40 protein-coding genes and 1 CRISPR repeat array (2 of these 41 running past the window's edge) are annotated in these 57671 nt (G+C 45.1%); of the genes, 21 read left to right on the plus strand and 19 right to left on the minus strand.

Annotated features, from left to right (window positions below):
- Both ppk1 and ppx read left to right on the plus strand, forming a co-directional pair.
- Positions 1-1550 carry the 3' portion of a polyphosphate kinase 1 gene (gene ppk1, locus BSR11_RS01795; RefSeq protein ID WP_072668789.1) on the plus strand. The gene continues 553 nt to the left of window position 1, outside the view, so 1550 of the gene's 2103 nt are visible here — the last part of the coding sequence; its start codon lies beyond the left edge, outside the window; its stop codon occupies positions 1548-1550.
- Entirely contained in the window at positions 1534-3063 is a 1530-nt protein-coding gene (ppx, locus tag BSR11_RS01800; protein ID WP_072668790.1) for an exopolyphosphatase, read from the plus strand. Before ppk1 ends, ppx begins: the two co-directional genes overlap by 17 nt.
- A 20-nt stretch (positions 3064-3083) precedes the next feature.
- Here the strand turns inward: ppx and BSR11_RS01805 are convergent, their stop codons facing one another.
- The 3 genes from BSR11_RS01805 to phoB are packed head-to-tail and all read right to left on the minus strand — an operon-like array spanning position 3084 to position 6043.
- Complete coding sequence (locus tag BSR11_RS01805; RefSeq protein WP_072668961.1) at positions 3084-4010, minus strand: PstS family phosphate ABC transporter substrate-binding protein; 927 nt, start codon at positions 4008-4010, stop codon at positions 3084-3086.
- Positions 4011-4027: 17 nt separating this feature from the next.
- Entirely contained in the window at positions 4028-5332 is a 1305-nt protein-coding gene (gene phoR, locus BSR11_RS01810) for a phosphate regulon sensor histidine kinase PhoR (protein WP_072668791.1), read from the minus strand.
- A 21-nt stretch (positions 5333-5353) separates the two neighbouring features.
- Positions 5354-6043 carry a phosphate regulon transcriptional regulator PhoB gene (gene phoB / locus BSR11_RS01815; protein ID WP_072668792.1) on the minus strand — a complete coding sequence of 230 codons (690 nt, stop codon included), beginning with the start codon at positions 6041-6043 and terminating at the stop codon, positions 5354-5356.
- 236 nt (positions 6044-6279) lie between these two features.
- Here phoB and rdgC point away from each other — a divergent pair, with 236 nt between their 5' ends.
- The 3 genes from rdgC to BSR11_RS01830 all read left to right on the plus strand — a co-directional run bounded on the left by rdgC (position 6280) and on the right by BSR11_RS01830 (position 9031).
- Positions 6280-7194, plus strand: coding sequence for a recombination-associated protein RdgC (gene rdgC, locus BSR11_RS01820; RefSeq protein WP_072668793.1), 915 nt, complete (start codon positions 6280-6282; stop codon positions 7192-7194).
- A gap of 179 nt (positions 7195-7373) precedes the next feature.
- On the plus strand, positions 7374-8774 hold the full coding sequence (trhP, locus tag BSR11_RS01825) for a prephenate-dependent tRNA uridine(34) hydroxylase TrhP (protein ID WP_072668794.1): 1401 nt from the start codon (positions 7374-7376) through the stop codon (positions 8772-8774).
- 2 nt (positions 8775-8776) lie between these two features.
- Positions 8777-9031 (plus strand): YfhL family 4Fe-4S dicluster ferredoxin, encoded by a 255-nt coding sequence (locus tag BSR11_RS01830; protein WP_072668795.1) that lies wholly within the window; start codon positions 8777-8779, stop codon positions 9029-9031.
- 85 nt (positions 9032-9116) lie between these two features.
- Here the strand turns inward: BSR11_RS01830 and BSR11_RS01835 are convergent, their stop codons facing one another.
- The 5 genes from BSR11_RS01835 to BSR11_RS01860 form a co-directional block, all read right to left on the minus strand.
- Complete coding sequence (locus BSR11_RS01835) at positions 9117-12530, minus strand: ExeM/NucH family extracellular endonuclease (protein ID WP_072668796.1); 3414 nt, start codon at positions 12528-12530, stop codon at positions 9117-9119.
- 24 nt (positions 12531-12554) lie between these two features.
- Positions 12555-13658, minus strand: a complete 1104-nt coding sequence (locus BSR11_RS01840; protein ID WP_072668797.1) for a porin family protein — start codon at positions 13656-13658, stop codon at positions 12555-12557.
- A gap of 412 nt (positions 13659-14070) precedes the next feature.
- Positions 14071-14739 (minus strand): ChrR family anti-sigma-E factor, encoded by a 669-nt coding sequence (locus BSR11_RS01850; protein WP_072668799.1) that lies wholly within the window; start codon positions 14737-14739, stop codon positions 14071-14073.
- Positions 14736-15320, minus strand: coding sequence for an RNA polymerase sigma factor (locus BSR11_RS01855; RefSeq protein ID WP_072668800.1), 585 nt, complete (start codon positions 15318-15320; stop codon positions 14736-14738). The genes BSR11_RS01850 and BSR11_RS01855 overlap by 4 nt, the downstream gene beginning before the upstream one ends.
- 202 nt (positions 15321-15522) lie before the next feature.
- Entirely contained in the window at positions 15523-16119 is a 597-nt protein-coding gene (locus BSR11_RS01860; RefSeq protein ID WP_072668801.1) for an LON peptidase substrate-binding domain-containing protein, read from the minus strand.
- Between the two features lie 325 nt (positions 16120-16444).
- Between BSR11_RS01860 and BSR11_RS01865 the strand changes: the two genes are divergently transcribed.
- Complete coding sequence (locus BSR11_RS01865; protein ID WP_072668802.1) at positions 16445-17251, plus strand: nucleoside-specific channel-forming Tsx family protein; 807 nt, start codon at positions 16445-16447, stop codon at positions 17249-17251.
- Positions 17252-17414: 163 nt separating this feature from the next.
- On the opposite strand, the gene BSR11_RS01870 is transcribed toward BSR11_RS01865, so the two are convergent.
- Positions 17415-19406, minus strand: coding sequence for a bifunctional metallophosphatase/5'-nucleotidase (locus tag BSR11_RS01870; RefSeq protein WP_072668803.1), 1992 nt, complete (start codon positions 19404-19406; stop codon positions 17415-17417).
- Between the two features lie 229 nt (positions 19407-19635).
- Here BSR11_RS01870 and panE point away from each other — a divergent pair, with 229 nt between their 5' ends.
- Both panE and BSR11_RS01880 read left to right on the plus strand, forming a co-directional pair.
- Complete coding sequence (gene panE, locus BSR11_RS01875; RefSeq protein ID WP_072668804.1) at positions 19636-20523, plus strand: 2-dehydropantoate 2-reductase; 888 nt, start codon at positions 19636-19638, stop codon at positions 20521-20523.
- Positions 20523-21122 carry a DJ-1 family glyoxalase III gene (locus BSR11_RS01880; RefSeq protein WP_072668805.1) on the plus strand — a complete coding sequence of 200 codons (600 nt, stop codon included), beginning with the start codon at positions 20523-20525 and terminating at the stop codon, positions 21120-21122. Before panE ends, BSR11_RS01880 begins: the two co-directional genes overlap by 1 nt.
- A 2-nt stretch (positions 21123-21124) precedes the next feature.
- Here the strand turns inward: BSR11_RS01880 and csdE are convergent, their stop codons facing one another.
- The 4 genes from csdE to BSR11_RS01900 all read right to left on the minus strand — a co-directional run bounded on the left by csdE (position 21125) and on the right by BSR11_RS01900 (position 24111).
- Entirely contained in the window at positions 21125-21556 is a 432-nt protein-coding gene (gene csdE / locus BSR11_RS01885) for a cysteine desulfurase sulfur acceptor subunit CsdE (RefSeq protein WP_072668806.1), read from the minus strand.
- A 75-nt stretch (positions 21557-21631) separates the two neighbouring features.
- Positions 21632-22441, minus strand: a complete 810-nt coding sequence (gene tcdA / locus BSR11_RS01890) for a tRNA cyclic N6-threonylcarbamoyladenosine(37) synthase TcdA (RefSeq protein WP_072668807.1) — start codon at positions 22439-22441, stop codon at positions 21632-21634.
- An 87-nt stretch (positions 22442-22528) separates the two neighbouring features.
- A complete protein-coding gene (gene mltA, locus BSR11_RS01895; protein ID WP_072668808.1) occupies positions 22529-23632 on the minus strand; it encodes a murein transglycosylase A in 1104 nt (367 codons plus the stop codon).
- Positions 23633-23703: 71 nt separating this feature from the next.
- Entirely contained in the window at positions 23704-24111 is a 408-nt protein-coding gene (locus BSR11_RS01900) for a DUF2850 domain-containing protein (RefSeq protein WP_072668809.1), read from the minus strand.
- A gap of 240 nt (positions 24112-24351) precedes the next feature.
- Here BSR11_RS01900 and argA point away from each other — a divergent pair, with 240 nt between their 5' ends.
- Positions 24352-25689: an amino-acid N-acetyltransferase gene (argA, locus tag BSR11_RS01905; RefSeq protein ID WP_072668810.1), complete on the plus strand. Its 1338-nt coding sequence runs from the start codon at positions 24352-24354 to the stop codon at positions 25687-25689.
- A 246-nt stretch (positions 25690-25935) separates the two neighbouring features.
- Here argA and recD read toward each other — a convergent pair whose 3' ends face one another.
- The 4 genes from recD to BSR11_RS01930 all read right to left on the minus strand — a co-directional run bounded on the left by recD (position 25936) and on the right by BSR11_RS01930 (position 36307).
- Entirely contained in the window at positions 25936-28080 is a 2145-nt protein-coding gene (gene recD / locus BSR11_RS01915) for an exodeoxyribonuclease V subunit alpha (protein ID WP_072668812.1), read from the minus strand.
- On the minus strand, positions 28077-31691 hold the full coding sequence (gene recB, locus BSR11_RS01920; protein WP_072668813.1) for an exodeoxyribonuclease V subunit beta: 3615 nt from the start codon (positions 31689-31691) through the stop codon (positions 28077-28079). Before recB ends, recD begins: the two co-directional genes overlap by 4 nt.
- 96 nt (positions 31692-31787) lie before the next feature.
- Entirely contained in the window at positions 31788-35234 is a 3447-nt protein-coding gene (gene recC, locus BSR11_RS01925; protein ID WP_072668814.1) for an exodeoxyribonuclease V subunit gamma, read from the minus strand.
- Between the two features lie 101 nt (positions 35235-35335).
- The gene (locus BSR11_RS01930; protein WP_072668815.1) at positions 35336-36307 is read right to left on the minus strand and encodes a TDT family transporter; all 972 of its coding nucleotides are present in this window, start codon (positions 36305-36307) and stop codon (positions 35336-35338) included.
- Positions 36308-36414: 107 nt separating this feature from the next.
- Between BSR11_RS01930 and BSR11_RS01935 the strand changes: the two genes are divergently transcribed.
- From BSR11_RS01935 to BSR11_RS01970, 8 genes are all read left to right on the plus strand, one after another.
- The gene (locus tag BSR11_RS01935) at positions 36415-37305 is read left to right on the plus strand and encodes a LysR family transcriptional regulator (RefSeq protein ID WP_072668816.1); all 891 of its coding nucleotides are present in this window, start codon (positions 36415-36417) and stop codon (positions 37303-37305) included.
- A gap of 122 nt (positions 37306-37427) precedes the next feature.
- Positions 37428-39080: a Cas10/Cmr2 second palm domain-containing protein gene (locus BSR11_RS01940; protein ID WP_072668817.1), complete on the plus strand. Its 1653-nt coding sequence runs from the start codon at positions 37428-37430 to the stop codon at positions 39078-39080.
- A gap of 62 nt (positions 39081-39142) precedes the next feature.
- Positions 39143-41053: an RAMP superfamily CRISPR-associated protein gene (locus BSR11_RS01945; protein WP_139299781.1), complete on the plus strand. Its 1911-nt coding sequence runs from the start codon at positions 39143-39145 to the stop codon at positions 41051-41053.
- Complete coding sequence (locus BSR11_RS01950) at positions 41046-42545, plus strand: RAMP superfamily CRISPR-associated protein (RefSeq protein ID WP_072668819.1); 1500 nt, start codon at positions 41046-41048, stop codon at positions 42543-42545. Before BSR11_RS01945 ends, BSR11_RS01950 begins: the two co-directional genes overlap by 8 nt.
- Entirely contained in the window at positions 42542-44941 is a 2400-nt protein-coding gene (locus BSR11_RS01955; protein WP_139299783.1) for an RAMP superfamily CRISPR-associated protein, read from the plus strand. Before BSR11_RS01950 ends, BSR11_RS01955 begins: the two co-directional genes overlap by 4 nt.
- 8 nt (positions 44942-44949) lie before the next feature.
- Entirely contained in the window at positions 44950-47652 is a 2703-nt protein-coding gene (gene cas1, locus BSR11_RS01960; RefSeq protein ID WP_139299784.1) for a CRISPR-associated endonuclease Cas1, read from the plus strand.
- Between the two features lie 3 nt (positions 47653-47655).
- Entirely contained in the window at positions 47656-47934 is a 279-nt protein-coding gene (cas2, locus tag BSR11_RS01965; RefSeq protein ID WP_055043550.1) for a CRISPR-associated endonuclease Cas2, read from the plus strand.
- 158 nt (positions 47935-48092) lie between these two features.
- Positions 48093-48699: direct repeats of the CRISPR family, unit length 35 nt; unit sequence GCTTCATTAGATAAGGTCGTTCAGACCGTTGAGAC.
- A gap of 77 nt (positions 48700-48776) precedes the next feature.
- Positions 48777-49328 (plus strand): 3'-5' exoribonuclease domain-containing protein, encoded by a 552-nt coding sequence (locus BSR11_RS01970; protein ID WP_072668822.1) that lies wholly within the window; start codon positions 48777-48779, stop codon positions 49326-49328.
- A 78-nt stretch (positions 49329-49406) separates the two neighbouring features.
- Here the strand turns inward: BSR11_RS01970 and BSR11_RS01975 are convergent, their stop codons facing one another.
- Positions 49407-52616: a hypothetical protein gene (locus BSR11_RS01975; RefSeq protein WP_072668823.1), complete on the minus strand. Its 3210-nt coding sequence runs from the start codon at positions 52614-52616 to the stop codon at positions 49407-49409.
- Between the two features lie 505 nt (positions 52617-53121).
- Here BSR11_RS01975 and BSR11_RS01985 point away from each other — a divergent pair.
- Together BSR11_RS01985 and dapD are read left to right on the plus strand one after the other, a co-directional pair.
- Positions 53122-53415 carry a YebG family protein gene (locus BSR11_RS01985; protein ID WP_072668825.1) on the plus strand — a complete coding sequence of 98 codons (294 nt, stop codon included), beginning with the start codon at positions 53122-53124 and terminating at the stop codon, positions 53413-53415.
- A gap of 188 nt (positions 53416-53603) precedes the next feature.
- Positions 53604-54635 (plus strand): 2,3,4,5-tetrahydropyridine-2,6-dicarboxylate N-succinyltransferase, encoded by a 1032-nt coding sequence (gene dapD / locus BSR11_RS01990; RefSeq protein ID WP_072668826.1) that lies wholly within the window; start codon positions 53604-53606, stop codon positions 54633-54635.
- Positions 54636-54743: 108 nt separating this feature from the next.
- On the opposite strand, the gene BSR11_RS01995 is transcribed toward dapD, so the two are convergent.
- Positions 54744-55844, minus strand: coding sequence for a GNAT family N-acetyltransferase/peptidase C39 family protein (locus BSR11_RS01995; RefSeq protein ID WP_072668827.1), 1101 nt, complete (start codon positions 55842-55844; stop codon positions 54744-54746).
- Between the two features lie 82 nt (positions 55845-55926).
- On the opposite strand from BSR11_RS01995, the gene BSR11_RS02000 reads away from it, so the two are divergent.
- Both BSR11_RS02000 and BSR11_RS02005 read left to right on the plus strand, forming a co-directional pair.
- Positions 55927-57378: a RimK family ATP-grasp domain-containing protein gene (locus BSR11_RS02000; RefSeq protein WP_072668828.1), complete on the plus strand. Its 1452-nt coding sequence runs from the start codon at positions 55927-55929 to the stop codon at positions 57376-57378.
- A gap of 85 nt (positions 57379-57463) precedes the next feature.
- Positions 57464-57671 carry the start of a zinc transporter ZntB gene (locus BSR11_RS02005; RefSeq protein ID WP_072668829.1) on the plus strand. It continues 728 nt past the right edge of the window, so 208 of the gene's 936 nt are visible here — the first part of the coding sequence; it begins with the start codon at positions 57464-57466; the stop codon falls past the right edge of the window.

Consider the following 57671-nt stretch of genomic DNA (forward strand, 5'->3'; position numbering starts at 1 on the left):
TACCAGAGCAAAAAGGCAAAGGAAGAAAAACCATCATTCTGCTCGATAACATCATTCGTTACTGTTTAGATGATATTTTCCGTGGCTTTTTTGATTACGACACGCTGCACGGCTTCGCTATCAAAATGACCCGAGATGCAGAATACGATTTACGCCGTGAAGTTGAGTACAGTTTACTTGAACAGTTATCAGAAGGCTTAAGTCAGCGACTCACCGCCATGCCCGTACGTTTTATCTACGAGCATGATATGCCGGAACCCATGCTGACATTCTTGTGTGAAAAACTCAAAATTTCTTATTATGATAGTCTGCTTCCCGGTGGTCGTTATCACAACTTTAAAGACTTTATCGCCTTCCCCAATGTAGGCCGTGACTATTTAGAAAACCGTGCGTTACCACCTCTGAAATGTGCTGATTTTGAGGGCTATTTGAATGCCTTTGATGCCATTCGTGGCCAAGATGTCTTACTCCACTACCCATACCACAGTTTTGAACACATCACCGAGTTGGTCCGCCAAGCCTCGTTTGACCCCAAAGTCATCAGTATTAAAATCAACATTTATCGGGTCGCTAAAAACTCTAAGCTAATGAACTCATTAATCGATGCCGTACATAACGGAAAACGTGTTGTCGTGGTGGTCGAGCTACAAGCGCGTTTCGATGAAGAAGCCAATATTGAATGGTCCCGGATCCTCACTGAAGCGGGTGTTGACGTAATTTTTGGTATCCCAGGAATGAAAATTCATGCCAAGTTACTGTTGATCACTCGTCGAGAAGAGACTGAATTAGTGCGCTATGCACATATTGGGACGGGAAATTTCCATGAAAAAACTGCACGAATTTACACCGATTTTTCTTTATTAACCGCCGACCACGAAATCACCAATGAAGTGCGTAATGTGTTTGCGTATATTGAAAATCCATTCCGCCCCGTTAAATTTACTCACTTATTGGTTTCGCCGCGAAATAGCCGTACCCAACTGTATCGGTTAATTGATAGTGAGATTGCCAATGCCCGTAGCGGTAAAAAAGCCGAAATCATGGTTAAAGTGAATAATTTGGTTGATAAAGGCATGATAAATAAACTCTATGGTGCAAGCAGTGCAGGCGTTAAAATAAAAATGATCATTCGTGGCATGTGTTCATTAGTCCCAGGTATTGCCGGTGTCAGTGATAATATTAGTGTCATTAGTATTGTTGATCGTTTCTTAGAGCATCCTCGGGTACTGATCACCCATAACGATGGCGCCCCTTTAGTCTATATTTCTTCGGCCGACTGGATGACACGTAACCTCGACCATCGAATTGAAGTCACTACGCCAATTCGAAGTCCGCGTTTAAAAAAACGGATTATCGATATTATTAATCTTCAGTTTACCGATACCGTCAAAGCTCGAGTCATCGATAAAGAGATGAGTAACCGTTACGTGAAACGGGGCAACCGGAAAAAAATACGTTCGCAATTGGCGATTTACGACTACCTTAAACAAATAGAAAAAGAAACCCGTAAGCACAAAGGAAATATTGAGCTAAATGAAAACCCACTCTGAGAGCGCTTCTCCAGAAAACAGCGAATCGACCAGCCGAGAAATCGCCGCAATAGATCTTGGCTCCAATAGCTTCCACATGGTAGTCGCGAAAGTCGTCGAACAAGATTTGCAACTGATCAGCCGCCATAAACAACGGGTGCATTTAGCATTAGGCTTAGACGAACAAAAAAACCTGGATCACGCCTCCATTGAGCGAGGCTTAGCCTGTTTAGCCATGTTTGCTGAGCGATTGCAAGGATTCAAAGTTGAGAATGTCCGTATCGCGGCCACCCACACCTTACGTCAAGCCAATAACGCCCACCTTTTTTTGCAACGTGCGTTAGAAGTAATGCCTTTCCCTATCGAAATTATTCCCGGTAGTGAAGAGGCACGATTAATTTATCTGGGCGTTGCTCATACTCAACCGCAAGCAGACTCTATGTTAGTGGTAGATATTGGCGGTGGAAGTACAGAGCTGATCATCGGCAAAGGCTTTGAGGCGGAGCTGGTAAACAGCAAACAGATGGGCTGTGTCAGTTACACTGAACGCTTTTTTCCTAATGATAAACTGTCGAAGAAAAAATTTGCTCAAGCCATTTTATCGGCGGAGCAAAAGCTTGAGTCCATGGCCAGTAAATACCGTAAAAAAGGCTGGCAGCGCGCATTTGGCTCATCCGGTACCGTCAAAGCCATTCATGAAGTATTGATCGGTTTAGGCTACGACGATGGCGTGATTACTCAAGAGCGATTGCATAAGCTAGTCGATAAACTGTGCGAGTCTAACCAGATTGCGGACATTCAATTAACCGGACTGACCGATGATCGTAAAGCCGTTTTTCCTGCGGGAGTAGCTATCCTAGCTGGAGTCTTTAACGCATTAAAAATCAAAGAAATGCATTTCTCCGATGGCGCATTGCGCGAAGGTTTACTGTATGAAATGGAAGATAGGTTCAAATACGACGATATCCGCTTACGTACCACTGAAAATTTAGCGGTTAAACACTTTGTTGATTTAGAGCATGCAGCAAAAGTGAAAGGTTACGCCAAGGAGTTTTTGAGTCAAGTAAGCGACGAGTTAGGACTCAAAGCCAGCAGTGACTTATTTGCCCTGCTAGAATGGGCCGCGCTACTCCACGAAGTAGGACTTAGCATCAGCTTACAAGCATTTCATCGTCACTCAGCTTACATTTTACAGCACACCAATATGCCAGGTTTTAATAGTGAACAACAAAGAGTGCTCGCCACACTGGTTCGTTTTCAACGTAAAGCACTAAAACTTGGAGAAATGAGCGATTTCTATCTCTACAAGAAAAAACACATCATCGGCCTTATCCGTGTATTACGACTAGCGATTGTCCTAAATGGGCAGCGCAATGATGATCCACTCCCCGAGATTCGCTTAAGTGCCAAAGATGAGCATTGGCAGTTAACTTGTCATGATCAGGATTGGCTTGAAAACAATAAATTGTTGCACATCGATTTACTCAGTGAACAAGCCTATTGGCATAAAGTTGGTTGGACGTTAACGTTTTAAATCAAGCGAGATTAACGCGATCACTCAATGCCCACTTTCGCTAACTCTTGACGAGCCACCTCAGCAGAAATGGGTAAGTAGCCTTCTTTACCGACCAGCTCTTGCCCCTGCTTAGAAAAGATAAAACGCACAAACTCTCTTTCCAGCGGCATTAGTGGTCGCCCAGGATGTTTATTGACGTACAAGTACAGATAACGGGATAACGGATACGCACCAGACAAAATATTATCGTGTGAGGGGTAGACATAATCTCGGCCTTGACGCGCGATTGGGACAAGTTTCACTCCTGATACACGATAGCCGACCCCTGAATACCCTAACGCATTGAGTGATGACGCGACCGACTGCACCACAGAGGCTGAACCCGGCTGTTGATTGACTCGAGCTTTAAAATCACCGCCACACAGTGCCGTTTGCTTAAAGTAACCGTACGTTCCAGAGACCGAATTGCGTCCAAACAACTGCATACGTCGCTGTGCCCACGAGTATTCCAGCCCTAATTGCGACCAACGATCAATCGATTGCGTTGCTCCACAACGTAATGTTGCTGAAAAAATCTGATCGAGCTCAGTAAAATTTAACCCCTCGATGGGATTATCTCGATGAGCAAACACGCCAATCGCATCAATCGCAATCCGTAACTCAGTCGGCTTGTAACCATGGGTGCGTTCAAACGCTTCAATCTCTCGTAGACGCATAGGCCGACTCATCGAGCCAAATTGTGCGGTTTCTTCCGTTAAGGCAGGAGGTGCAGTCGATGAACCTGACGCTTGTACTTGAGCATTAACATTGGGATACAGCTCATTAAATGCTTCAGCCCAAAGAGTGGTAAGCCCGGCAAGAGTATCCGAGCCCACAGAAAGAACACTCCCCGATATACCCGGTACCCGATGATAATCAGTGAGCGATTGTGCCCATCCTGATCTAATCGGAAAACTCACGAGCATCACCATCAAGCAACGTATTAATTGCATTTCACCACCAAACGCTTTGGTAACACAAACGAGAAACAGCTCCCAACGCCAATTTCACTACGAATATCCAAATGGCTATCATGATGAGAAAGTGCATGTTTGACAATCGCTAACCCCAAACCGCTACCACCGGTATCTCGTGAGCGCGCTTTATCAACCCGATAAAAACGCTCAGTTAAACGATGTAAATGCTGAGCAGCAATCCCCTCCCCACTGTCTTCAACCTCAAACAGTGCACCTTTTTCAGTATTCTGCCAGCGAACATGAATGCTCGCCCCCGCTGGAGTATATTTCACCGCGTTATAGACTAAATTAGAAATAGCACTACGCAGTTGGTCTTCATCGGCGAAAACTTTAAGCTGTTTATCAACACTAAAACGAATCTGATGAGCCTGCTCACCACTTAAGCTCAAAGCCTCTTTTTCTAACACTTCAAGCATAGCTGGTACGTCAACGACTTCATCCAATTCATGAATAGGCGAAGCCTCAATTTTCGATAAAGTGAGTAATTGATTAACCAAACTCGACATCCGATTCAACTGCTCGGTCATAACGCCGTGTGCTTTCGGCCACATCGGCCCCAGTAACAGATCAGGATCTTCAGTCATTTCTAGGTACCCTTGCAGTACCGTCATTGGTGTGCGTAATTCATGGGATACATTAGCAAAAAAGTTTCGTCTCATACCTTCAAGCTGTTTCACCTGAGTTACATCACGCACCACCATTAAATGTTCACCTTCGGTGTATGGCACAATACGCAGCTCTAAAGCGCGATCAACATTCAGTGGCGAATGCATAGTTAATGGTTCTGAAAAATCATTTTTCTGGAGATAATTGATAAAACCTGGCGTGCGAATCAAATTAGAAATCGGTTGTCCCGCATCATCTGGCCAACGAAATCCCAACAAATGCTGGGCTAAGCGGTTACACCAAACGATATTGCCTTCTGCGCGAAACACCACCACTGCATCAGGTAACGATTCTGCACCATTACGAAAGCGGCGAATTAAGTTGGTAAGCTCTTTACGCTTTTTACGTTGTCGTTGCTGCAAACGATAAATACCATTAAACAGCGATTCCCAATTCCCGGAACCAGAAGGCGGCGTTAAGCGCTTTTCATCCCATAACCAAGCCGAAAATCGTACTTGATTATGTAAATGCCAAACCAGCTGCAATACCGTTGCGGCCAGCAGTAACCAAGGCATATGCCCAAATACCCAGCCAACAATCAGCCAGGGAAGGTAAAAAAAAGCCAGCTCCCAGGCCAGCTTTTTCCAAGTTAATCGTTCAACCATAATACTCCACAACGGGCCTACTTAAGCTTTAGTTGAAAACCGATAGCCTGCCCCACGCACAGTTTGAATCAGCTTATCATGTCCAGCGTCTTCTAAAGCTTTACGTAATCGGCGAATGTGCACATCCACTGTACGATCTTCGACATAGACGTTGGTACCCCAAATATTATTCAGCAGTTGTTCTCGACTGTATACGCGCTCTTGATGGGTCATAAAAAAGTGCAGCATCTTAAATTCGGTTGGCCCCATCTCTAGCGCGACATCATCGGCGGTAACTCGGTGAGACACCGGATCCAATTTTAAACCTTGTACATCAATAACATCTTCTAATGACGTTGGTGTAACGCGGCGAATGACCGCCTTCAAACGCGCAATCAACTCTTTAGGAGAAAACGGTTTAGTGATGTAATCATCGGCTCCCACTTCCAAACCACGCACTTTATCTTCTTCTTCACCCCGAGCGGTCAGCATGACAACCGGAATGTTACGCGTTAACTCTTCACGTTTCATGTGTTTGATAAAGTTAATTCCGCTACCGCCGGGTAGCATCCAATCAAGTAACACAAGATCGGGAAAAGGTTCAGCAAGTTTAGTTACTGCGCTATCGTAATCTTCAGCTTCCACTGCTTGATAGCCTTTTTGTTCAAGAACAAAGCACAACATTTCACGAATGGGAGCTTCATCCTCAACGACCAGAATCCTTCTAGACATAATTGAATAACCTTTGTTATTAATCAACGCTATGCATTATGGGAAATGATTATGACACTTTTGTGACCTTTGCAAACTAATTTTCATATAAAGTTCACGAATCATCACCGATAACGATGTCATTGCCATCATTGAACACCGCAAGCACATCGGTCATTTCAACCGTAAGAGTATAAGACATTAATCGTCAATTCCCCTATCATAGGCGAATTGTGAACAACTAGAAGAAGCGCACTATGTGGTTTAAAAATTGTATGGTGTATCGCGTCAATCGTGATATTCCTTTTAATGCGGATCAGTTGGAAACCCAACTGGCTGAATTTCGTTTTAGCCCTTGCTCAAGCCAAGACAAACAAAAGTTTGGCTGGGTGCATGCTCTTGGTAAACACGGCGATATGATGACGCACGTCAGCGATGGACGAATACTGATTTGCGCTAAAAAAGAAGAAAAAATGCTCCCAGCATCGGTGATCAAAGAGTCTTTGAATGCCAAAGTCGACACCATTGAGACGCAAGAAGGTCGACCACTCAAGAAAAAAGAGAAAGAAACATTAAAAGAAGAAGTCATGATTGACTTACTGCCTCGTGCCTTCAGTCGTAGTCATTATACCTATGTATTGATCATGCCTAAAGAAGGGTTAATTCTGGTCGATGCTAGCAGCTATAAAAAAGCCGAAGATGTTTTGGCTCTGCTGCGCAAAACCATGGGTAGCTTACCCGTCGTACCAGCAATTCCTGAAATTGCGGTCGAAACCACATTAACTCAATGGGTTAAAGACGGGAATGTGCCACAAGGCTTTACGCTATTAGAAGAGGCAGAATTAAAATCAACCTTAGAAGATGGCGCAATCATCCGCTGTAAAAAGCAAGAACTGACTAGTGATGAGATCATCAGTCATATTGCCGCTAATAAAGTGGTGACTAAGTTAGCTCTCAACTGGCAAGAGCGGATCAGTTTTATTCTGGCTGAAGATTGCAGCTTAAAGCGTTTGGCATTTAGTGATGAGCTCAAAGATCAAAACGAAGATATTCCAAGAGAAGACCAAGCAGCAAGATTCGATGCTGATTTCTCGTTAATGTGTGGTGAGTTTTCTGCTCTCTTACCCAACTTATTTGACGTTTTAGGTGGTTTACCATCAAACGACGCCTAGTCGTCTATTCAGGCTGGTAATCCAGCCTGAATCCTCTCTCTCAATCTAACTCAATCACCAAGGGATAATAACCTGAAAAAGAGTATGGTCACCGCTCACCTTTTGACGTAAAATTTGCGCCCTTTCCAATACCATCAGGTGGTATTGGCCTGACTTGAGATCAGATTGAGAAGCCAATAATGAGTACAACATCCCCTTTTATTCCTGAGCTACTGTCACCCGCCGGTAGTCTAAAAAACATGCGTTATGCCTTTGCTTATGGCGCAGACGCCGTCTATGCTGGCCAACCACGTTACAGCCTACGCGTGCGTAATAATGAGTTTAATCACGAAAATCTGCAAATCGGCATTAATGAAGCGCATGCATTAGGTAAAAAATTCTATGTGGTGTGTAATATTCAGCCACACAACTCAAAATTAAAAACCTTTATTCGCGATTTAAAACCGGTTATCGACATGGGACCCGATGCGTTAATCATGTCTGATCCAGGTTTAATCATGATGGTGCGTGAAGCCTTTCCTGAAATGGCGATTCACTTGTCAGTGCAAGCTAATGCGGTTAACTGGGCAACGGTTAAATTTTGGTCAACGCAAGGTGTCGAACGCGTGATCTTATCTCGCGAACTGTCACTGGAAGAAATTGAAGAAATTCGCCAACAATGCCCAGAGACTGAGCTAGAAATCTTTGTTCATGGCGCACTGTGCATGGCCTATTCTGGCCGCTGTTTATTATCGGGCTACATGAATAAACGCGACCCTAACCAAGGTACTTGCACCAACGCTTGCCGTTGGGAGTACAAAGTTGAAAAAGGCCAAGAAGACGCCTCAGGACAAATTGTTGAACAGTTCGATCCAACCGCAGCTCAAGCGATTGAAGTACAAGCAGAGCGTCCAGATAACACCTTGGGATTAGGCAAACCGATTGATGACGTCGTTCTGCTGTCTGAAAGCCATCGTCCTGAAGAAAAAATGGCGGCGTTTGAAGATGAGCATGGTACCTATATCATGAACTCAAAAGACTTACGCGCGGTTCAGCACGTTGAACGCTTAACCAAAATGGGCGTTCATTCGCTAAAAATTGAAGGCCGTACTAAGTCATTCTATTACTGCGCCCGAACTGCTCAAGTTTATCGTAAAGCGATTGATGATGCCGTGGCTGGCAAGCCTTTTGATGACAGCTTAATGGGCACTTTAGAAAGCCTAGCTCATCGCGGTTATACCGAAGGTTTCCTACGTCGTCATACGCATGATAGCTACCAAAACTATGACTATGGCTACTCTGTCTCCGATAGTCAGCAATTTGTCGGTGAGTTTACCGGTAAACGCCGTGGTGATTTAGTTGAAGTCGAAGTGAAAAATAAGTTCTGCGTCGGTGATAGTCTTGAGTTGATGACCCCTAAAGGCAATATCATTTTTACCCTTGAAGCGATGGAAAACCGTAAATCACAAGCCATTGATGATGCGAAAGGCAACGGCCATTTTGTCTTTATCCCTGTACCAGAAGACTTAGATCTTGAATACGCGTTATTAATGCGTAACCTCAATGCAGGTCAAGACACTCGCAACCCAACAGGCAAATAATTATGGCACTATTGATCACAGACAAATGCACCAACTGTGACATGTGTGAACCAGAGTGTCCAAATGGCGCTATTTCGATGGGTGAACACGTTTACGAAATTAACCCAGATTTATGTACCGAGTGCAAAGGGCACTATGACCAACCGACCTGTCAGTCGGTATGTCCGATCAATAACTGTATCATTACGGATCCTAAGCACATTGAAAGCGAAGAACAGTTACTAGAGAAATTCGTTATTATTCAAGGACTCGCTTAATCAGGGTCTCCAATTCTGCTTAAGATGTTTGAGATAATAAAAATCCGCCAATTAAGGCGGATTTTTATTTACGGATTAAGCTAGTTTATTGAGTACGACGGCGTAACCAACCAGCCAAGCCGATTAACATCAGTCCAACTAAACCTGTGCTGCCTGCTGAACCACCAGTACCATCATATTCTGGAATGACGCGATCCGGCTGTAATCCTTGCTGACGAGCAACTTTAATCGGTAAGCTAACCGAGCTTCCTTCAACGGTTTGCAGAGTGACTTTAGGAGCATCTCCACTACGCGTCACCACTTCTGTTGATTCTTCAATCACTTGACGAGTTAAGTGAACGTGAAGCGTATATTCCCCTGCCGGAATGCCAAACACACTAGCTTCGATCATTTGTTGGCCGTCTTTGGTTAATATTGGCTGTGGAATACGCGCTAATTGTGGTTCGCGTAAACCGTCAAATGTTAATATTACCGTATCTCCTTTTTTCGCATCAGCAGGGATCGCTAATGGAATATCGATACGACTATTATTAATCGTCACTACAACTGGCTGATTACCATCACGTTCACCGACTTTATAGTCAAGGACTAATAACACAGGATCATGATCCGAAGATCGATAATGAGTGATATTCATTCGACCATTATTATCATGATGGAAGTTTTGCCAGTGACTGCCTTTATGAGGACGTCCATTATTTTGCTTACTATAGTCATACAGTGGTGATTCAATACTGTTGATACGCCAGTCAATCGCATCAACTAAACGATGACGTAATGATGGTGAAATCAACGCATGATCAAGTGAACCTAGCTCATCGTTAAATGAGTAACTCCAGCTCTTTGGACGATCAAATTTCTCGTCTTTATAAGGTACGGCATTGATATAACCAAAGGTACGATCAATACGAATACCACTTAAATCACTAAACTGTGGACGTTTGCCAATATAAGTATCTTGACCAGCATAAAGCGCTTTACCGGTTGGGTTAGAGGTTAGCACCAACATCGGATCTTCCATAGCGTAAGAGTTTAAGTCGCCTAAAATCACCTTATCACCTGGAATTTTATCGAGCTGCTTACCTAATTCATAAGCGGCGGCAACCCGAAAATGCTCACACTGCCCTTGGAAATCAAGGTCTGGTAGGCTATCACCGGGTTTAAAGTTAGGGAAACTTTCCCATCCTCGCCAATCATCAATACAGTTCGATCCCTTAGATTTGAAGTGATTAGCCGATACCGTTAAACGCTTACCCGTATTATGAACCATAAAAGTGGCCGTTAAAGCATCACGTTGCTGAGCTCGACCACTACTAATAGGCCGACCTTGTGAGTCTAGGTACACTTCCCCAGTTTCTGGATTGGTAATTGATGGTGCATTTTGATTTGGTAATTCAATGACTTGGCTATCAATCAAGGTCACTTTATTGGGACGATAAATAATAGCGTTGGTAATGGCATCCGTACCAATATGATCATTATGATCAAAGACTAAATCGTTATTAGAATCGATGGCAATGAAACTATAGCGATTATGAATCGAATCACGGAAATGACGATGCGTATAGCGATCACGAGTGTATTTTTTATTGAGCTCATCCACTAATTGAGCAATCGCTGAACGCGTACCAAATCCGTTATTTTCCATTTCTAACAAACCGACGATATCTGCATCCATACGATACAAAGCTTCAACTATCTTGGCTTGTTGTAACTCAAACTCTTCCATATCAAAGGCACCACGGTTAGTACCATGGCGGTTTGGATCACCCGTAAAAGGTGAGTTGAAATAGTTCAATACGTTTTTAGAACCAACAACTAACGGAAAACGACCTTGCTCATGACGTTGATAACGGTATCGATCAATCTGATTTTGATTACCATTCTCTGGAATTTTATTCAGATGTAAACTCTGTAACTGCCCATCAATATTAATTTGATATTCTGGATAGTTAGTACGTCGGATATCGTTACGCTTGAAGTTTTTATTGGTTACTGTGGTATCAGACTCTGGGATCACGAGGCGGTATTCACCACGAGTAAACACCAGCATGCCGGTAATATCCATCACACTGTCATTAACTAAGATGGCATTACGATTTGGGTTGTCTTTAAATTCAGGGAAATACGGAATCTCGCCATCTGGCGCTTGACGATCACTCTCAACAAAGACACGTCGACGTTGGTTCTCTTTAGCTTGTTCTTGAGAGGCATCACTACCTGCAACATGCAGTTGGTTTGGCTGCATATTGACACGTTCATAAGCCAACACCATATTTTGTCTAAACGAACCGAAGTCAAAGCTAAACGTACGAGTGACACGCATATCTTGCGTTCCCTCTTCAAGTGGATTGACATCTTTCGGTAGCTTAATCAGCATTCCTTCATGGCGCTCAAGAGTACGGCTAAAATCTAAACGACGATCATCACCATCCCCGATATAATCACTGTCATGAACTTGTAGAGGGGTCACTCTTGGAATGTTTCCAGTACTAATCACATCATAATTAGTAATGAAGTTATTCGGTGTGCCACTAGCTAAAAGACGAGTCATGCCAAAATATTCTTGAACATGCGCTTCAAAACAAATTTCTTTACCTATGTCTTCTGGTGACATACTCGCGGTATCCATACGGACAAAAATACCATCCGAACCAGCTCGGTCACCCGCTAATTTATCTTGTAAATACACACCTCGCCAATCTCCCACACCTTTAGAAAACTGCGCTATCACGCCAGTAATTTTATAAGGTTTAGAGCTCCAAAAACCGCTATCTACATAAGGCGATGAATCGCCTTCGCCTTGAATCTGACGGATAGTTTTGCTTTCGGCATTGGAGGTATCGCAAACACCAGGCACTGGTGGTGGTTCTGGCAATTCACTGGCATTTTCACCATATAATGTTCGGTCGCCAAGCCCAACAAATGTGAAAGGCTGGTACTCATGCCAATCTGTTGATCTCCACTCTTGCTGCGGAGCTATATCGGGTAATCGATGGAAAGTGCGGCGATATCCCCAACCATTAGTACTATTATTGGTTCCTGGTATCGGTTGAGATAACCCCACAACATCATGAATATTGGCTTCTGCGACTGCAGCATCATTAGTTATGATGGTCGCGATGAAAACCTTATCATCCCCATTGAAAGGAAGGTTATGGGTTTTGGTGATGGCTGTTGAGTCAATGGCGTTTTTCAGATCATTGCTGGCACTTCCATTATAAACGACTAACGCTTGTTTAGGTTGTAGGGTTAATCCATTTAAAACATCGGCCAAGTTAAATAGCGGCCCACCCGCATTTGTTGCTCCAACGGTATACAGCGCGGTATTTTCAAAAGTGTGAGCCGTCGTTTCACTGGTATTAAGAATTTCAATCGCTTTATCATTGCCCATTCCCATCACATAACGAGAAATCACAATATCATTAATATCTGCCCAAGCGGATGCACTCAGCGTCAACGCAATAGAGGCAGTTAAAGTTTTTAATTGGGTATTCATATTCTTTGCTGTCCTTGCTGAAGACTAGAAAAAGATTCTGGCTTTGGCGTAGCTCTCATAATGAGCCTCACCAATATTGGCTTCTAACTCAATCACGGCTGAGCGTGATGGTTTGTAACGAACGCCCACCGTTTGCCAAGTGCGGCTCGCGCCCCAGCTATCCCAACGATCTTGATGTTCATCCCAGTACTGATCAAACTTATCCCAGCTTTGATACTTTTCGTAGTTGACCGAACCAATCAGATCCCATTGTGGAGTCAAGCTATACTGAACGGAGATTAAACCGCCTTGGTTTTTAAGCTGCTCATAGTTGTTAAACTGATACACAGCAGGCTTATCACCAACAGCTTCTTTAATTAATGTACGTCGCTGAGCTTCATCTTGATATTCAATAAAACCATTGACGCCGAGCAGGATATTGTCTGATAAGGCATAGCGAAGGCCGATACCGTAGAGAGTTTTCTCCCCCAAACGAGATTCACCACCAGAGCCATTACGCTTTTCTGCACCTAAAACAATAGAAAGTGGGTCTGAGAAATAGCCCACATAGCCGTTAACTAAGTTGCCTAACGCCGCCCCAGATGAACTTTCAGCTCGGTAGCTGTAAGAAAGGCCAACGCGAATCAAATCAAAATAATGCCCTTCATATTTAATCGTCCGTGATTGATCCCCCGCTTCTTGAGTTTCAACGCCGCCTTCAATGGTTAAGTCACCAAACGCATCGTAATCATCAAAAGCGGTATCATTAAGACCAATTTCAATATTATGCTGAGGAGATAGGCGGTAACCTAGCCAAGCTTTATCAACCTCTGTGACCATATCACCACTACCATTGGGCCAATTTTCACGCACATAATCGATCTCTAAACGATAATGAATTCCAGATACTTGTCCCTTGGCACCTAACGTTGCCAACGTATCATCAATAAACGATTCATCACCATTAAACTGATTAAACTTAGCTTTATTACCAAAATATCCACCAACACCAACTTCTCCAAACACATCCATATAATCACCATTATCGGCGCTATAAATTCGAGCGGCGTGGCTCGTTGCCGATAATGCTAAAAACACGGCGGACAGCGCTAAAGGCAACGCTGATTTTCGAGAATGTATTACTCGCATGCCATTTTCCTTGCTATAAGTCATCTTGATTGCTTAACGTGAGATTAATCACAACAGCTTGTAATATTAACTCAATCAATGTTTTGGTTTTGTGACAACAAACACGATAGAGTAAAAACTCAAGTTGCAAATAAATAATTGACAAAAAATAAACCAATAAAATACATGTGGTTAAAATGCTATTCTCATCATTAACGCTAAAGAACACTTAACAAAGATTTGAATCCGCTCTCATAACCAAGCGATTTCGTGACTATTGGCAAACGTTTGCCATTGATTAGATTGGTTTTTATCAAGAAAAAATCAAAAAAGAGAGATTGCTTCAATAAACAACATGAAGTGCAAATAAAAAGCCCATAGGTATAAACCTATGGGCTGAAACATGAAGGGTCGACGCTAACAAATCGCTCGTTTAGGGATACATGCCTTTGCCAAATAAATTAAACACTCGCGCGACACCTTGAGTGAAGATCATCGGCTCAGTGAGGATGGCTAAACATAAGCAATCTTGCCCAGCATCGGTTCGTGGGGCATGGCAAATAGAAGCGTCACGTTGGATAAAATCGCCGACCTCATAATGCCCCCCTTCATCACGGAAACCACCATGCAAAACCAAAGTAGATTCGATGCCCTTGTGGGTGTGTTGTGGCACACTCACCGCTTGATTGATATACATGAGGCTCATCCGCACCTTATCTTCGCTGTGCAAAGGAAGCGAGTAAACCTTACCACCAAAATTTCGCCATTTAGTGTCAGCAGGGATCAAACGTCGTAGAGCCGTAGGAATCGCAATCACTTTGCCATTAACCTTAATGGTCACCGGTAAAGACTCAGAGACCAATACTGGCGCACTTGGCACTGGGGTTGTAATAATCTCTGCCAGCATGCCACTCCAATCATCACTGGATAACTCTTGCTCTAGCGCAATCAGTTGCTCACCCTGCTGATCTTCAAATTTTTTAACCACCTGACGACAGTGAGCACACTGCTCAAGGTGTGTCGCTAAAGCGATCCCATGACAAGCATCAACATTGCCTTGGGCATACGCTTCAAGTAATGATAATTCGGGATGATAACTCATAACGGCTCCGCATCGATCGAGGTTCTTAGTTTTTCTACAGCTAACCGTAGACGTGATTTGACAGTCCCAAGAGGAATATCAAACATTTCCGCGACTTGTTGGTGCGGTAAATCTTCCAAATAAACAGCTCTTACGACTTTTTGCTGTGACTCTGGCAGTAAATCGAGAAACTTAACCACCTGCTCTTTCAGTCTTTCATGCTCTGGTGAATAGTGGTCAATTAAATCTGGTGGACAGTAATCCGTCGGCCAAATGTCATCAGCAAGTACATGTAGCTCCCTGCCTTTTTGCTTACGCATTAAGTCGTAGCAGAGATTACGAGCTATCGTGTAGATCCAGGTAGACAGTGAGCTTTTCTGGCTATCAAACAAATGCGATTTTTGCCATAACGCCGCCATGGTCTCTTGAACAATTTCCATCGCAACCTGCTCATTGCCTAACTGCTTAATCACAAACTGCTTTAGACGAGGAGAAAAAAAGTGGAAAACCACACCAAAAGCGGCTTTATCCTGTTGCTGCACCTTTTCCATACAATCCGCCCAATCATCACGGGTAAAGGTTTGTGGATTTTGACTCGTCATAGGATACCTGTCCTTGCAAAACCTTGGCTTGAGATGTCTCCCCCAATAATAGATGCTACGTAAGAGAAACTATCGTGGATCACTTACTGGCAATAGGAAGATTTCAATACCTAGAGAAAGATTGATTATATACCCAAATGACTGAAACGGGCAGATAAGCCAACGTTCGAACAGATATAATCACTCGGTTTCGACTTTCTCACTACCGCCCTTCGCCAGAACAATCGTTATAAATTTCAATCTTTTGTGTAAGAAAAGATAAGGCAGGATGGCAGTTGTCGTGATCCACTAGACCTTCCCATTGAGTTTTCGACAGCGGTAAAATCTCTAACCAGCGCTGGGCTACCCAACTGGCATCATCAAAAAATCGATGTGAATAAAGTTGCCCCACTTGCGGAAACTGTTGATAAATTTGCTGTAACTGCTCACTCAACAATAGATGCTGCTCAGATAGCGGGGCCGTCGGCCAATTGGTTAACCAACGAACCGTCGCTTTGCGTAATCCATCCGACTCACTACGTACTTGTTCAATAAAAAAACGCTTAGTGCCAACAACGGTGATCCCTAATAAACCATCGTCTAAGGTTTCAAAATCGACAATTTTAACCCAAGTACCGAGGTACGAAAGCTGGTGACGTTTGGCGGCAGATTTATTATCCAATAAACAGACACCAAACCCGCTATTGGCTTTGCTGCATTCCGCAATCATTCGTTTGTATCTAGGTTCAAAAATGCGCAACTTCATTTTACCTTCCGGCAATACGATCGAACTTAACGGAAAAAGCATAATTTCTTGCATTATTCCTCCCTCTATTGTTACTGATGCTTCTCCTGTTTACGAAACAGACAGCCAAGGGATCACTTACCGATTTTGTTGCTTTTGTGAATGGTTTAAAAAATATAACCAAAGGCAATAATAAGACTTACACCTCAATAAAAATGCAAACCAATGTAACAAGAATGATTTGATGAATAAAAATAAAATAGTGTGATGAATATCAACATAAACAATTAGTTTTGCACTCTCTATCACTTTTAATTGAGAAATTTGTCGCTATTATGCTCGGCAATTAGCAAGGACAACATTCAGCCTTGTAAGTTCACTCAACAAAGAGAGTTCCCCTATGCGTAAATCACTTTTAGCTCTTGGCCTCATGGCTGCTACTTCTGCTCCTGTTATCGCGGCTGATTATTCTGACGGCGATATCCATAAAAACGATTATAAATGGATGCAGTTTAACTTGATGGGTGCATTCAACGAACTACCAGGTAAATCGAGCCACGATTACTTAGAGATGGAATTTGGCGGTCGCTCTGGCATTTTTGACCTGTATGGTTATGTCGACGTATTCAATTTGACCAGTAATCCAAGTAGCGACAAAGCTGATAAGCAAGCAAAAATATTTATGAAGTTTGCGCCGCGTATGTCTCTTGACGCATTAACCGGTAAAGATCTCTCTTTTGGTCCAGTACAAGAGCTATACGTAGCGAGCGAAATTACTTGGGATGGAGTTAATACAACAGACACTACATTTGGTGTCAACCAACAAAAAATCGGTTTAGGCTCAGATGTAATGGTGCCATGGTTAGGAAAAGTTGGATTAAATATATATGGTAATTATGATTCTAATCATAAGGATTGGAATGGTTTCCAAATTTCAACTAACTGGTTTAAACCTTTCTACTTTTTTGACAATGGCTCATTTGTCTCTTACCAAGGTTACATCGATTACCAATTTGGCATGAAAGATGAGTACAGCGCAGAAAGCAGCGGTGGCGCGATGTTTAACGGCATCTACTGGCATTCCGATCGCTTCGCGGTTGGTTACGGCCTAAAAGGCTATAAAACTATTTATGGACTTGAAGATGGCGGCTTTGCGGGTAAAACGACTGGCGTTAGCCACTACGTAGCCGTCACCTACAAATTCTAATCATTTATTATTCAATACCATGTAAGGGAGAAGCTTTTGCTTCTCCCTTTTTTATTGAGTCATACTGATTTCTTTGACAGTATCGAGTAAAAATGAAAAAGCGGTTCTTCATCTAAAGAACCGCCTTAATAATCACAAATGTTTGCTTAACCCAAGATAACGATTAATTAACTCGATTCAAGGTCACGACTGGGTAATCCAGCGCTTCTAATACTGGCTGTTGTTCAGCAATGTATTTCACTACGGCGCGTGCATCGGTATTACACAGCACGTTATCCGCTTTGCAGTTAAGCTCATGGCCTTGATAACGTACTTGATAACGCCCAGCGACTTCTTCAATGTGACTGACAGGGAAAGCGGTCAAGTTACCATCGACATAAGCAAAATCGACTCGACCAGATTGCTCTTTTTGCGCTTCAAATAATGGTGTCCAACCATCATTACCAGTCGCGTTGTAGCTATTCATCGCCACATTGTAGATTTTATTATCCTCTAATGGGCTCCAGATTGGCTCATTCAATGTACCGGTATTAACTTCAATTAAACTGAGAGTCCCTGCTTGGTGTTGAACCGTTTCATCAAACACATAACGCAAGTTACCGCCGTATGGAAATTTCCCTGCATGGGCAGTAGGCGGCAATGTTTCACTGACGGTTTTCGCGATCAACGCTTTAATCACCGAACCTTTCACTGGCACGATCGACATAAAGTTAGCAAAAGGCAACATTTCTAACGTCACGTCCCCTTCACGGTATTCCCCTTCAGCAATATTGGTGCGAATGCCACCGGCTCCGGTCAGTGCGAAGTCAGCTTTCATTCCTGTCAATTGCACCACTTCATCGCTCGCCGCCCAATAATATTGTCCCAATGCGACAATCGGTGCAACGCGAGAGCCGTGTTGATCAGAGTTATTATCACCTGGACGTCGAGCGTGGCGAATTTCCTGTGGCACATTGGCGATCACGTCCCCATACGCTTCCTCAACGGCAGGCTTGTATTGGCTATCGATATGAGCACGCAGTGCAGCTTCTTCGGCAGCTACCGCAATATTACGCTGACGCTCAATAAAACGGAGTGCTTTACTGCGTTCATCGTCGCTAAAGGCACTCTCTTGCTGACGATTAGCCTGATGGTAAAACTCATCGTTGGTCAGCAAGGTATTATGGCCAGCACATGAAATCAGTTCGCCGTCACTGTCAAACGCGACCGTCGTTTTACCAATCGCTTGAGCAAACTCTCCGGCTTGAACGACACAGGTTTTGCTGGTGCCATTCGGGTTAGTGACTAGCTGAGCATAAATACCGTTATTACCCAAACCTAGATTGGTAAAATCGCCCAATAGTGAGTGAGAGTGACCACCAACAATCAAATCAATCCCATTTACTTTACTGGCAATGTCTAAATCAATCGCATTACCAACGTGGGTCACGGCAATGATGTTCTTAATGCCCAAGGCTTGCAGTTCATCAACGGTCGCTTGAGCAGATTCAACCATATCAAAAAATTGGATGTCTCCAGTATTCGGTGCAATATTTGGCATATCATCCAGTGCTAATCCGAAAACCCCCACCAACGGTTTATCAGTTGGTAGTTGGCTCATATCATCAAAACGCTGTTTCGCATAACCATCGAACGCATACACAACGTACGGCTTTAGATTGGTTTGATCTTTTAAATCTTTATCTAAACTGGCATCAATATTAGCGGCAAGAACAGGGAAGTTGATCCGATCTAAAAATGCATTCAGTTTTTGGTTATTTAAATCAAATTCATGGTTACCTAGCGCCATGGCATCGATACCCATTCGGCTCAGAATATCCGCATTCATTAGGCCTTCATTCAATTTAAAGTACGCGCTCCCCTGCCACGCATCGCCACCATGCAAAAACAGCATGCTTTGATTATTTTTCTCAGCTTGTTCACGGTAGGTATTGGCTTTAGATAAAATACGCGGATGACCACCAAATTCGTTGTACACACGTTGTTGATTAATATAAAAACTTGATCGAACCGCATCAAAACTGGAATGTGTGTCATTAATATGGGCAATGGTCAGTTCAAAAGCCACTTGCTCGGCATTGTCTTTATCCGTTTGACTGCATCCTAATAATGCAAGAGCGATAGTACTGGCGAGTATGGCACGATTAAATCGCATAAATTTATTTCCTTATTTTGCTTAAAGTCACAGAGCCGCTGTAATTTACCGGAAAAAACATTAAAATTCCGTGATATCGCGGGAATTATTTAGTTCAACTATTCTATTCAAGGATTGAATAAATGATTGATTAACTCACCAGCGCGGCTTGCCGATTCGTTTTTTTTATCGCCATCATCGGCTACCATAAACAAACAAGCATAATCCGCCCTAACTACAGGTAAACTTGATGAATATCGTTATATTAGGCCCTGGTGCAATCGGACGTTTATGGGCTTATCAATTGCATAAAGCCGGCCATCAAGTCGCCTTATGGGGAACCCAACCTGCCGGAGAATATTGCCTTATTCAGGATGAGCTAGCGCCGATCACTCTCGCTTATAATCAACCAGCGACTCTTGAACACGCTGACTTACTGCTCGTTTGTGTTAAAGCGTGGCAAGTAGGAACCGCCTTGCTTCCTCTACTCGATAAGCTGGCTCCACAAACCATATTACTGTTTATTCATAATGGGATGGGGGCACTCGACACACTCACAGAGCGGCTCTCTGATTATCCACTACTGATGGCAACCACCACTCATGGGGCATTAAAACAGGGCGCACATCATGTCATGCACACCGGACAAGGCACCACCCAATTAGGCGCCGTCAACGCTCAAGGTGAGCGCTGTGATTTTTTGGTTGATGTTCTCAACCATGCTTTACCGCACGTTTTATGGACAGACAATATTCGCTATGCCTTATGGCACAAGCTCGCGATTAACTGTGTGATTAATCCACTTACAGCAATAGAGAACTGTCGCAATGGGCAATTAGCGAACGCTAACTATCGACCATTACTCAATCAGTTAATTAATGAACTGGTGGGAGTTATGCAAGCCGAACAAGTGCCAATCGAACCACAACAACTCACCGAATCTATTGATCGCGTTATCGAAGCAACAAGTCAAAATTACTCATCAATGCAACAAGATATTGCCCAGCAAAGACCAACCGAGATAGACTTTATTACTGGTTATGTCATAAAAAAAGCCGCTCAGCATGGTTTAACGGTTCCCCTGAACCAGCACCTTTATCAACAGGTTCATTCACTACAACAAGGTTGGATATCTTAATGACCAAACGCATATTAGTTCCCATCGCTCCCGGAACCGAAGAAATGGAAGCCGTGACCATTATTGATATTTTGGTTCGAGCGAATTACGACGTCGTGGTCGCTAGCGCGGATTTTTCAGGCCAACTAACGATGAAAGCCTCACGCGGCGTGACCTTAACAGCAGATTGTAAACTAGTGGATGTAGCAGATGAAGAATTTGCGGCGATCGTACTACCGGGAGGCCTTGGCGGAGCGGAAGTATTTCGCGACAGCACCTTACTACTGGAAATCGTCAAACAGCAGAAATACGATGGCCGTTTAGTCGCGGCGATTTGTGCCACACCAGCGGTGATGCTAGAGCATCATCAACTCTATCCAAAAGCGATCATGACTTGTCATCCCAGCTTGCAAGAACGTATCCCTGAGCAACGCTGGCGTAATCGCCGAGTGACCTTTGACGTTAATCACAATCTCTTAACCAGCCAAGGGCCAGGCACAGCATTGGAGTTTGCGATTGAAATTATTGCTCAGCTTTCAGGTAAACAAAAAGCCAAGGAGGTTGCGCTCCCCCTGATCCCTCTGCCGCAATTGCATTATGATAAACAGGAAGAAGCGTAGCCTTAGGCTATCTCGGTGCGTATTTTTTCCACTATGGCTTTAAGACCATTGCCACGAGAAGGACTGAGATGGCCAAGTAATCCCAAATCGGCAAAATACGCGTCCATATCAAAAGCCATTATCTGCTCAGCAGTTTTCGCATTTAATGCCGCTAAAACCACAGCAATCAAGCCGCGTACAATACGCGCATCGGAGTCAGCGCAAAACAACCAACCACCCTGCTCATCTTGCGCACTAACTAACCAGACCTGACTTTCACATCCCGCGACAACGGCTTGATCACTTTTTAAACGCTCCTCCATAACGGGCAATTGCTTACCCCAGAGGATCAGCTGTCGATAACGCGCTTCCCAACCTTGTAATGACTGCATGGTGGCAAGAATGTGCACATCAGTAATAGTGAAACCAAATGGATGGTTAGGCAAAGTGGACATCAATGATAAGCTCCGCAATGAATGATGAGGTAAACGTTTCGACGCTGCAGCAACTGACTCAATTGCTACAGAAATTTACGCTGAATGTTTCTGGATAAGTTTATCAATGATCCGCGCAACTGCGACAAAACCGAAGGTTGCCGTCACCACGGTTGCCGCGCCAAATCCAGTGGCACAATCCATACGCTTGGGTCCTTCCGCGCTTGATTTAGCGGCGCACACCGTGCCATCAGCTTGAGGATATTTAAGTTGCTCGGTAGAAAACACGCACTCAATAGCAAATTTACGTGCCGGATTCATTGGAAAATGATGATCACGACGCAAGCGATCTTTAAGCTTTTTCGCTAAAGGGTCTTGAATGGTTTTTGTTAAATCAGCCACTTTAATTTGTGTCGGATCGGTCTGACCACCTGCACCACCAATGGTAATCACCTTGATTTTATTGCGGCGGCAATAAGCCAACAGCGAGGCTTTAGCAGATAAGCTATCAATCGCATCTAATACATAATCCATACTGTCATTAAGGTACTGAGCTTGATTTTCAGCGTTGATAAAGTCATCAATCAAATTGACCTTACAATCAGGGTTGATCAATGTCACTCGTTCAGCCATGACCTCTATTTTGCTTTTACCTATCGTGCCCGTCATTGCATGGATTTGACGATTGATATTGGTCACGCAAACATCATCCATATCGATCAACGTCAGTTCGCCAACACCAGAGCGAGCGAGCGCTTCCACCGCCCACGAACCGACACCACCAATACCAATTACGCACACATGAGCGGCACGGAGGATCTCCACTTGTTTATCACCGTACAAGCGGCGAGTTCCGCCAAAACGCTGATTGTAATTGTCTGAGGCAGGCGTATCGAGTTCACGCATAACAAGCATCCACACTGTATAAAAGAGGCAAAAAGAAAGAGTGCGATTTATACGCACTCTTGATAAAAAAGTCTAGGCTGTGTCGTGTTATTGTCGTTTTTCAGGCGGCAACGCCCAAGGCGCTTGTGTCGCTGAGTTCTCTAACCCCAGCTTCCATACCCGGCCAAAGTGCTTATAATGCCCGGCTTCAATACCTGCGCGATACCCCATGCCATGATACAAATCGAGGTGATTTTGTTTCACAGCGCCGCCAGTATCAAGCACGATCAATAAACGCAATTGATGCACACCAGACCAGCTTCCATCAGCATTCAGTAACGGTACTTCAGCTAAAATAGGCGTACCCATGGGTAAAATAGTGCGATCCCCTGCTACCGCAGCCATCGGTAATAGAGGGATACCCGCGCTGCCGGTGACTGGAGCAGCAGCACTGGGGCGGAAAAAGACATAAGAAGGGTTTTGCTCTAATAACTCGCGTACCGTCGCCTCATCATTCGCTAGCACCCACTCTTTAATCGCTTTCAGCGACATTTTTTCTCGCGCGACTAACCCTCGTTCAATCAAGATGCGACCAATACTGACATAAGCTTTATTATTTTTTCCTGCATAGGCAAAGTATTCAAGCGTGTCATCATCTTCAAAATGAACAAAGCCACTACCTTGCACTTCCATAATAAATGGATCAATTAAGTTGGCCGCATAGCCAATTTCTAAGCCTTGCCCCGCTAAAGCCCCTGCGTAGATTTCCGCTCGGGTTGGGCAGTTATCACTACAATCTGGTAAAGCGTAAACCGGATAACGATAAACCTCATCGGCAGTATGACGCAGTTCCATCACTGGTGAAAAATAACCAGTAAACAAAACATTACCTCGTTTATCGCCGCCACCCATTTGCGCCGTTTGCACACCAAATTGTGCTAATTCTGCTGGGTCGCCGCTTTGCATCGCCCACTCATTGAGCTTTTCGTATAACGGCTGATAAATTGCAGCCATAGAAGGAGAGTTAGTGATCACTTGCTCACTTTGTGCGGCAAACTTAGAAAAATCACGCGGTGTATTCGAATGGAGTTGCTCAACCTGATTTAAAATATCAGGAAATTGCTCATCAAGATATTGTTGCGCGCGATCGGTCGGCTGGGCGCAACCAAACAGAAGCGCTAACGTAGCACAAGAAAGTAATCGTTTTATCACTGGGAGTTATCCATGTTGGGTTTCATCAAAAAGCATGACAAACTCCACAGTGAAGCGCAATGGCTGAATTGTTAACGAAGGTTTTTTTGATACTTTTCTGACAATTGAAACGTCGGATTATAATGCGCTTTAGAGACTAATCGCATTTCTGTGTATTGATCATTGAGCATCCGATACTCCATCTTTTGATCGCCGATATAAAAACTCAAATGCCGCCCGTTAAAGTCATAATGGGTTGTCACCATACGCCCATCGATCATGATCGCATCCGCTTGCACATAAATTCTTTGTGCGGCATACGGGGCGACATTCTGCTCAATCCACAATCCATAGATTTCACTTTTTGATGGTGAAAAAGAATCGGCTAAGCGATTAAATACTTGGCTGTACAGTAAAACCACCACCGAAACACCAAGCAGAACAGCGACAATTAATATTCGCTCTAACCATTTTTTATTACGAGTTGAATTCGTACTCACTTGCTTATCTCATCGTCAATGAGTGGCTCTTAATACTATCCCCATAAAAGCCCCTCTTATTACTCACAGCTCTTGGGGTAATTAGGTGTAAAACCATACAACCCATATCCCAAGAAATGACTAAATCTTTTCTTGACCAAATCTATCATAAAAAATCTCCATTTTATCGCTAAAACCGCTTGTTAAACATTGAATAAAAAGTCATTATTTGGACATATTTAAACACTTCGGTATGATAAAGTGAAAATTCGCAGCACAGCTCTAGTCAAAGGATTTAGACAATCCGCGCCTTATGTTAACGCTCATCGCGGTAAAACCATGGTGGTCATGATTGGCGGCGAGGCGATTGCAGATAAAAATTTCGCTAATATTATTAGCGACTTGGCTTTACTGCATAGCCTTGGTGTTAAAATAGTATTGGTTCATGGAGCAAGGCCACAAATCAATCAGATTTTGCAAGCCCAGCAGCGAACCACTCCTTACCATAAAGGTATTCGCGTGACTGACGAAGAAGCGTTAAGGTTGGTTATGCAAGCCGCTGGACAATTACAGTTAGCCATTACGGCTCAATTATCCATGAGTCTCAACAATACCCCAATGGCTGGCACCCAACTTAACGTCGTAAGTGGTAATTTTGTTATCTCTCAACCATTAGGTATAGACGATGGCGTCGATTATTGCCACAGTGGTCGTATTCGTCGTATCGATATTGATAGTATTAATCGTACTCTTGAGCATGGATCGATTGTTTTACTAGGCCCTATCGCCAGCTCAGTCACTGGTGAATGTTTTAATCTGCTATCCGAAGAGGTGGCAACTCAAGTCGCAATTCGCCTTAAAGCCGATAAGTTAATCGGTTTTTGCTCTGAACAGGGCATTATTGATGAACAGGGTAATGCCATTGCAGAGCTATTACCGAATGAAGTCGAACGTATCGTCGAGCGTTTAGAGTCATGCCCAGTTGCAAAAAGTGAAGACCCGACTGGTACGTTACGTTTTCTTCGCGCGGCAATTGCCGCTTGCCGCGCTGGTGTACCACGCAGCCATTTGATCAGCTATAAAGAAGATGGCGCACTGATTCAAGAATTGTTCTCTTTTGACGGTATTGGGACTCAAGTGGTGATGGCCAGTGCCGAACAGGTCCGTCAGGCAAGTATTGATGATATTGGTGGTATTTTTGATCTTATTCGGCCATTAGAAGAGCAAGGTATTCTCGTGCGCCGTTCTCGCGAACAACTCGAACAAGAAGTCCATAAATTTACCATCATTGAAAAAGACCGCTTACTGATCGGCTGCGCCGCTCTTTACCCCTATCCTGATGAAAAAATGGCAGAAATGGCTTGTGTGGCGATTCATCCTGAATATCGTGATGGCAATCGAGGGTTGCTATTACTCAACCATATGAAACATCAAGCAAAGCAAATGGGTATCCAACGTCTGTTTGTGTTAACCACTCACAGTTTGCATTGGTTTCGTGAGCAAGGCTTTATTGAAGTAGGAGTCGAATCTCTTCCTGTTGCTAAACAAAGTTTATACAACTACCAACGCCGCTCAAAAATTCTGGTGTTACGTTTGTAGTGGGTTGACCAGAAATACGTACGATAAAAAAAAGCAATAAGTTGCACATTTCTGGCGTATTAGGCTTACCCATCTGTGATGCAGATTGTGGATGGTAAGCCTATTGCTACACCCACACAACTTGGAGTTGCAGGTAGGCGGCAAGTGAGTGAGTCCCCATGAGCATAGATAGACTATGTGATTGGGGCGAACGAACGTAGCCAACACCCCTGCAGCTTCAAGTCGGAAGGGTATATCAATAGCGGATTAAGAAGCGGTTAACCTAGCCACTAAGCCACTGGCACGTTCCGTTTTTAACTGAATCCCACGCTTCATGGTGGATAAATCACTAAATAACATTAAACGCTTTTTGGCGCGCGTTACGCCAGTGTAAATCAACTCACGCGTTAATATCGGACTAAAATCTGGCGGTAAAATCAGCAAGGTTAAGTCAAATTCACTGCCCTGCGATTTATGTATCGTCATGGCATAAGCCGTTTCATGTTCAGGTACTCGACTCGGTAAAATCGCCTTTACGCTACCATCGGGTAATTCAAAATAGACTTTCAAACGAGGTTCGGCTTCACTCTTGTCCAGTATGCATAAACCAATATCGCCATTGTATAACCCTAAGCTGTGATCGTTACGAGTGACCATCACGGGTCGACCGTGATACCAAAGCTCATCTTGCACATCAATCAAGCGCCGCGCCGCCAGTGCTCGCTCAATACGTTGATTTAAGCCATTCACCCCAAAATCCCCTTCACGAACGGCGCACAACACGCGGCATTGATTGAAACACTCCAGCGCGGCTTTCGCTTGTTGCTCTTGAGTTTCTGTTGCCGGACTAGCCATCGCCAGTTCAAGGCGCTGCAAATAGCGGCCATATTCCTCCACCAGCGTTTTCAGCATCTGGTTATAATTTTCACTGTTTAATGCATGATGCGAGATATCGCTATAATCGCGCTTGAACACCTCATCTACCGCGCTCGGTTGGCCGCGATTAATGGCTTTAGCCAATTGACCGATACCAGAGCGCACATCAAAACGGTAACTTTTTTGCAGCATACATAAGCTGTCGGCAATCGGCGTGGCATTAACGGATGACAAAGCCAGTAGTCCTTCATAACCGGTTAGGGCGGCTAATCGTTCACTGTGCTGGCGACGGTATCCTTGAACTAAAAACGAACAGATATCCCCCAACACCGCCCCTGCTTCCACAGACGCTAATTGATCTTTATCGCCTAATAAAATTAATCGAGCGTGTTTGGGCAGTGCTTCGATCAGTTTTACCATCATAGGTAAATCGACCATCGACGCTTCATCGACAACCAAAATATCAAGGTGTAAAGGATTACGTTGATGATGACGAAATTCGACACTGTTCGGCATGGCTCCTAACAAACGATGCAAAGTGCTCGATTCGGTAGGAATGGCCGCTTTTAACTCTGGCTCAACCGCTAATTCAGCCACCGCCTTACCAATTGATTCGGTTAAGCGCGCCGCCGCTTTACCGGTTGGAGCAACCAGCTTAATAGTGGGGATTTTATCCTCTTGATCGGCTTGAGCAATTAGCGCGGCGAGTAATTTGGTCACTGTGGTGGTTTTACCTGTGCCCGGTCCGCCAGAGATCACCGCAAAGCGCCGGGTCAATGCCACCGCCGCTGCCACTTTTTGCCAATTAATACAAACCGACTGTGGGATCAAAGCCTCTAAGCAAGTGAGATCTTTTACTTGACGGGCACCGCTAATAGCAGCATCAATCGTGTTCCAATCTAGTTGTTGTGGGTTGACGACATCCAGAAAATCACACACCACTTGTTGACGAGTTAATGAATTAGCGCTTGCTGGCAATGCTTGTAGCTCGGCCAACAGTCTATGATATTGACGAGCAAATAAGTTATCGAGTAAGGCTTTTAGCTTTTGGACATCAGTAGGCTTTAAGCTCATCGGTGATCCAAAGCTAAGTAAGCGCTCGGCTAAGGTCAACTCATAGTGCCAATAACGGTGTAAATACAGACGTTGACCATCAAACATTAACGGAACCGCTTCCCCTTGCTGACCAACCAAATCAGAAGCTTGTAGAACTTTTAGCCAGTCTACGGCTTGTAACTGCTGATTGACGTGCAGCGCCGCATCGCCAAATAAACCTAACTTGGCACTAAAATCAGCCGCGGTCAGTAGCAAGGGCTCAGAAGCCGTCGGGTTTTCACGCCATAAGGGTAAACAAATATGTCCCTTAGCCAGCTCCACACTGACCACTCCGGCAATAAAACCCAGCACTTGGCTATCTTGTGCACCTAATTGAGCTTGGCTCTTTTCAGCAATAAAACGGCCAAATTGATAATCCAGTTGCCGTACTGTGCCTTGTTGTGCCAACTGCCGTAGTGTGTAGAGCAAAGAGTCACTCATAAATCTAACTCCATTTGTCCCACCTCTGTCGTGCGAGTTTCCAGTGTTTTACCATCAATTAATGCATCCATCTCGGTCAGTAATTCAAGGCTCGGCTTAGTAGAGAAAATACCGTGATCCGAATGACCATCAATACCACGTAAAAACAGATAATACACACCACCAAAGTGACGCTGATAATCATAATCAACCAGGCGGCTACGTAAAAAACGATGCAGCGCTAGCGCGTAAAGTTGATATTGTAAATCGTAGCGGTGCTCTATCATCGCCGCTTTTAAACGTTCGCCATGATAAGCGCTGATCTCATCGCCCAAATGATTAGACTTCCAATCTAATAAGTAATATTTACCTTGATGTTCAAACACTAAGTCAATAAACCCTTTGAGCATGCCTTGTACCGGATAAAAGCCGAGTTCGCTTGCTTTGGCAGATAAAGGATCATGACGCTGCACAACGCGATTGAGGCTCGGTGCGCTCAACACCTCAATCGGCAAAAGAAATTCCATTTCCACCAAACGTTGACTGGCATTTTTTTGATTTAAGCGTAATGCCTTACCATCGAGCGGGGTGGCTAAAACGGTATCCACCAACTGCTGCAACACAGGTAACCATTCCAGATCAATCTGCTCACGAGCCATGAGGTCGATGATTAAGCGTTGATTATCATCACTGCTGGCCGGTTGGGTAAATTCCACCACTTCAAACAAACTGTGCAAAAACGTTCCCGGCGCAGCACCACGCGGAAAACTAAAAATCGACCGTTCCGCGTTCGTCAACGGTGTGAGCCTCTGCTCATCGGCGGAATCAATATCAAAGCCTGCCACTTCCAAACTTGGTTCATGGTGAGCCGCTTTACTCGATTGCTTAACTAAACCAGAATAACTCGTCACCCGCCAATGACGATCAATATGACTTTGTAACGTGCGCGCGCTCAGTATCTCACTCTCTTTATCCATCACAGTGAAGACTTCTGCTCGCGCTGCTGGCGGCTCGCTAACAGTCACCTCAGCGTTACTTTGCGCATCGAGAGCCAAACGTAAATCGGCGATGCCTCCTGCCTGACCTTTTTGCAATAAATAACCAATGGCACTTAAATGAACCCCTGTCGGCTCTTTGCTCGACTGACCATTGCGCAGCGGCGCGATACCGATAAAACAGCCATAGACCGCACGCGTCAAGGCAACATAAATCAAACGCAGATCTTCTGCCAAGCGCTCTTTATCGGCTTGTTCAAGGGCGGCTTCACTGTCAGTGATATCGAGTATGGTTTGATCCTTTGCTGAGTCGTAGTATTTCGCTTCATTGGCTTTGCGATAGCTGGTCACGAAAGGTAAAAAGACCAAATTATACTCAAGGCCTTTCGACTTATGGATAGTAACAATTTGCACCAAGTTTTGTTCTGATTCCAAACGTTGGATCTGATCATCTTGACCCCCTAAACCATGCAGTGCATCGCTGATCCCCTGAGCTAACCAACGTAATAAGCCATGATCACTATCGATCTCTTGCCGAGCTTGCTGCAGCAACTCACCGATGTGCATAAAATCGGTGAGCAGACGCTCACCATTAGGCTCTGCTAACCAACGCTCCGCAATGTGTCGCTTGCTCATAACATTACGCAGCATAGGCAATACACCACGCTCCGCCCATAATTGACGATAGCCTTTGAACTCGTTAAGTACCTTATCCCAAACGATTTCATTGTTGTTTAACTCATCCAAACTCAGCGCATCCAGAGCAAATAAGGGCGATGCTAAACACGCGCGTAACGCCCGCTCATCGTCAGGGGTGATCACCGCTTGTAATAAGCGCTGCATATCTAACGCGACATCGCTACTAAGCACGCTATCTCGATTGGAAAGGTAAACGCTGGCAATGCCTTGCTCAGCAAGGGCTTGTTTGATCATCCGCCCTTCGCTGCCAGTGCGAACCAACACCGCAATATCACCAGCCTGAATCAGCTTTTGCCCATGCGCGGTTTTAAAATACGCTTGCTGATGCTGTGCGGCGGTTAAAATAGCTTGGATCTGACTTGCACACGCCTTAGCCATGCAGGATAAGTATTCCGTTTTTGGGATTGGTTTATCGGCCTCTTGCAGCCAATAGGTTAAGGCTGGTTGGCTGTGACCGTTGAGTAGCCATTGTCGCTTATCGGCGTTCGGGCTAGCGGCAACTGGCAAAAACGGAATGTCTTGATCATACATAAAAGGGCTAGTTGATGAGCTAAATAACTGGTTAACTGCGCTCACCATTTGTGCGCTAGAACGCCAGTTAGTGCCTAAGGTGTAATGGGCACTCACCTGCTGACGAGCTTTGATGTAGGTAAAGATATCCGCGCCCCGAAAGCCATAAATCGCCTGTTTCGGATCGCCAATCATTAATAAGCCACATTCGGCTTGTGGCAAATAGATGCGACTAAAAATGCTGTATTGCAGCGGATCGGTATCTTGAAACTCATCGATCATCGCCACCGGATATAATTGGCGAATTCGCTCGGTTAATTGTCCTGATTCATCTTGATCAATCGCCGCTGACAGTTGAGTTAACAGATCATCAAACGATAACCATTGCTTCTGCGCTTTGGCCTTCGCTAAGCGATGGCGACAATGGGCAATCGCATGAGCCAGCAACGGCGCATATAAGTCATTCGGCTGAGATAAAAAATCTTCAATCATGACAAACAAAGCATGCTGGGGTGGATTGCCCTTTTTCGATTTAGCGTTTAAGCCAGTTTGCGTGAATTCCGTTAGCTCATCGGGTAACAGCAATTGATGAGAGGTTTGATGCGCCCACTGAGTTAAAAAATCGACCCGCTTGAGCAGTGCTTTTTTCGTTGCGGCGTGCAAATCTGAGCCTTCAATACAAGGCGTGATATCTTGATGATGTTGCAACCATTGCTGCTTTAACTCCGCCACTCGAGCTAGGCACGTTTGATGCAGTGCGCTTAATTCTCCCTCCATCGCCTGAACCGATAAACTCAAGGGAGAGCCCGTTAAGTAGCCGCCAATTTTTTCTAATAACGCCTGTGGGGACGGCCATAAACGACGAACTTCCGCCGCCAACTCAAGCGACAATGGATAAAACTGGCGACGCCAATAATCGGCGACCACTTGCGCCTTTAAATCACTTTCATTGGTGATAAATTCATGGTTGAAACGGCTCCCTGATTCAAATGCATTTTGCGTCAGCATCCGCTGGCAAAAGCCGTGAATGGTGTACACCGCCGCTTCATCCATTTGTCGTTCAGCTTGCAACAAAACCTTGGCTGCCAAAATGTGATCGTCATAATCAGCCAACAGACCTTGAATGACAGGATCATCACTAGAGCCGCGCAAAAAAGCCAGTCGCGCTAGATGAATACGCTGACGAATACGATCGCGTAATTCTGCCGTGGCTGCTTCCGTAAACGTCACCACCAAAATTTGATCTACCGTCAGTGGCGTTGGGTGGCGAGTAGTGGCATCGCCATGCCCAAGCAATAAGCGTAAATATAAACCTGCAATGGTAAAGGTTTTTCCAGTGCCCGCTGACGCTTCAATCAATCGCGCGCCATGCAGTGGAAAAGTAAGGGGATCTAACGGTGTGACGACCGCTGACGATGTGCTACTCATAAGTCATTAACCTTTGAATGCTCTTGTGTGTCAAAGCACACCGATATAAGACTAAGCGCAAATGCTAATAATCTGGCGTTAATTTTGCTCATCGCATCAAGACTCCATTTCAGTCATGGATTGCGCGGCCAACCTTGGCGCTTGAAGCACCAGACTGGCGAGAAGGCGAACTTGCTCTGCAAGCGGCTCATCCCACTGTGGCCAAATACGAGCAATGTATACATTGCTACCTTCACCATGACTCATGTAACTATCGTTGAAACTATCGGCCATTTTTTTCAATGCTTTCTCGCTATCTTCGTGCCATTGACCACGGTTAAATCCAGCTTCAATACTGGCTAATGCCGTTTTCGGAAAATACGCTAATGGCTCATTCATGCCTTGATAAAACAAGCGCACTAATTCAGCCAGTAATGCTTGCGCTTGCTGTTGATTTATCGCTGGATAGCGCCAATGTTGTACTCCCTGTTTACGATCGTAACCAATCAGATGCGTTGCCGCCTGACTCCCCATTGCCGCAAGGGCGAGATGATCGATCCATGCCGCGAGGTAGTCCTGAGCTCGAACCGCCCCACTGCGATAACGCACTAAACCCGATTGATAATATTTGGTCAGCCATCCAGTTAAATGGACGGTTTTGCCCTCGCCCCATGGCTGCAGACGCAAATTGACTTCTTGATCTTCAAGGGGGTAATGACACAGAAACTCGATCTTTGCAGCCAATTCTTGAGCTTGAACTCGGTTCGTTTCAAATTCCAGTTCACCAAACGCACCAATCGGTAATTTACCCTGTGCACGTTGCTCGCTAAAAAAGCGGCTCAGTGCTTGAGCGTCATTTGGCTGTGTCAAAACGATATCAAGCAGTTGATCGCGCAGCTGATAACTCTCTAAGCCGTTTAAAGCAAAAGGTTCTTCATCTTCCATCACCGATTGCGGTGGCTCAAAAGAGACTTTCAAACGGCGATTAAAAAAGTACTGAACAGGTAAGCGCCAAAAACGCTGTAACTCCACCAGATCTAGGCTCAAAGGAAAGGTAGCATCGAGTAAATAATCCGTTAACGCACGATTAAATTCACTCCGCGCCTGCCCTTGCCGATTGGCCGCTGGTAACCACTCTTTCGCGTAACTAGCAGGCGAAGCTAAAAACGCTTGTGAGCTAAACGGTACCATGGCATGAAGATGAGTTAACGCTCGGCTTAATCGCTCCGCTGACTGATCGCTCGTTAATGACTGATCCCCTTGTAGGCAATAGTTTAACTGACAATACTCCAGCAACTCGGCCACTAACACCGAAGGGACTCGTTCAGTATTGTCTTGAATTGAGCGACCAACGTAACTGATGTAGAGGGTTTGCTGCGCCGAAAGTAGCGCTTCCAAAAATAGGTAGCGATCATCATCTCGCCGTGAACGATCTCCCGTTCGCGGACGTGTATTCATCAAGTCGAAATTGTCTTTGGCCATGGTACGCGGATAAACACCATCATTCATACCTAACAAACAGACGGTTTTAAAAGGGATCGAACGCATTGGCATTAAAGTACAAAAGTTCACTTGCCCAGCCAAGAAGCGTTGACTCACTCGTGTCGCCAACAATTTATTATCAAGATAATCAATGATAATCGTCGCCGCCAAAGCTTGATCGTATTTGGCGTCCAGCAGCTGATCTTGTAATTGTGCTAGCGTATCGCGAATCGATTTCAGCGCCAGTTCACCATCAATATCGACTTGGAAAAAATCATCCAACAAATGCCCCAGCAGGCTGCGCCACTGTTCGATGGTTTGAGTGTCAGCCAAACGTGCACGATAGTGGCTGATTTGCTGAATGAAATGGGCCAATTTCCCCGCCAACTCAGCGTTTAATCCCTGCACTTCGTTATAAGGTGCTAAGCCATATTCACCTTGCGCAAACAAGCCTGCCGAAGCGGGCATCGCATAGCCTAGTAACATGCGCTCAATACCAAACTGCCACGTATTTTGCTCGGTTGCTGGTAGCTCAAATTGCTCGGCGGTATGAGCATTCAGCCCCCAGCGGATCCCCGCGGCTTCAACCCACAACTTAGCTTGCGCAAACTCTTGCTCATTAACCGCAAACTTCGCCATTATCGCTGGTGTTTCCAGTAATTCGAGTAACTCAGAGGCTAAACAACGCGACTCAGGTAAGCGAACCAACTGCATAAAGGCCTTTAATATCGGGCTTTCTTGATCCGCCGTGCGGTCAGAAATCGAATAAGGAATAAAGCGCTCCCCCGGTACATTACCAAACACCGCCGCAATCGCTGGGCTGTAAGCGTTAATATCCGGTACCATGACAATAATATCACGCGGCTTGAGATCAGGGTCAGCATCAAACATCGCCAACAATTGATCATGCAATACCTCCACTTCTCGCATTGGGCTATGACACACATGCAAGGTCAGTGAAGCATCATCGCTCGCAATCCATTGTTTGTGCTGACTGCTGTCTAATTGCTGCTCATCTTGATGCTCTTCTAAATGCAAAATATCCGCTTGCAGATGATGCAATAAACTATCGCGCGGCGGTGCCATAAACAGCTCTAACTCTTCGCAATCGAGTAACGACAATAAATAAAGATTATCGCGCCCCAATTTGCCCATCGAGGCTAACAAGTTATTGCCCACTGACGCTTCATTGTGCAGCTCATCAGCCAAGTTGGCTTCTATACCACCTTTCAGTGGCGAGCGCTGACCAGCCAGTTGAATCTCATTATTTTGTAGCGCCAGCATTTTGCGCTGGCGGCTCTCCAGTTTGGCCAAGGTTTTTCGATCGCGAATATCCCCCCAATAATGCTGGCAAGGGTTAGTAAACATTAAGTGCACATCAATGTGTTCACCGAGTGCTCGTAGCGCATCCAAATAGCGTGGCGGTAAGGAGGAAATACCAAAAATAAACAATCGCTTGGGAAGCAGACTGATGTCCAACACACCACTGGCTAAGTGCTCAATAAAGCGCTGATACAAATTGGCGCGATGATAGTGAGATTGACCTTGCTGGAGGGTATCTTGATATAGGGCTTGCCATAATATCGCTTGCCAAGGATGCTCGTCATCGAGCTCTTTAACTTCCTCTCCCGCTTCCCATTGAGCGATCCAATCTGGGCGATACACTAAATAACCATCGAAAATATCGGCAATTTTTTCCGCCAGTTGATAGAGCTTAGAATGGTCTTCATCTTGCTCTAGATAGCGTTCTAACGCCGCGAACTGTGGATGAGAGAGCAGAGTTGGTAACAAGCGCATCAGTTTCCAAGTCATCGCCTCTTTATTGAAAGCGCTGCGCTTTGGCACCTCAGGTAAAATTTGGGTGAACATCTCCCAAATAAAACTGGCGGGTAATGGAAACTCAAGATTCGCCGCAATGCCAATTTCTTTGGCTAACGCCATCTTCAGCCATTGTGACATGCCTGAGCTTTGTACCAGGATTTTTTCTTTGTCAAACGGGTGCGCTAACGGGTCGTTTTTGATCAACTGAACTAACAGCGTTTTGAGGATTTCAACGTTATTCGAATGATAAACGGTAAACACAATACACTCACACTACTCTGCCCTTAATGAAGGTTCAGAGTAGCATAAGTGCTGTTAACTGGATAATTTTCCTAGGGTCTGTTACCCCTAATATAGGATGATTATCTTGCCTGACCAGCCAATGAACGAGCTGGAAAATAGAACATCAGGTAACGTAGCGCTACGTATCCAACCACCACGGTGGCCATCATCAATTCAAAGCTGGCAAGGGCATGAACCTGCTGCACATAGTGAGGAGCGAGATTGACGCTTTCCATCCAATGGGCGGTTTTAAATAATGCAGTAGCACCAATCACCATCGGGAAAGTAAACGCGGCATAACCAGGGCTAAAAGGTAAACGCAGTAATTGAGTAAACGCGAGGTAAATAATCGCAGTCATTAATACCGCAATACCAAACAGTAAAGCAATGATCACCGGCGAAGGCTCAGTTGTCACTGTTAAATAGCCCGCTAAAGAGAGACTCGCTGGCGCTGCCAAAATCGCCAAAGTGGGTTTAGCCGCATCGGGTACTTGATGGGTAAACATAAAACGGTAGATCATCATCGGTAGCATTACCGCATAGGCCAACATACCAAAGATTAAGGTTGCATGAGCAATCGGAGCCAATAGCGGGTTACCAGAAAATGACACATCAGCCACAATGATCCCCACTGGTGGTACAAACCAGCTCGGCACCATATGGTGCAATTCAAACGCTTTAGCACGATGATAAACAAAACTTACCAAGAAGATGACGTGCAATAGCACCGCCAACAACCACAATCCATCACCAAAGAGTGGTGAGAATTGGCCCACTGAATGAGACACGACCATGCACGCCATAGCAAAAGTGGGCACGACACTGCCTACCACAGGATGCGCCAAATCTTGGCGGAGTAAATGATGATGTAAAAGAAACTTGAACGCTAAAATAATCAACAGCACACTGGCTAGCGCTGCGCCAAGCCACTGACCATAGCCTTGTAAATTGGCAAGGTTTTCCCAGCTCCAACCTAAACTGGCAATACCTAATGCCAATCCGGCCATGGGCGTTGGTGCTCCCATCACTTTTGTTTTTGCTGCTTGAATCATACTGACCTCAACCCGGCTTATTATCGCAATACGCGCATGATACTCTTGCTTAATGTTTGAATATATCTGATTATTTATAACCTACGTTCAATAAAACTAAACAACCTATGGCCAGTCCCATTTCGTTAAAACAGCTCAATGTGTTTATGACCATTACTCAGCATAAAACCCTCACTGAAGCTGCCGAGGCACTATTTCTTTCTAAAGCGGCGGTGAGTTCAGCCTTGGCTGAGTTGGAGAAACACTTGGGGCATGCGCTGTTTGATCGCGTCAATAATCGGTTAATCCTCAATCAAGAAGGGCAAAAGCTATTACCTTTAGCCGATGAATTGCTGGGACGCGCCAAAGATCTGCATCATCTGTTTGATCAGCAAAATACCCTCGCTGGCCAATTACGCATTGGAGCCAGTGATACGATTGGTAATCAGTTAGCGCCTTATTTAATTAGCGCCTTTCGCTCACAATACGATCATCATGCACAAAGCCTATTTATTTCTAATTCAGCACTGATTTGTCAAAAACTGGTCGATTATGAGTTAGACGTTGCTTTAATCGAAGGCAAGACCCTGCATCCCCAATTGATTTCGCGTCAATTTAGCCAAGATGAAATGTGTATTATCTGCGCTCCTGATCATCCGCTCGCCACAAAATCGAATGTCACCCTGAGCGATTTTGAACACAGCCAGTGGGTACTCAGAGAGGCCGGCTCGGGATCTCGAGAGTTTTTTATGCGCGTTGTCGCGCCACGTATTGAGCAGTGGCAAGAGAGTTTTGAGCTTAATACTACTGAAGCGTTAATTAACAGTGTCTCAGCTGGGTTAGGTTTAGGTTGTCTGTCACAGCTGGCTGCCCACTGCGCATTACAAGATGGGCGAGTCAAGCAACTGACGGTCCCTCTCGATATGCAACGACGCTTTTGGGTGCTAGTGCATAAAGAAAAGTACCAAAGTCCGCTTTTGAAAAGTTTTATCGCCTTTTGTTATCAATCCAACGTTTAGCCTCTCAGTTTGAGACAAGCGATCTCAAAAATGAACACTCACTGCTTTTATCGACTAGTTAATTATGCTATTTCATGCGTACATTCAATTCGTAACGACAAGACTCAGGTGTGGAGAGGGACATGGCAGAAACGGAAAAGGGCTTTCTTAAAGTCGAAGCGGTTAACTTTGGCAATACTATCTTTGATACCAATCAACTGAGTGTGGTACGCGGTGGCAGCTATGCGCTAAAAGAAATCGTACGTCAAATAGAGAAGACGCTTATTGATTGTAAGATAAAAGGTTTTCAATCGGTTACCTTGGGTGGCTCTACAGGGATCTTTTGTTGTGATGCCGATTCAATTAACCAAATGCGTTCTTCGGTTGAGCTATATCTTTGTGAGCAACAAACTATCAAAGAGCAAACGTTTACTCCCAATAATGTCTTCTCCTTTGTCATCTCGAGCGTAGTTAGTAAGGATTATCTACAAGCCAAAGAGCAGCTTTATGCCTTAGGTCGTCATAAACAAGCTCAGTCATTTAGCCACGCATTGCCAGACTTTTCTTCCAGTGGCGAACAAGTTTGTCCTCTTAATGGCTATCTGCTTGCCGATTCAGAGAATAATCACATCAAAGCCGCTAAAAATAGCAAAGTGAGTACGAGTGTTGATCTCCGTTATCAAATTGGCCGCAAGGTGCGCACGACAATTTATAGCGAGGAACAAGCGACTCTTGCCGCCCAACTGAGCGACCTAGGCAAACCTCAGGAAGAAAGGCGAACTGATATTGAAGAATTACGCTTCCCGTCAGATTTAGAAACCTTGGCAGGTCAACATCATAAACTCGCCCTCAACGGTAAAGTGGCCGTTATTTATATTGATGGTAACGCATTTGGTAAAGCGCAAAAGACACATATTGAGCAGAGCTCGAATAAAATCAAGGCACAGCAAGCGTTTGATTTGCAGCTACGAAGTGATAGAGCAGAGTATCTGGTTAGTTTAGTTGGGTTTTTAAAGCAACAAGGCGCAACTGTGCAAGAGAATAATGAGACGATGGTGCAGCTTGAAACCCTGCTTTGGGGTGGCGACGAAATGACTATTGTCGTCCCGGCTTGGATTGGGATGGCGACGCTTCATCACTTCTTCGAGAAGCACAACAACTACCAGATTTGTGGTCAACCCTTAACTTTCTCTGCCGGTATTGTCTTTGCTAGCTGTAAAACGCCGATTCGTAAGTTAGAGCAAGCCGCAATGAATTTGGCTGATGCAATCAAACAACAATCCGGTGGACGTCAGCAGAGCTATTTCGACTACATGGTACTGGAATCGATAGATTATCCGACAGAGTCTTTAGCCTCATTTTGGGAAAAGCGATACAACAAACTCGCTCCTCTGCGTAAACCGCTTCAGTTTAATCTCGCCTCATCGTATCCCCCCGACCAGCTTAGTCAGTACCTTCAAACCCTGCCACGCTCAAGCATTTACAAACTGGTAGATGCAGCTTTACGCCACGGTGTCGCCAACCTCGCCGAACCGCCACCGCTCAATAAAGAGCAGCGACTTGCCGTAAAAGGATCAGCTCAAGAGTTACCACTTATGCTAAAGCGTTTAATTAATGCGGGTGGTGGCGAGTTGCAAACAGCAATCCAAGCACTGTCACAAGTGTTGTTAGAGAAGGGAGATGAACCGGCTACCACCCACCTACTTTCCGATGAGATGCCCCTATTTTGGCTACATATATTGGAACTGTATGACTATCTCGCTCCGAGTAAACCCATGATGCAGGAGGCGCAATGATGAGCCGCTCAAATAGAAAGCACTATGACATAAACTTTGAACTCATATTAAAAGCGCCTTTTATGACCAAAAGTAGTGGTGCCATGCGATTTGGCCTAGACACGTTCAGCCAGCAAGAAAACGGCTCTCTGGCCATCAATGGCTCACAACTGAAGGGAGTGATACGTCACCAGTTGGTGGGTTTTAATCAGTTACTTAATGATGATCAGTTAGCTACGCTCATTCAGTACGCTTTCGGCCCACAACCTCAGCAGCCGGAATCGAATAGTTTTGATCATGCTGCATTAACCTTTCCGTGGAAGTTGACTGAGCAGGGTGAGGCACAAGCAAGCGTTGAGCCTGAAAAGCTTTATCGAATAAAAATCAATCAAGAAACGGGGACTGTCGAAGAGGGACACATTCAAGTCATTGAAAGCAAATATCCAGTGGGAACCTTAGTCACCTTTAAAGGCCGAGGTCGTTACATTGAATCGCAAACTGTGCCCGCTGACATATTACAGTCTTGGCTCAATAAAGCGTTGCAAGCGGTGAGTGCCATTGGTGCGTTCAAGAGTATTGGTTTTGGTGAGGTGGTATCGGCTAAGTGTACGGTAAATGAAAAATCGCTAAGTCAATTAACAGCAGACAAAGCCGTTGAACCACTCAATCAGGTGCCATTGCGAGTGGCATTTAACGCAGACCGACCGATTTGCTTTGCAAAACCACGCTCTAAAACCAGCAATACCTTTGTATCGGAAGACTTTATTCCCGGCAATGCGTTAAAAGCCACGCTCATTAATAGTCACTATTTTCAAAGTCTAGAGGCTAGCTCGCCGCTCAAAAAGCATATTAATCAATTGGTGGTTTCACACGCCAAACCTGTTGCAGTGTTTCTTGATAGTGATGGTCAGAGGGCGGAAAAAATACCGCTAGCCAAACCTTGGTCTCAATACAGTACGGCGCAAACCCTACCACTTTCACTGATGCAATTCTCTATTCCTGCCTGTGATAACGGTCAACCACAAGAGTGTTATCTTGATGTCGCGCAACTGAATACGGCAGTCTTGATTCAAAAGGATAACATGCTTTTCTCTGGTGCATTTGAGAGTGACCGAAAAGGCGATGTTCCGCTGAGTGTTCGTCAAGCTTATGGCGTCAATTTGCCTGAAATGAAGCGAGAACTGCTGGTACGCACCGCTGTGAACGCGAGCACCCAATCGGCAGAAGATGGTTCGCTATTTAGTTATGACACCCTACGCCATGAAGATTTGATGTGGATAGTGGAGTTTAGTCTGCCCAAGATCTCAGAAAGCGGAGAGCCAATTTCAGACCACACATCAGAGGTTATTGGTCGGCAAGTTTTAGAAGTCGTTCATCAAGGTTTATTCAACTTAGGTAAAACCAAGGCCACATTAGAGTTTCAAGATAGCGACTCTGGCTCAGGTTGCACTGGCGCATTCAAGCGCTCAGACACTACGCAAAAGTTATCTCTTAAACTTGAAAGCGATGCGCTGCTGTTTGATGCCAAGGATTTGAAAGAGATCAATAACATCCAGCAAGATCAGCTGTTTAGCCTTGTGGCAAACTATTTTGCACAACTTGTATTTACTGATGTTGCTGTGCCATTAGTTGCTTGCTATGCCGATACACAACTTGTTGGTGGTGATTACCTTCTTAATCGCTTTTATAAACCATCCGCTTATCAGCCACAAATAGTGGTTAAAGCAGGCAGTGTCTTTACTTTTGATTTGAGTCAGTTAACGAGTGGCGAACGAGAGCAAGTGTTTATACAGGTCGAGAAAATTCTCCACACAGGGCTACCTAGCCCCAACAAAGAGTGGGATTTCAACACTACGCCTTATTTGCCTCAGAACGGCTTTGCAAAAATTACCTGGTTGTCAAACGAGATTATCGCGCAGCATCAAATCCTACCAAGTGGTTACACCTTAGTTGATGCCAACACGCTACAACCATTGGGAGGTCAAGATGACTAAGCAATATTACGCGATTCAAGTACAAGCTACATTGAAAGTGCTCTCACCGCTACTCATCGCCAGTGGTGATCACACACTGATCGTTGAAAGTGAACCAGAGCAGCAAGTAAAAGGCAATGAAAGTCGCAATACCTTACAACCGTGCAAAACAGCCGACGGCAGCTACTACTTACCCGCATCCAGCTTAAAAGGTGCCTGTTATGCGTTTAGTCAGCAGTGTGACAAGTCACAAGAGTTGAGTTGGATATTTGGTGAAACGGCGCGCCAACAAGGAGAGATCACCACCAGTCGTGGCGGTTTAGTGCGTTTTTATAATGCCTTTGCCAAATCCAATATTGCGACTGAAAAAATCACACGTAATAGCATTGATGCGATAACTGGCGCGGCCAAGCAAGGTCATTTATTTGATGTAGAGACCATCAACCCCGGCAGTGAGTTCATTTGCCGACTTTCGATAGACGAAGCGGATCTGCAACAGCTTCAATCTCTCAAAGGGTTACTGCTCGCTTGGGGGCGTGGGGAAAATAGCCTTGGCCGTCACTCGCGCAATGAACAAGGCCAGTTTGAGTTGTGCAATATCGAAATTTTCGCAATTGAAGAAAGCCGCTATCGAGACTGGTTAAAGCAACCCGAGCCTGATGAATTAGCCAAGGTAAGGCAAAAACTGGAGTTTACCTGTAATCCGCTTGAGTCTAATTCCAATGCGCTTACGTTGAAACTCAAACTCATCCCGCTTTCACCAATTTTTATCAGTGATGGCAAACAGCATGAGAGTGATAACAATCACCAAATTGCACGTTCGATGAAAAATAGCGCTAACCAGTACATACTCCCCTCCACCAGCGTGCGTGGCAGTTACCGCGCTCTTGGTCGTAAAATTTTGCTAACGCAGCTGCAAAAACACGGTGAACAAGCGGAAGCTAAGGCGGATGAGTTATTGCAAGTGCTGTTTGGCGGCGAAACACACGCGAGCAGCCTAACCATCAGTGATTTTGTGGCGCAAAACCATGAAAGCGTGGAACAGGCGTTTATCGCGATAGATCGCTTTACTGGCGGTGTTAAAGGCGGTACCCAAAGCAAAGAGACGGCGGGTGGTAACTACTTGATTGAAAAGCCCATCGTTAATGATTATCTCGGGCGCATCCGCTTAAACCACACGTTAATGGAACAAAAGCATCACGCTCAGTTAGCCATATTCCTTTTGGTTTTGCGTGATTTAATGCAAGGCGAGATGCTGTTTGGCGGCTTAAAAGGCAAAGGGTTTGGTAAGGCACGTGCCGAAGTGCAATGGGTAGAAGCCAAAGAGCAAACAGCAGACAGTGACTGCTGGTTAAGCGATTGGGACGCATTGCAAGAGAAGTGGCAGGAGCAAAAGCTACCCTGTTTCACTACCCTAAATGAGGCGTTGATGACCTTACTCGACAACCAACGAACCCCCTCACCAAACAGTGGTGAACAGCCAAACCACGTCAGCAGCAAGGAGGCGCAGTGATGACTCACTTTTACAACCCATTTAACTTTGTGCCACTCAACGATAAGCCGAACACCGAGTACGATACTGACTATTGCACCATTGAATCTGGAGTAAGTCAGGCTACCCACCAGCTTTGGCAAGTCAATCGCTTAAGTGGAGCCATTTTCCTTGCCATTACTAACCACAGTGATTTGATTATCGGTGGAGCAAGGGAAAATAAAAATGAAATCAACGAAAATGGCAGCGGCAAGGAGTGCATTAGATTCTTTAAAGCCCACCCTAACGGTAGATTAGATAAGCCAGAAAGGTTGGCCATTCCGGCCAACAGTTTACGGGGGGCGGTAGTCAGTGTTGCAGAAGCCATCAGCGATTCAGCGATGCGTGTATTGGCAGATGAGCGTTACTCAGTTCGAACGGCTGCTGGCTCAAATGAAGTCTTTTCACAAATTGGTATCGTAGTCGATGGAGAGAGTGGATTGGAGTTAAAACCACTGACCGTTGGCGGATTGAAGCAAAAAGGTCATGAGTTCCCAAACGATAGCAAAGATAGCAGTGGTGATTGGGTTTTTGATGATGCTGCTTATTTTATGGACTGCGAAGATTGGAAAGAGGTTTTACCTGTCAGCCTAGAGTTTTATCGACAAGTACCGAGAAGTGAATCATGCAATTATCCTCATATTAAAGAACGTAGTGACCATCAACTAGCCCGTTATCGAGAGGAGCTGGAGTGTTTTCATGGTGGTCAAACGGATCCTAAATTTGTTTACATCAGAGATGAGTTGCCAGATGCGAGTTGGGATGATCCTCTGCCTGTTCGTTTCCCAAGCTTGAATATTATGTTCAAAACCTTGAAGGGACTGAAAATGGGCACAGAGGACGGCCCTGAAATTCTCTACATGACGGATAGCGAGTTTCAAAAACATCTTGCGGCCAAAGGGAAAGGCTTTGAAGAGAATGATTATCGAAGATACGTCTTTTTCCACAAAGGCGATATAAAAAATCTCGCGGCAAGAATGGTGGCGACCAAGAAGCATGAATTGCTGATCCCCTATAGTAAAAGAGCCGCTAAGGATTTTGCGAGTTTTACGATTCCAGACGATGTTAAAGAAGCGTTTGAATCCAAACTGCGTCAACATCCTAAGGATGTAATGATTCCGGACAGTTGGATGACATTAAAAGGTGAGGAAAATGTTCTAAAAATATGTGCGGGCGATCTGTTGTATTTCAAAGGTCGTTCCACAGAAAATGGGGAAAGTTATGAAATTACCGAACTCTCCCTTTCGCAAATTTGGCGCTCTGAAGTCACCCACCAATCACTGCATGGCATCATGGCTGCGTCTGGTCACTCTCGCTATTTACCTTGGGGGAGTCAAAAGCGTAAAGCCAAAGAAAGTAAACTCACCGCCGCAGAAATGCTGTTTGGTGTGGTGGAAGACAGAGAAACAGACAAAAGCAATGCCGACGGAGGCAAGGCCTTGGCAACGCGCGTACGTTTTTATGATGCGATCAGTTTGAAAGCATCGTTAGAGGCGTTTGAGACCACGCTTACCTTAGACTCACCCAAACCACCTTCCCCCTCACTCTATTTGCATAAAAATGATGGAAGTGGTGTCAGTAAGGCCGATCTTACTGGCAACACATCCTTTCAAATCAATGGGCGAAAGCGCTATTTGCAGCATCAAAAAGCAGCTGTTGAGATGCAGCAAACGGGGACAGATGAGATGCTGACCAAGGCAGAGCGCATCACCGCTAGTACTAAGCCTACGTTCGGCTTTTGGATTGAATTTGACAACTTAACCGAAGAGGAACTATCCCTGTTACTCTTATCAACAGGGGCTAGACAAACGGGGAATGAGCAGCCGTTTTATCATCAGCTTGGCATGTGCAAACCCTATGGCTTTGGTAAATGTGAAATGAATGTGCTGGCGGTGTTGTTAAAAGATCCAGAGCAACGATACCACTCGTTAAGCGCGGGGCCTGTCTATCAGCAGCAATTGCAAGGTTATACGCCAAGTGAAGCAAACATCAGCACACTTAAAGAATTCGCCGAATGCATCGAACATCCCGCTTTGACGCAGTTTCTCAAGGTACCGCAATTGGCCTCTAGACCTTATGAGCTCAATCATGCCCAAAATCCATTGATTAGCCAGGTTGCATTAACGCAAATTGCTGCTCTAGCTAATGAAAATAATTTTACAGAACATAACATTCACTACCCTATGCCTAGCCCACAAACGGCAGATACAAAAATCTTCGAATGGTTTGCTTTTAATGAAGAGAATAAACAGCGGCAAGAGAGAGGAAGAGCGAACCGTCCAGCGAGCGCGAACTATCAGTATCTCGGAAAACTCGCAGATAATGGCGAGGTGACGTCTTTAGAGCAAATGGAAAAGCCGACTAACGCAAATATGTGAAACAGTTAATGACTCAACCATTATTGAACTCCATTGAACCCATCGCGCAGCTCTTGCCGCTGCGCGCGGTGGTAGTAACGCTGCGCTTTACCCAATCGGCGGCGTTGCAGTTTTACCACCATGTTGCGGTACATACTTGGGTGCGCTATCTGTGTGGTAGCCCTGCCAACTTTAGTCAGCAAGTCACGGTGCAAACCTTAGAAAATGGCAAAACCACCTATCAACCACAGGAGTTTTATCGTTTTAAATTGGTGTTCACTCCACTGGGGGCGACACTAATTCAACCTCTGTTCGACAAACTGAGCGGATTACCACACAGCGCTCACGCACTACCGAAAACAGCGTGTTTACATGCCAATGTTGAACTGCACTCACTGTATTGCGGGGTTAGTGGTGAGCCAGTACAACACGCGGTAGACCTTTACCCCTATGGGTTAGATGCGCTTGCGCAAGATGTTCACTATTGGCAGCAGCAAGACCAAGTGCATTTACAATCGCTGACACCTACTCGCTTCTTACTACCCAAAACCCCCGACACAACGGAGGCCACAAAAGGAGAACGGCGTTACTGTCGAGACAAAGCCGATTTCACCTCAGAAACGCTCACCAAACGGCTATTGGATACGCTAGTGGGCCTGCTAGAAAGCCACACTGGCATACGTTATCAACGTGAAGTAGAGCAAGGATTCGATCTAGAAACCCATCTTAGTTTTTGGGTTGAACATCGTTATGGCAAAGGAGAGCCCAAGCAAAAAAAACCGTTAGGCGGGGCGCTGTTCTCAGCCAGCCTAAATCAGCTCGCATTGTTGCCAAGATGGCAGATGGCCATGTTAGTGCTTGGGCAATGGTTAGGGGTTGGTCAGTCACGCTCCATGGGGCTAGGGGTATATTGCCTTACCTCTATTGACCACTTGTTGGGCGAAAAAAACAACCGCTTATTGGTGCAGTATTTTGCCGAGAGTGAGTTGAACAAGGTGGTGAGCGACAGCCTAGACCACCCATTATCGGAACAGCAACAACGTGAGGTGCTGCAATCCGTAATGGCAGACAGCGAAAGCGTGATCCACCAACGCTATCTTGTTTCTCCCCTGCAACAAATGGAGATCGATAGGGAAGAAGGCGGCACGCGAACCCTATCCATTCCCCCTCTTATCGACAGAATATTGCAACAAGCCATCGCTCGACCTTTGGCCGCCAGCTTAGAAGGATTATGGAAAAGTCACAGTTATGGGTATCGCAGTGGTCTATCACGTCATGATGCTAAATTGGCGATCAATCAAGCGATACAAAACGGCTATGAATGGCTACTCGAAAGTGACGTGGCGAGTTTTTTCGACCATGTGGATTGGCACAACCTTGAAACACGCTTAACCCTTCTGCTGCCCAATGATGCGTTGGTTGACACCATCATGGCATGGGTGAAAGCGCCGATAAAAACCGTAACAGGAGAGCAGCAACCACGGCAACAAGGCTTACCGCAAGGCTCGCCGCTCAGCCCGTTGCTGGCAAACTTAATCCTAGATGACTTTGATGCCGACATGCTCGCGTTAGATTATCAGCTTGTTCGTTATGCCGATGATTTTGTTTTGCTATTTAAAACCGAGCAGCAAGCGCAAGCGGCTCTGCACCAAGTGATTGATTCTCTCAACGAACACGGCCTCAGCATTAAAGCACAGCAAACCATTACGCGGCATCACACCCAACGGTTGCAGGCGAATACCTTAGAGCAAGAAACCATTGGCGAGCGAGAACAGCTGGGGACCTTGTTAGTGGTGGCTGGTGAGGTGGCGCTGCTAAGTAGTGAAGAGGGGCGGCTTAAGATTACCCAAGAGGAACAAACCCATTTCTATAGCTGGGAAGCCTTAGAGGCTATTTTTATTCTTGGGCCACACAACATCACCACCCCTTGTTTAAGGCAAGCCATGCTCAAACAAGTGCCCATTCACTTTGCCTCCAATTATGGCCAATACCAAGGTGTGGCTTGTGCGAATACACCGACCCAAGGTCATCAAAACTGGCAAGTGCAAATGGCACACATGCAACAAATCGAAGTAGCGTTACCTTGGTCTATTGAGCTGGTGGTGGCTAAAATTGACGGCCATATCCATCTCATTCGCAATCGAGACCCGCAGTCACCTTTGATTGAAAAACTCAGGCATAGCAAACACAAGGCGAGGCGCAGTCGTGAGCTATCCACATTGCTTGGCTTTGAAGGAGAGGCTGCCAAGTTGTTGTGGCAGTTTTTTGCTCAGCAACTTGAAGAGCAATGGCAGTTTACTGGCCGCAACCGAAGACCGCCGAGAGATCCGGTTAATGCCCTACTCTCACTGGGCTACACCTATCTCTACCATTTAACCGATGCGCTCATTCAAGCGAATGGGCTCTGCCCTTGGGTGGGTTTTTATCACCAGCCTCATGGGGCTCATCGCACCTTGGCTTCTGATTTGATGGAGCCCTTTCGTGTCGTGGTAGAGCGGACTGCACTCACTTTGATTAATAAACGGCAACTAAAGCCGGAAGATTTTGTCACACAAACCAATGGCTGCGAAATCAGCCGCGAGGCGAGAAAACGCTTTTTAACCCAACTGTTGGCGGATCTCACCGGAAAGCGGCCTAAGCAAGATCGAATCATCGATCAATTCATCGCTCAGATTAGAGAAGTGAAAATTGCACTGAAACTAGGCAGTACACCCAAATTTTGGAGGCCTTAAAGCATGAAAGTCTACTTGGCGTGTTTTGATGTTGACGATGATAAAAAACGACGCAGATTGAGCAAGTTACTGCTCTCTTATGGCGAAAGGGTACAGTTTTCCGTTTTTGAAATTACGCTTAAAAACGAAGCAAGTTTGAAAAAGTTGCTTCAGCGTTGCAAACACCATGTTGATGAGGGAGACAGTTTACGCTTTTATGCTTTACCACTGAACGCCCGAGAAGGTTCGTTTGATATCGATGGCGAGCCCATAGCACGGTTCCCACAGGCCGAAATTCTCTGAAGGTTTGCTCTTTAACAATTTGCCCTTTCATTCACCGAAAAACTTGGCTAAGCTAAGGCGTCTAAATTTGGTGAAGCGAACCCTGACCTGTGGATAACTTTAGGCTAATCAAAAGTGCTCTTTATCTTATTGAATCCGAAACTCAATTTATGGGTAGTGCTTCATTAGATAAGGTCGTTCAGACCGTTGAGACTTAAAGATCTCTTCTTTATTCATGGAACCATTAGCTTCATTAGATAAGGTCGTTCAGACCGTTGAGACTACAGCGCTCTATTAGCCCATCCGATTGATTACAAGCTTCATTAGATAAGGTCGTTCAGACCGTTGAGACTCGTTTATGTTGTCGTCAGTCAGAGTAATGAGTTTTTTGTTGCTTCATTAGATAAGGTCGTTCAGACCGTTGAGACAAAAGATCCCACGCTTGAGGATTAGCTTGAGTCATGTGGCTTCATTAGATAAGGTCGTTCAGACCGTTGAGACTTTAAATCCTCATCTCTAACTATTGTATCTGGATATGGGCTTCATTAGATAAGGTCGTTCAGACCGTTGAGACTACCCAGTCTTGTTATGAAACGGCATTGAGTTTGAGCTTCATTAGATAAGGTCGTTCAGACCGTTGAGACCCTCAAAACCTGTTTCCGTTAACCCATTCATTAGAAGCTTCATTAGATATGGTCGTTCAGACCGTTGAGACGAGAAAACACACCGTGATCAGGCCGAAAGCGATTAGGCTTCATTAGATAAGGTCGTTCAGACCGTTGGCTATTTAGGTAGGGACTAACATTCGGTATTGACAGCTAACCTAGTTATACTTAAGGCAACAGCGATAACTTGGAAGTGGTATGCGTTTATTTTTGGATACAGAATTTACTGGTTTAAAGCAAGACGCTGAGCTACTCAGCCTTGCACTGGTCGATGAGCATGGCTGGGCTTTTTATGCAGAGTGCCAAGCAAGGCATGGAGCCCCCGTGGATAACTGGATTGCTGAGCATGTACTTGCTCATACTCGCTGGTTATCCTTACCTTGTTGCGCGCCAAGTGAGTGGTTGCAAGAGGGAGAGGTGCGGTATGGTTTCGATAGTGATGAAAATATCGCCCACCAGCTTAAGCACTGGTTAAGTCAATATGAACAAGTCGAGCTGTGGGCTGATTGCCCAGCTTACGATTGGGTGCTGTTTTGCCAGTTATTTGGGGGCTCGCCGTATTTACCTCGCCCTCTCTCTTATGTGGTGAATGATTTCGCTACCTTGCTGACTTTACAAGGGCGTGATCCCCTGTTACCGCGCATGTCACTGTTAGCGCCACATCAGCAACCACCAGGCCAAGCGCACAATGCGCTGTATGATGCGCGTTTACTCAAAGCATGTTTCACTCAGCTTATAGCAGAAAAATAGCCCCTTACAGGTAAAGGGGCTGATTGGTTGGCGGTTAAACGGCCAACTAACCCAAAGGGCGTGAAGATTGGAAATGTTTTACTGTCTTTGCGAGGGTTGTACCCAGATGACATCCCACCAAAGTGACCAGAGCTGATCGGGGGTTGTTTCCCGCCCAGTCACGATTTGCCAAATGGCGAGTTCCGCATTGGTCGAGAGTAATATCGTGATGCCAATTACAATCCATAACCAATAGCCCCATTTTCTGTACCACGGTTTTTTGCCCCTTGAATTGCGTGTCTTTAAGCGCTCAAGTTGGGGGGCGTCATAAAAGCAGTACCCCATTTTTTTGATGGTGTTAGGTATAGCATGCTTTAACTTTTCCCCTAGGCGGACGATGTGCTTTCTGTATACATAAAGTATCAGGACATAAACAACGAGCAGTGGTACTCCGTAAAGGGTAACAAGTTTTTTCTCTGTTTGAATGGGAAGATATAGCGAATAAGCTGAACCGATCAAAGCGAGCAAAGCCAACACAAAAGCAAGCTTGGTAAAGGTTTCAGTGGCAAGTGATTGAAAATGTTGGTGGGTTACCGCTATTTCTTTTTCAAGAAACTCATACTCCTTCTTAATATCGAGCCCTTGCAGGATTTTCTGATAGATTTCTTTGCCTTGGATTTGCGACGACAGTTCTTGGAACCATGATACGTTGGTAAAACGAATGAAATCTTGGCGCACTGGCTCAAACACCGAGGGGGAGGCGGTTTCGATATGCTGTGACAGCTCGGCTATCTGTTCTCGAAAATCGTGCAGTGATTCTCGATAAAAAAGGGCAAGCAGTAGCATGTTTTGATAGTTATAAAACACGTGGCAAGGGGCGATGATGTTATTGAATTCTGTACCATAGCCAACATACACATTGGCATAGTTGCTAAAAGCGTAGCGATTGCCCATTGCATCCCAGCGTTTATAACTTTGGCTTTCAATTAAGTTTTTGGTAAACGCGGGATCATAGGCGTACCCCCCTAAGCTTGACCAAGCTTGATCTGTACGGTCAACATAAGCCGCCAGTGCGTAGAGCGCATCGTATTTTTCACGACTTCGGGCGTTGATCTGCCCATTGCCGGCCAGCCCGTAGCTCACATTGACAAACAATCGATTATCGATAAAGGGCTTGAATGAAAGCGTCGTGCCATTCTCGATACCTAAGGTTTGCAGAATGTTGCTAACGTCGCGAGGTAAGCAGTATTTGTTCTGTGTTAAGTCTTCGAAATTCAGTTCTCTTAGTGTTGCTTTTTCCTCCACATCATGGAGGCAAAACTTGTGCCCGAAATAGTAACGTTGCAGGTTGGCATCCCTATTTCTAATTGCAAAAGACGGATAGAGTTGGCGCATTGTTTCGCTGTAACGTAACCAGTGCCGGATTTTTGATTGTTCTATCTGCTGCTGCTTGTCTAATTCATCAGTAAAGAGATCATGCCACCAGTCATGGCCGCCAGAGGTGAAACTGGTGTTGCCCTCACCTTGAAAGAAGCGCTCGTAAACGTTGACAGAGAGAATATACACATCGTTGTAAAATTGATGCAGTTTCACGCTTCTTACTTGCGCTTGTGTCCAAGGCTGGGGAGCGTTATCTGGATTGTACATTGCCCAAACATATGGAAGTTTACTGTGTATTTCGTCTTCCATTGATACAGGGGCGCGCCATTCGATGATGGATTGCCCATCCTCCTTGTTTAAGTTGCACAGACGTTGACGAACCACTGGGTCAAGGTAGAGAAAGGCATCCCGCTCGTTGGCAATCAGATTGAAACGCTCTCCCTCTTCGAGATTAAGCTTGAGATTGCCTTGGGTAGTAACAACGGTACCAGAACTGAGGCTTTGATGTTTTTCGGCTTCATTGGCTAGGTCTGTGATTAACTTTTGGTAATCCACTTCCCTTGCATCGGATTTTGGTTCGATTGTTTGATGCTTTTCTGCCAAGCGGAAGGGCAAAAAGAAAGTACTGCCGTAGGAAACTAGAGGTCTTTCACCATCTAAGCTGATAGCCAGTAAATGATCGACGATCAAATCAACCACTGAGTGGCTGTTTGTGGTGAGGTGCTGGTTGATATCCGCTCTGAAGTAATGACTAAACTGGCCTGAGATCACGGTGATTGTCGCTAAGCCTTGCAGTTGAGGTAAGCGGCTTAGTTCATGCAGCGACTTTGCTTCATTTTTGCTGGTGGTGAACTCGATTCTTTCAACTCGAGAAAGCGGTGGGACTGAAGGGTTTGATGTATCTTCCGTTGCTCTTGGCTTAGTGCAATAGAGAATCAAGTTGGTCGGCAGCGTTAATGGCTGGCGCTTTTGCTGTGTTTCCTCGTAATGGTATTGGCAATATTGTTCATCCAGCGTTTCGAGAAAACTCTCCTTGTAATCTGCATAACGGCTATTGTCAGCTCGAAGCTCGATCGAGGCTTCGTCCACTAAGTACAAACAAACGTCTTTTTCTTGTTTAAATTTTTGTTTCTCGTGATCCCTTTTGCCTGCAAGGTTTATTCCTCGCCAACAAGCGTCGATATCCAGTTTTGTGCACTTGTCGCTTGTAACAGAAGTTTGAAATAGTCGTTTTCGCTCTAGAATGGCCTCTACACAAGGCTGTGCTGGGCCAGTTTTCGCCTTGCTATCTTTTTTATACGGGATACCTTGAAAGGCTAAACCCGGCAGGTAGTTTCGATAATAAGTGGCGTGTGCCTCATCTATCGGTAGCAAAGGTTCATTTAACCAGTTTCCCAGCGCTTCGAGAGGGCTAAGGGCCTCGGCTGTGAGATCAATAATCTGTTTGCCTGCCTGTTGCAATAGGGATGCGCAGAGTTGGCCTTTGGGCAAGCAAAGTAAAATGATACTGGTCTCAATCGCTTCTAAGGGGTTAACTGTGTGCTGTTTGAGTGAATGCCAGTCTTGGTAGCTCGGGTTGCCGGCACGTTTCTGTTCGCTCAGTTGCTCTAACCATTGGCTATCTATGCTATAGAGCATGGAACTGTCGAGGGTCGCATTCCAACCTCCTTCTATGCCCAATAGTTGTATTTTAAATCTGGGTTTTACACACTCGCCCGTTAAAGGCACGTTTTTTATAGCTTGGTATGACGCGCGATAGGCAAGTTCTAAGCAGTCAACCCCCATTAAAGTATCTAGTGAGGCGATAACCGTGAGGTCATAATGTGTTGATAATTCTGAGGTGAGACGTTCAGGATGGCTATTAAGTAATGTTCCTGTCGCAGACTCAGTGTCATTGTTAACGTTGGAATGGTTGGCACTTATTGTCATAGCGATCTCTTATTGGTTATCTCTTGCAAACGGTGGAATAGTTAGGGGTAACAATAGTACCGCAGATAAGTGTGTTATTAGTCCAATATACTGTGCCCTTTTAGACAAAATGAATCAATCACATTCATCTCTACTGTCTGATCCAGTTAAAGTTTTTAGGGTCTATTGACCCCAATACCACTAAACATGAAAAAATAAACATCTCCTCAAAATCCATCGTCAATTCAACCGAACGATAAGAAGCGTAGTGAAAACCAGCTAAATTGAAAAGCACTCTATACCCAAACAACTTGGAGTTGCAGGTAGGCAGCAAGTGAGTTAGTCCCCATGAGCATAGATAAACTATATGATTGGGGCGAACGAACGTAGCCAACACTCCTACAGCTTCAAGTAGGAAGGGTATATATTCGTTTAGCCTCTCAGTTTGATGGCTTAATCTAGACTTTATTGAATAAAAACTGTATAAAAAGCCAGTAATTATTTAGCACAACATAGAGGATGAACCATGGCCGTCATCGTTAAGTACGTGGTGGAGCGCAACGGAGAAGAGAAAATGACTTTTACCTCGAAAGCCGAAGCTGATGCTTATGACAAAATGCTCGATATGGCAGATGAGCTGTTCGAATTATTGGGTAAAAGCGCTCTGATTGAAGATGAAAGTAAGCAAGAAGAGTTAGCGATGTTCTTAGCGCAGAACAAAGAAGACGTGCTGGTCGCGCTCGGTGCCAAACGTAAACCGACGCCACCGAAAAAACCCAAAGCGGTCGAGAGTGATGACTCGGTTGATGATGCTGCTTAACGGATCCGAACCGCTGCTTGCAGCGGTTTTTTTATCCTAGTAAGAGCATCTATCGTTATAAAGACAGACGGTATCGTTGAATAGACGGATAAACGGTTAGCCCTTTCTTCCAAGCTGAACTCTCTTTAAGATAGCTTTCAGCTTGCGGCCTCTGACCGCACAATAAATACAATCAATGGAGAACTTATATGGCGAATTTTGCCCTAGGCTTTGGTACGGCCACACTCAATCGTGACGGAAAAATCATTGAGGCATTTTTCCCTCATCCAGTTCTAAATCCAAGTGATGATTTAATCAAAGTATTGGCTGGTATTTGCAATTATCAATCGGGTAATCAAGTGCTTGAGATCTTACCTGAGCAATGCGGTCAACTGGCTCATGCCTTTGCTAGCCATGCTCAAACAGACAATGCCGCTTTTGCCAGTAAAGCCGCGTTATCGACTCAACCGCTGATTTTGGTGATCCTCGCGACCGATGAACAACCAAGCTCAATCGCTGAAGGCTTTTTAAAACTACAGCTTATCTCTCATCGCCTTGTGCAACCACACGGCACGGTACTGGATGGCATTTTTGGTCTATTACATAATATTGCTTGGACCAATGAGGGGCCAATTGATTTACCAGAGCTTGCCGAGCGTCAAATCGAAGCTCGCCTTGCCGGACGTCAATTAAGCGTCGATTGTGTCGATAAGTTTCCGAAAATGGTTGATTACATTGTCCCAACCGGTGTGCGCATTGCTGATACGGCTCGCGTTCGCCTTGGCGCACACGTTGGCGAAGGGACCACCGTTATGCATGAAGGCTTTATCAACTTTAATGCGGGCACCACAGGCGTCAGCATGGTGGAAGGACGAATTTCCGCTGGGGTTGTTGTCGGCAATGGTTCTGATATTGGTGGTGGTGCGTCAATCATGGGCACCTTATCTGGCGGCGGCAAAGTGGTGGTTTCAATTGGGGAAAACTCACTACTTGGCGCCAACGCTGGTCTTGGTTTCCCACTTGGCGATCGCTGCACGGTAGAATCCGGTCTGTACGTGACTGCTGGTACTAAAGTCCGCATGCTCGATAACCAAGGTCAAGAAGTTGAGATCATCAAAGCACGCGAACTCGCTGGTGTCTCCGACCTGTTATTCCGCCGCAATTCGATCACCGGTCAAATCGAGTGTTTAGCCAATAAGTCAGCGGTTGAGCTAAACAGTGAGTTGCATAGCAATAACTGAGTTTCATCCAATGAGTTCAACGGCTTAACCCGTTCGATGATCAAAACAAAGGCCAGCAGATCGCTGGCCTTTGTTATTGTTCTATATTTTGTTCGCTGATGAGCCGAATTAACCAGCAACATTGGCTGGGCTAATCACCACACAAGCGGTTTGCTTTTGCTTACCAAAACCGATGATCTGCGATAGGGCTTTTTTACCGACGGGAACATATGCTGAAGCCATCGCATGCTGTTCAGATTCCGCATGAGGATCGTGGAAAAAGAAAAACTTTTCACTCATACCACTTAAAATGATCCAGTGAGGTTCTTTTTTACCATCAAATCGATAGGTACTGATCAATAACAGTACGCAAGCCCCTTGTGTCACCCACGCTTCAAGCTGCTCCTGAGTGGGTGGAGCATCGATCATCGCCACATCTTGATGAGCTAATTGCTCACAAAAATCCAGATGCACTAACTCAATCACCTGCTTTTTATTGAGGTCTCGAACACTATCAATGAAAGGGGTACTTTGTGATTGACTCCATAACTCAACATGGAAACCACGTTTTGCCGCCGCTAACGCTAAACCTTGTCCACTACAGCCACCGTGCCCCGCCGCCATGAAAATCGTCGTCGCTTCTCGCCACAACTGAAGCTCTTGGGTGCGGCTCAGTTCAAAAGAGGGTCGCAAGCAAGAGAAACTCATCAATAAGCAAGCGGCACCACAGGTGAACGGTGTGGTTTGTACATAAAGGGGCATCGGCAGCAAAACTTTAGGTCCATGAGGGGTCAAACGTTTTTGCATCCGACGACCATCACATAAATCGTCGTAATAATGGATCAAACACTTCAAAGTGCGATAACCCATTTTTTCATATAATTTTATTGCTGCTATATTGTCTTCACGAACTTCTAGCCGTAATGTAGTGAAACCTTGATCAAGAGCAGCACGCTCGCATTGTTCAACTAACGTTTGAGCAATCCTCCGTCCTCTGAAATCAGGTTTAACGGCAATCGAATACAACCTTGAGAGCTGTGTACCTTGATGAAATAGTAGCAATGCATATCCAGCTAACTCCGTTCCGGAATCGGCGACAAAAATCACCGAATGGCTAGAATGTAAAAAACGCTTCATTTGACGAGGAGAAATTTTATCTCCATCAAACAGCTGTTGTTCTAACGCATTAAGCGCAGCGAGATCAGTACTTTTCGCAAGACGAAAGTCCATACGACGTCCTTACAGGATGAAAAGAGTGGTTGGCAAGATTGTGACTCAATAATAGACCTATTGATTTAGGAAGAATATAGCGATGGCAAACCTTTTAATCGTGACCGATCAGGCCAGTGACTGGCAACAGTATTTCCCTTCAGAACAAGTCGTCAGCGTTGATCAATATTTAGATGCTGACTGGAAAGCCTCACAGCGCAGCGTACAGGTGGTGAACCTTTGTCGCGATTATGATTACATGAGTACGGGATATTACTGCTCTCTGTTAGCCGAAGCCCGTGGACATCGAGTGATCCCGCGTGTGATGGCAATTAACGATATTAACCAACCGTTTTTACTGTCTTCAGGGCTTTTAAAACTTAACAAGCTGTGCAAAAACATCGACGCTATCCACTGTAAAATCTACTTTGGACGCACACCAGAAACAGGGTTAGACAAACTGGCTCAGCGCCTGTTCGAACAGTTTATGGTGCCAGTGATTGAACTAAAAATGACCAAAATTCAGGGGCAATGGCAAATTCACAGCATTGCACCATTCCCTTTTCAAGATCTGCAAGACAGTGAGCAAGATTTCTTCATTGAGTCATTAGAGCTGTTCTCAAGTAAAATCTGGCGCAGACCGAAACAGGAGAAGAAGTATCGCTACGATATCGCGATGTTGGTCGATGAAGAGGAGAAAATGCCGCCTTCCGATCCTTCTGCATTGAAGCGTTTTCGCCGCGCCGCCAACCGATTAGGCATGAACTTAGAGTTGATCTCCCCTGATGATTTGTCGCGTTTGGGCGAATTTGATGGCCTATTCATTCGCGCCACCACCAATATCAGTAACTATACCTATCGTTTTGCGAAAACAGCGGAAAAAATGGGGCTGATCGTGATGGATGATTCAGAATCGATCATGAAATGCACCAATAAGGTATTTTTGACCGAGTTATTACAACGCAATAAAGTTCCTGCGCCGAAGAGTGTTATCGTACAAGGGTTTGATAACGATTGGAAAAACTACTTAATGGGACAACTGGATTTCCCTATGGTACTAAAAATTCCCGATGGTGCCTTTTCTCGCGGTGTGGTTAAAGTTCGTAATGAGCAAGAGCTTGAAAAAGAAGCCAATGCGTTATTTAGCAAAAGTGCGCTTATCTTAGCTCAAGCTTTTATGCCGACGGATTTTGATTGGCGAATTGGTGTAATGAACCGCCAAGCGATTTATGCCTGTAAATACATGATGAGTCGTGGACACTGGCAAATTTATCAGCACCACAGCAGTGGCCGAGTCTCATCGGGTGGATTTGAAACCTTCGATTTAAAGCAGGTGCCTAAATCGGTGGTGGATGTCGCCGTAAAAGCAGCAAACTTGATCGGTAGTGGTCTGTATGGCGTCGATCTTAAAGAGATCGATGGACAGGTTTATGTGATTGAAGTCAATGATAACCCGAGTATTGATCATCAAGTTGAAGATGCGATTCTCGGCGATCTGCTCTACGATCGTATCATGACAGAGTTCTTACGCCGTATTCAGATGCGTGGTTTTTAGTTTATTCTGATTCGATTAACAACATCCCCAAGTGATGTTGATAACTCATCACTTGGGTTTATTTTATCAAGGACAAGGATTCTCAATGGATTTTCTTCTCGATCATTGGTCTTTTGCCACGACTCCTACGATACAACTTTCTCTGCATCCTCAAAAAATTGAAGCGGACCACTGGTACCACTGCCAACGAGATAAAGCTGGGTTGCGTGAATGGCTAATCGATAATGCTATTCCTCTTTCTATCATCGATAGTTTACTCGCCGAAGATACTCGACCTCTATTTGAACAGTACG

The sequence above is a fragment of the Vibrio injensis genome (assembly GCF_001895205.1).
In the GTDB taxonomy this organism is placed as follows: Bacteria; Pseudomonadota; Gammaproteobacteria; order Enterobacterales; family Vibrionaceae; genus Vibrio; species Vibrio injensis.

Bases quoted from the DNA above. Each gene is read 5' to 3' on its own strand.
- ppx (WP_072668790.1), top strand. From the start codon at position 1,534: ATGAAAACCCACTCTGAGAGCGCTTCTCCAGAAAACAGCGAATCGACC.
- BSR11_RS01805 (WP_072668961.1), bottom strand. From the start codon at position 4,010: ATGCTCGTGAGTTTTCCGATTAGATCAGGATGGGCACAATCGCTCACT.
- phoR (WP_072668791.1), bottom strand. From the start codon at position 5,332: ATGGTTGAACGATTAACTTGGAAAAAGCTGGCCTGGGAGCTGGCTTTT.
- phoB (WP_072668792.1), bottom strand. From the start codon at position 6,043: ATGTCTAGAAGGATTCTGGTCGTTGAGGATGAAGCTCCCATTCGTGAA.
- rdgC (WP_072668793.1), top strand. From the start codon at position 6,280: ATGTGGTTTAAAAATTGTATGGTGTATCGCGTCAATCGTGATATTCCT.
- trhP (WP_072668794.1), top strand. From the start codon at position 7,374: ATGAGTACAACATCCCCTTTTATTCCTGAGCTACTGTCACCCGCCGGT.
- BSR11_RS01830 (WP_072668795.1), top strand. From the start codon at position 8,777: ATGGCACTATTGATCACAGACAAATGCACCAACTGTGACATGTGTGAA.
- BSR11_RS01835 (WP_072668796.1), bottom strand. From the start codon at position 12,530: ATGAATACCCAATTAAAAACTTTAACTGCCTCTATTGCGTTGACGCTG.
- BSR11_RS01840 (WP_072668797.1), bottom strand. From the start codon at position 13,658: ATGCGAGTAATACATTCTCGAAAATCAGCGTTGCCTTTAGCGCTGTCC.
- BSR11_RS01850 (WP_072668799.1), bottom strand. From the start codon at position 14,739: ATGAGTTATCATCCCGAATTATCATTACTTGAAGCGTATGCCCAAGGC.
- BSR11_RS01855 (WP_072668800.1), bottom strand. From the start codon at position 15,320: ATGACGAGTCAAAATCCACAAACCTTTACCCGTGATGATTGGGCGGAT.
- BSR11_RS01860 (WP_072668801.1), bottom strand. From the start codon at position 16,119: ATGCAAGAAATTATGCTTTTTCCGTTAAGTTCGATCGTATTGCCGGAA.
- BSR11_RS01865 (WP_072668802.1), top strand. From the start codon at position 16,445: ATGCGTAAATCACTTTTAGCTCTTGGCCTCATGGCTGCTACTTCTGCT.
- BSR11_RS01870 (WP_072668803.1), bottom strand. From the start codon at position 19,406: ATGCGATTTAATCGTGCCATACTCGCCAGTACTATCGCTCTTGCATTA.
- panE (WP_072668804.1), top strand. From the start codon at position 19,636: ATGAATATCGTTATATTAGGCCCTGGTGCAATCGGACGTTTATGGGCT.
- BSR11_RS01880 (WP_072668805.1), top strand. From the start codon at position 20,523: ATGACCAAACGCATATTAGTTCCCATCGCTCCCGGAACCGAAGAAATG.
- csdE (WP_072668806.1), bottom strand. From the start codon at position 21,556: ATGTCCACTTTGCCTAACCATCCATTTGGTTTCACTATTACTGATGTG.
- tcdA (WP_072668807.1), bottom strand. From the start codon at position 22,441: ATGCGTGAACTCGATACGCCTGCCTCAGACAATTACAATCAGCGTTTT.
- recD (WP_072668812.1), bottom strand. From the start codon at position 28,080: ATGAGTGACTCTTTGCTCTACACACTACGGCAGTTGGCACAACAAGGC.
- recB (WP_072668813.1), bottom strand. From the start codon at position 31,691: ATGAGTAGCACATCGTCAGCGGTCGTCACACCGTTAGATCCCCTTACT.
- BSR11_RS01930 (WP_072668815.1), bottom strand. From the start codon at position 36,307: ATGATTCAAGCAGCAAAAACAAAAGTGATGGGAGCACCAACGCCCATG.
- BSR11_RS01935 (WP_072668816.1), top strand. From the start codon at position 36,415: ATGGCCAGTCCCATTTCGTTAAAACAGCTCAATGTGTTTATGACCATT.
- BSR11_RS01940 (WP_072668817.1), top strand. From the start codon at position 37,428: ATGGCAGAAACGGAAAAGGGCTTTCTTAAAGTCGAAGCGGTTAACTTT.
- BSR11_RS01945 (WP_139299781.1), top strand. From the start codon at position 39,143: ATGACCAAAAGTAGTGGTGCCATGCGATTTGGCCTAGACACGTTCAGC.
- BSR11_RS01950 (WP_072668819.1), top strand. From the start codon at position 41,046: ATGACTAAGCAATATTACGCGATTCAAGTACAAGCTACATTGAAAGTG.
- cas1 (WP_139299784.1), top strand. From the start codon at position 44,950: ATGACTCAACCATTATTGAACTCCATTGAACCCATCGCGCAGCTCTTG.
- cas2 (WP_055043550.1), top strand. From the start codon at position 47,656: ATGAAAGTCTACTTGGCGTGTTTTGATGTTGACGATGATAAAAAACGA.
- BSR11_RS01970 (WP_072668822.1), top strand. From the start codon at position 48,777: ATGCGTTTATTTTTGGATACAGAATTTACTGGTTTAAAGCAAGACGCT.
- BSR11_RS01975 (WP_072668823.1), bottom strand. From the start codon at position 52,616: ATGACAATAAGTGCCAACCATTCCAACGTTAACAATGACACTGAGTCT.
- BSR11_RS01985 (WP_072668825.1), top strand. From the start codon at position 53,122: ATGGCCGTCATCGTTAAGTACGTGGTGGAGCGCAACGGAGAAGAGAAA.
- dapD (WP_072668826.1), top strand. From the start codon at position 53,604: ATGGCGAATTTTGCCCTAGGCTTTGGTACGGCCACACTCAATCGTGAC.
- BSR11_RS01995 (WP_072668827.1), bottom strand. From the start codon at position 55,844: ATGGACTTTCGTCTTGCGAAAAGTACTGATCTCGCTGCGCTTAATGCG.
- BSR11_RS02000 (WP_072668828.1), top strand. From the start codon at position 55,927: ATGGCAAACCTTTTAATCGTGACCGATCAGGCCAGTGACTGGCAACAG.